We start from the raw sequence: 55,990 nt of genomic DNA on the forward strand, positions 1-55,990 counted from the left end.
GCGGGCGGGCGGCGAGCCAGGTCTTGAACACGAGCTTGGAGCGGCCCTCGACCATGTCCAGCAGGCCGCGCTTACGGCGTATGAGACGGATCGGGACCTGCTGCGGCGCGCAAACGCCGCTATCGCGACCCTGGCCTCACAGGGGAGGGCCGTCGGCTTCGTTCTATTCGCGTGCCTCCAGGACCCCCGCAAGGAGACTCTGCCCGCTCGAGGCTTGTTCACACAGACGGTGGGGCTGCGTCTGCGTGATCGCGTGGAGACCGCGATGGTACTCGGAGACGGCGCGGTCGCAGCGGGTGCGGCGTGTCACGAGATCTCACCGGCGATGCCCGGCACTGCCGATGTCATGCCGGAGGACGGATCTCCGCCGCAGCGCGTCCGCGCAGCCTTTGCATCTGACGAACAGATCCAGGAGGCCGCGCTCGCCTACTTCGCGCCCCATCCCCGACCTCTCGTACTACCAGCGGCTGATGAGGAACCCAGGCCGAGGAGGCCGCGTGGTCGTCGAGCAACAACGAACGAGACCGAGGAGGAATCATGACTATGAAGAAGCGAATCATCGCGGGGGCCGTCCTTGGCGGGCTTGCTCTCGCATCGATCGGGGGCGTCGCCGGCTGGACGCTCGCTCCTCGCTCGGCCGCGGCGGCTCCGAGCGATCAGACGCGCCCGATCCCGTGCAACCTCGGCATCGAGTGGGACGACGATGCGAACATGTTCGCGACGTCGTACGCCGAGCCCGCGTACGTCACGGAGCTCGAATACGGCCGCCTGGCGAATCAGTCGTGTGATGACGGACACATCCTGCTCTGGCAGCAGGCGCGTCACTCGCAGGGGCTTGACCATCGCGTGTGTCGTCCGATCGTCCAGGACGATCCCATGGGCAACATCATGTTCGTCGGATGCACGGACCCGAGCGAGGTGGTGGACGGTGAGCCTCGCTGAGTCCGTGGCCGCGCGGCTGCGGAGCGCCGATTTCGATAACTGGATGGCCGGCGCCGCACGGACCGGGTTCTGCACCAAGCCCGTGCGACTGGCTGGCTCCTCCACCACACTCAATCCCCACTCCGGGGAGGTGATACGCGAGTTCCTCGGAGCGACGCAGCCGGACGGTCTCACGTACACCCGCTGCGGCAACCGTCGGGCCCGACGCTGCGAGTCGTGCAGCCACGAGTACAAAGGGGACACCTGGCACATGATCATGGCTGGCGCGGCCGGCGGGATGAAAGGCGTGCCGGAGACCGTCGGGGATCACCCGATGGCGTTCGTGACCCTGACGGCGCCCTCGTTCGGTTCGGTGCACTCGACAACTAGGTCGCGTCTGCGTGGCGTCTGCGCTCACGGCCGGCCTCGTGGTTGCACGGGCGCACACGAGGCTGATGACTCGGTGCTCGGCGATCCAGTCTGCGAGGACTGCTACGACTACGTCGGGCACATCGTCTGGCAGTTCCACGCTCCCGAGCTGTGGCGGCGCTTCACAATCCAGCTCCGCCGGAGTCTCGCGCGCGAGCTCGGACTGACGCAGCGTGAGGCCGCGCAGATTGTGCGAGTGCAGTTTGCGAAGGTCGCGGAGTTTCAGCGACGCGGTGCCGTGCACTTCCACGCGATCATCCGCCTCGACGGAGTGAGCGAGTCCGAGCAGTTCCCGCCGACGCCGGCCGGAGTGACCGAAACGCATCTGGCGAACGCAGTGCGGGCCGCTGCGCGGAGCGTCTCATTCGAAGCGCCGCTCGTCAATGGCGAGCAGACGAGGCGGATCCTCCGCTGGGGGGCACAGCTCGACGTCCAGCCGATTGTGCGGCGCGAGGGACTCGACGGCGCGCTGTCGGACCGTGCCGTCGCCGCGTACATCGCGAAATACGCCACTAAGGCGACAGAGGATCTCGACGGCGCTGGCGGCCTGCGGATCCACATCCATCGGATCAAGGCCACTGCTCAACTGATCGCGAGCGGTGAAGGCGCGGACGGACCGTATGCGCTGCTGTCGAAGTGGGTACACATGCTCGGGTTCCGGGGGCACTTCTCCTCCAAGTCGCGGCGTTACTCAGTGACCCTCGGCTCGCTGCGCGGTGCCAGGCGGCGCTGGCGGCTCGAACGAGTCATCGAGCGTGCTCGGGCAGACGGGCACGACCTCGAAGAGGTGCTCGTCATCGGCTCGTGGAGCTTCGCAGGCATGGGGCGGCGCACCGATGGTGACCGCGCGCTGGCGACAGAGGCGGCGAGAGCCGTACGCGAATGGCGAGACGCGCGCCGTGTGCGTTTCGAACCGACGAAAGGAGAGAAAGATGCGTGATGGTGTGGAGCTCGTCGAGGAACGAGCCGAGCTCGGCGCCTCGGACGTCGACGAATACCTGACCCGGCGGGAAGTGGCGGCCAGGTGCCGTGTGCCGCTGTCGACGTTCGACTCGCTGCGCAGGCAGGCTCGGGTACCGTTCCCCGACGCCCAGATGGGCAAGCACATGCTGTGGAAGGCATCGACGATCGAAGCCTTTCTCGACTCGGGAGGCACCCGTGGCCGCGGGTAACGCGCGAATCGATCCCAAGACGCGGAGGGTGCTGCCCGAGGGTATCCGCTACCGCGCCGACCGCAACAAGTACCAAGTACGCGTCTGGGGCACTGGGCTGAACGGCGAGGATCGTGAGCGCAGCTTCCTCGTCGATACGCTCAGCGAGGCCAAGAAGCTCCGCAGTGAGGAGCGAACACAGGTCCGCCCGGACGGGGCGATGACCCTCAACGCCTGGTACGACCGGTACTGGCCATCTATCGAGTCGGGCGTGAGGCCGGCGACTGCCCGAGCTTATGACCGGGCCTGGCGCAAGCGGGTGAAGCCCTGGCTCGGTCATCGGCGTCTCGAGTCGATCACCGTTGGAGACATCGATCATGCGATCGCGGGATGGGACGGCTCGGCATCGACGCGGAACGACGCGTTGTCTGCGCTCAGCCGACTCCTCGAAGGCGCGGCGCGCGCCGGAATCATCGCCGGGAATCCCGCACGTCTCGCGCGCCGTCCGAAAGAAGAGGGCGCCCGGAGCTTTCGATCACGAGCCCTGACCGTGTCGGAGGTGGCTGTCATGCTCGACGCCGTGAGCGCCGGGCCGTACCGCGACTATCTCGCCGCACTCGTCTACACCGGGATGCGAGCAGGGGAGGCAAGTGCGCTGCGCGTCGGCGATGTGGACCTCGCAGGTCGAGTGATCCATGTCCGCCGGAGCTTCTCGCGCGGACTCGATGGGGAGGTCGTGGAGCAGACGCCGAAGAGCCACAAGGAGCGAACGGTGCCGCTGCCCGCGGTTCTGCGGCCGACCATCGAGCGGCTGATCGAGGGCAAGCTCCGCGGCGACTTGGTCTTCACGGGACCGCGCGGCGGGCACCTCAACACGTCGAATGTGCGCCGCGGCGTGGACTGGGACGCACTCCGGAGACGCCTCGACCGCCCGGACCTGCGCATCCATGACCTACGGCACACCCTCGCAACCCTGCTGTTCGACGCGGGGACAGCCGCAAACGATGTGCAGGCGATCCTCGGGCACTCGTCCCTGCAGGTGACCGAGCGCTACAGCAAAGCGCGATCGGACGTCGCCGTGCGAGCTGGCACCGCACTCGACGGACTCTTCAACTGACTAACGACCAAGGAGATCACCATGACCGACTACCCGTACACGAAGCTCAAAGCCGCGCTCGAGGACAGGAACTCCCCGCTGCGCCAGCTTCTCGACGAGCGGCTCCCGAACACACGACAGATCCAGTCGGCGTACCGGACGAGCGCAGGACCACTCCTCGTCGACGGTGGATCGGCGAATGCCGGCACGGTGGGAACCGCTTTCGACCTGATGACGCGGTTCCGACTGGAACCCATGCACGACGCGGGTATCGCGCGGATGGCGTTCCTCGGTGAGCCGGCGATCGTTGCGGAGATTGATGCGGTGATCGTGACTGCCCAGGTGGCGGGCGGCGTGGGGGACAACGAAGGTCTCGCGCGAGCCTCCTGGGCTCTGGCTCTCCTGGAGGAGGTATTCCGGGCCGGTCTCTGGCCAGGCTCTCCGCTCGCGGAGATGCTCGAGGCCGGGAGGTGTACGGCACAGGCGCTCCTTGAGCTCGCCTCTGACGATGCTCTCCGGCAGCTCACGCAGCTCGACATGTTCGCTGCCTCGGCACTGTTGCCGCATCTGGATCGCCCGTTGGTCATTGGTCCCACGTTTGACGGTTCCGTCCTCTGTTCAGCCGACGCGGACGTCATTGCGGGGGACCTGTTGGTCGACCTCAAGACCAAACTGGGTGCAAAGAACAGTCGGACAGGTGAACGAGCGGACCAGCTCGACCTGCTGCAGCTCCGTCAGGTCGTCTCATACGCGCTCTTCGACCGATCTGACTCGTTCCAGATCCGACGTGTCGGGTTGTATTCGGCTCGATACGGGCACCTCGCCATCTGGAGCCTAGGCACGTTGCTCGACACGCTCGCCGACGCGCACGTGGACCTCCAGGCACTGCGCGAAGACGTGTGGCGGGCGCTAGGCGGACGATAGCGGTGGTCGACGAAGAGCAGGCGTGTCTGCTGCTGCTTAGGCGCGCGACGGGATCCGCGGAAGGAAGCGGAAAGTGTTCTACCTCGTGACGGAGGGCAACCGGGAGCTCTGGATCGCGTACGAGTCGATGGCCGGGCAGATCTACGTCTACGTGCCAGACACCGGCCGATATCACCGCAACCGTGGCGTCGCCCGCGACTACTACGGCGAGCGAGAGCTGAACTACGCGCCGCTGTCGGCGGCAGATGTTCGCGCCATAATGCGCGACGCCCGCGTGGGCCGGCTCGATGCGACACGGAAGAGAGCTCAGCTCGACCAGTACCGCGCCGACGCGCACGCGCTCGAGCCTGACGAAGTGCTGCGGTCATTGAAAAACATGGAAGAGGAGGGTGGTGGCAACGTTGGTGATCGGTGAGATCGAACTTCCCGCAGCGAGTGACGTGGCAAGGGTCGGATCATGAGCCTCAGCATCAATGGCGACCGGTTCGATTTCGACGCCATCGACTTCGTCACGTCCGACACGCACTTTGGGCACGCACGGATCAATGAACTGGCGGGGCGGCCGTTTGGCGACGTCGAGTCGATGGATATGGAGCTGGTGCGTCGCTGGAACGCGACCGTCGCTCCCGATGCGGTGGTGCTGCACCTCGGCGACGTTGCCCTCGGGCCGATCGAATCGAGTCTCGCTATGACCGCGCGGCTGCATGGTCGGCGCTACCTCGTGCCTGGCAACCACGATCGGGTGTCCTCTGCGACTCAGACGAAGCGAGCGATCGAGCGATTCCGTCCGCTCTACGAGGCCGCGGGATGGACCATCCTGCCCGAGGTTCTGACGGGGGACCGGCAAGGACGCCCGCTGCTCGCGTCGCACTACCCGTATCGAGGTGACTCGCAGCAGATAGAACGGCACCAGAAGCACCGTCCAGTCGACGAGGGGCTGCCGCTGATTCACGGTCACACTCATGCTCGCGATCGCGGCGTCGATGGCCGCCAGTTCCACGTTGGCGTAGACGCGCACGGGTTTGCGCCGATTCCGTTCTCCCTTGTGGACAGTTGGCTGCTGGCGCTCGACTAACGTCAGGGAGACATGCTCGATTTCTCAGACAGTGACTATGCCGATCTGCTGCCGCTTGTGACCGCGGAACGTCTCGGCTCCTACGTGCGTGCGACCGACGGCGAGGCGGGCCACGCTTTTGCTCTGTATGAGTGGAACATGAGGGCATCTGCGAGCGTCATCGAGCTCAGTTCCATGCTCGAGGTGATCACGCGGAACGCCATGGACCAGGAGCTGCGCGCGTGGGCACGGGCCCGAGCCGGTGGCCGGTCGTGGCTCGACGCCGCCCCACTCGACGCGCGGGGACGACAGGACATCGCGAAGGCGCGGGATCGTGCGACAAAGAACGGCCGCCGAGCTGAGGTTCACGGCCGCGTCGTTGCCGAGCTGACTCTCGGATTCTGGCGATACATCCCGGAGTCTCGGTACCTCACGTCGCTCTGGGTGCCGTCCGTTCACGCTGCGTTCCCGCATGGGGTCAGTGATCTGCGCCAACGGCAGCGTGACGTCGCGTTCCGATTCCAGCAGCTCCATTTCGTCCGCAACCGAGCGGCGCATCACGAGCCGATCCACCAGCGCGATCTCATCAAGGATTACGACCTGGCGGTGGAGCTGGCGGAATGGGTGGCGCCCGCAGCAGCGCGATGGGTTCGAAAGCTGTCGACGTTGCCGGCAGTGGTGGCTGCTCGGCCGACCTTCTGAGACGTTCCTGCGTGGTCCCGCCCTGCCGTTGACGGATGAGTCGAAGCAGGTAGTATTGGTGGCGAAGACCCCGGAACGATCCCTGGCGTAGCCACATCGCCGGGGTTTCGTCTTGCGTGGACCCGCTTAGGCTGCCGACCCTGCGGGCGCTTCGCGTGACGGAGTCATCGGCAGCCTAAGCGGGTCGTCGCGCGATTCGTGGAGCACTCGCGGTGCTCGAGCGCCTGCTGAGCAGGTTCTCGGGCTCGCGCTGAGCGACTTGTCGAGCACTTCTGACGCGGCCTACCCGGCACAGAACCGGCACGCCTGCTGCCAACAGCCTGTCGAACAGGCGCTCTTCAACGCGAAAACCCCCGGCGAACCGGGGGTTTCAGGTGGTGGCTCCGACGGGCGTCGATCCCGTGACCTCACGATTTTCAGTCGTGCGCTCTACCAACTGAGCTACAGAGCCGAACGGCCGATACATCTGCCGCTTCCTATGCGAAAGGCCCTCTCGAGAGAGGGCCCATCGCCCGGAGCGACCCTGACGGGACTTGAACCCGCGACCTCCGCCGTGACAGGGCGGCACGCTAACCAACTGCGCTACAGGGCCAAACTATGAAATTGTATCAGCTCGTGTGACCCCAACGGGATTCGAACCCGTGCTACCGCCGTGAAAGGGCGGCGTCCTAGGCCGCTAAACGATGGGGCCGGGGTGAACCTCGGGGCTCACGTGCCGACGATCAAGCATAAGCGGACCGCTGCGGATTTACCAATTCGGGGCGAGTCCTCCCGGATCCCGGGCGTTTCGCAGGCAGGATGACGACGCCCCCGAGCTCCGCCGTCGTGCGCCCCGCGGGTGTGATCAATGGTGTTTCTGCGACGGGTGTTGCTAGTGTGACTCATGTGAAACAGGCGGTGACCAGCCCGATGGACGCCCCGGAGGCCTCGGCGGAGGAGTGCGACTGCGCCCCGACCGCGGCTGAGCGGCGCCGTCTGTGGACCCCGATCACGCGCCGCAGCGCGCTGGCGATGGCCGGCGTCGGCGCGGTCGCGCTCGGTGTCGGGATGACGCAGGGCGGCAGCGCCTTCGGCCTCACCTACAACCCCGACGACTACCCCTCGTGGGAAGACGTCGAGCGCGCCAAGAACAACCAGGGCGCCAAGGAGTCGGAGATCCGCCGGCTCGAGGAGATGATCGCCCAGCTGCAGCAGCGGGTCGAGGAGACCCGCGCCGCCGCCGAGCAGGCGGCCAACGAGTACTACGCGGCGCAGCAGGCGTTCTACGAGTCGGCGTTCCGCGCCGACGAACTGCAGAAGCAGGCCGACGAGCAGGCGCAGATCGCCGAGACCGCCGCCACCAACGCGGCCCGCGTCGCCTCACAGCTGTCGCGCACCGGCGGCGACAGCACCTCGCTCGAGGTGCTCTTCGCCGGCTCCGCCGAGAGCGCCGACGAGCTGCTGACGAAGCTCGGCCAGATGGACAAGCTCATCGGCGGCAGCGAGACGATCTACGCCGAAGCGGTCACGGCGCGCGACTCGGCCCAGAACCTGTCGGATCAGGCGAAGGTCGCCCGCGAGGAGCGCGACCGGCTGCAGAAGATCGCCGAAGAGAAGATGGTCATCGCGCAGAACGCGCAGATCGCCGCCGAGCAGGCGCTCGCCGACCAGGAGGACCACATGGTCACCCTGGAGGGCCAGCTTGCCGCCCTTCGGGACAACACCGCGAAGACGGTCGCCGAGTACCAGGCGGGCGTCGAGGCCAAGAAGGCCTACGAGGCCGAGCAGCGCCGCCTCGAGGAGGAGCGCCGCAGGAAGGCTGCCGCGGAAGCCGCGCGCAAGGCCGAGGAAGCTCGCAAGGCGCGTGAAGCCGCAGCGGCTGCCGCCGCGCAGAACAGCGGTGGTGGTGGCGGTGGCGGCGGTGCCGCTCCCGCGTCCGGTGGCGGCGGTTCGTCCGCCGGCGGCGGTGCCCCGGTGGGCAGCGGATGGGCCCGCCCGAGCGACGGCTGGCGCACCTCCGGCTACGGCCCACGCCCGCAGATGTGCGGCCCCAGCTACTGCGGTTCGCGCATCCACGCCGGCATCGACCTCGCCGCCGGCTGCGGCGCCCCCATCTACGCCGCCGCGAACGGCACCGTCGTCTACGCCGGCCGCAACGGCGGCTACGGAAACTACATCCGCCTCGACCACGGCAACGGCGTCGGCACCGGCTACGCGCACATCGTCAACGGCGGCATCATCGTCGGCTACGGCCAGTACGTCTCGGCCGGCCAGGTCATCGCCTACGAGGGAAACACCGGAAACTCCTTCGGCTGCCACCTCCACTTCGAGGTGTACGTCGGCGGCGCGACCACCGACCCGGGCCCCTGGATGTCGGCCCGCGGGGTCAACACTTATTGATCAGAAGCGTCTCGCACGCTGCGGGGCCGCAAGCGGCGCCCTTGCGAGCGAGGCGCCGTCGCTTCGCTCCGTCGCGGCAGCGCTTCGCGCTGCGGGGCCCCATCCGGGGCACGCTCCCTTCGGTCGCACGAGGGGCACGGCGTCCCTCGGAAAGGCCGAGGGGCACGGCGTCTCCGCAAGTGCCGAGGGGTGGGGGATCGCTCGCAAAGGCTGCGGTTCCGCTCCTCCGCCTCGCCGGGCTCGCTCCGCCCGCGCCGCACAACAAAGGGGCCCATCCCGGAGGATGGGCCCCCGCGTGACGAGGGTCAGTCGCGCGTGTTCGGGGCCTCGCCGGCGCCCTGCGTGCGGGTCTGCGCCTCGTGCTCCTCGAAGCGCGTGTACGCCTCGGACACCAGACGCTCGGCCTCGGCGGCGTCGCCCCACTGGTCGACCTTGACCCACTTGTTGGGCTCGAGGTCCTTGTAGTGCTCGAAGAAGTGCTCGATCTCCTTCTTCGTGTACTCCGCGAGGTCGCCGATGTCCTGGATGTGGTCCCAGCGCGGGTCCTTCGCCAGCACGGCGATGACCTTGTCGTCGCCGCCGGCCTCGTCCTTCATCTTCAGCACCGCGACGGGACGCACCTTCACGCCGACGCCCGGGTACACCGCGTGGTCCATGACGACCAGCACGTCGAGCGGGTCGCCGTCCTCACCGAGCGAGTTCTCGAAAAACCCGTAGTCGGTCGGGTAGCCGAAGGTCGTGTACAGCACACGGTCGAGGAAGACGCGGCCAGTGCCGTGGTCGACCTCGTACTTCACGCGGCTGCCGCGCGGGATCTCGATGACTGCGTCGTAGGCGCCCATGCCGGTTGCTCCTTGAAATCAGGGGATCTGCCGCCCCCAAGCCTAGACGGCCGCACTCGGTACCGTTGAGCCGTGCTCGATCCCGCTCTCGCCGCCGCCCGCCTCGCCGTCCGCACGTCGCTCGCCGACGTCCCGGACGGATCCGTTGTGCTCGTGGCGCTCAGCGGCGGGGCCGACTCGCTCGCCCTCGCCGCAGCCTCCGCGCACGAGGCGCGCACGCGGGGCATCCGGATCGGCAGCGTCACCATCGACCACGGCCTGCAGGATGGATCGGATGCGGTCGCGCTCGCCGCGGCGAAGCAGGCGGCGGCGCTCGGCATCGACCCCATCGTCGTGCGGGTCGACGTCGGCCAGGACGTCAGCGCCGCGGGAGGGCTCGAGGCCGCCGCGCGCTCCGCCCGCTACCGGGCGCTGCGTGACGCCGCCTCCGACGCACGCGCCGCGGCCGTGCTGCTCGGTCACACGCTCGACGACCAGGCCGAGACCGTGCTGCTCGGCCTCGCGCGCGGCGCCGGGGCGACGAGCCTCGCCGGGATGCCGCCCGCGAGGCAGGACGAGAACGGGCTGCGGTGGCTGCGCCCCCTGCTCGGACTCCGCCGCAAGACGACCCGCGACGCCTGCACGGCGCAGGGCCTTGCGCCCTGGGATGACCCGCACAACGTCGACGACCGGTTCTCGCGCGTGCGGGTGCGCGAGCGCATCCTGCCGGTCCTCGAGGCCGAGCTCGGCCCCGGCATCGCCGAGGCGCTCGCCCGCACGGCGGAGCAGCTGCGCGAGGACTCCGAGGCGTTCGCCGAGATGATCGACGAGACGATCGAGGACATCGTCGAGCACTCCGAGGCCGGCATCGCCGTCTCCGCCGCGGCGCTCGCCGCGAACCCGCCCGCGCTGCGGAACCGGATCATCCGCCACGTCGTGCAGAGCGAATTCGGCGTGGCGCTGACACGGGTGCAGACGCTCGAGGTGGCGCGGCTCGCGATCGACTGGGCCGGCCAGGGGCCGATCGATCTCCCCTCGTGCAGCGCCGCACGCCGCGGCGGCCTGATCCACTTCACGGCGCGCGACCAGCAGCGCGCTACGTAGACTCGACGCATGCGCGCGGCGGACATCCCGAACGACCTCACCTCCGTCCTCGTCACCGAGGAGCAGATCAACGAGAAGCTCGCGGAGCTCGCGCTCCGCGTGGAGGAGGACTACTCCGGGAAGAAGCTGCTGCTCGTCGGCGTCCTGAAGGGCGCGGTCATGGTCATGGCAGACTTCGCCCGTCACCTCACCCGCGACATCGCGATGGACTGGATGGCCGTGTCCAGCTACGGCAGCTCCACCAAGTCGAGCGGCGTCGTGCAGATCCGCAAGGACCTCGACACGGATCTCGGCGGCTGGCACGTCCTGATCGTCGAGGACATCATCGACTCGGGCCTCACCCTCAGCTGGCTGCTCGACAACTTCGCCTCCCGCGGCGCCGAGTCGATCGAGGTGCTCGCACTGCTGCGCAAGCCCGAGGCCGCGAAGGTCGAGATCGACTGCAAGTACCTCGGCTTCGACATCCCGAACGAGTTCGTCGTCGGATACGGCCTCGACTACGCCGAGCGCTACCGCAACCTCCGCGACGTCGCGATCCTGGCCCCGCACGTATACGCATAGTTTTCCAGGAACGTTTCTCGCACGCTCGCGCCGACGCTCCGCGCCGGACACTCGCGAGCGAGGCGCCGTCGCTTCGCTCCGGCTCGGCGTGCGCTTCGCGCCCGCGGGGCAGGGCTTCGCCCTGCATGGTCGCTTCGCTCCACGCTCGCTTCGCTCGCACGGGGCCGGACTGGCCGACCGCTCGGGACTCACTGGTACGCCGTGGGCGAATACCAGGTCGCCCATAGCCGGCCAGGGGTAACGTGAACGGCACGTCGCCTTGTGCCGCGACGCGCACGACAGGAGGGGCAGGGGGAGACCCCGGACCATGGACTTCAAGAAGCTCACACGCAATCCGCTGATCTACATCCTGCTGATCGGCGTGCTTCTCGTCGTCGGCTTCTCGCTGATCTCGAGCCTCACCGGCACGAAGCAGGTGACGACCCAGGAGGGTCTCGAGCTGCTCGGCGGAGACACCGTCGAGAAGGTGCTCATCACCGACGGCGACCAGCGGGTCGACCTGCACCTCTCCGAGGCGCACGAGGGTGCGACCGACGTGCAGTTCTACTACGTCACCGCCCGTGCCGACGAGGTCGTCGCCGCGGTCGAGAGCGCCGCCCCGAAGGACGGCTTCAACGACGCCGTGCCGCGCGCCACGTGGTTCGACGGGCTGATCTCGCTGCTGCTGCCGATGCTGCTGCTCGGTGTGCTGTTCTGGTTCCTGCTGTCGAGCGCCCAGGGCGGCGGCGGCAAGGTCATGCAGTTCGGCAAGTCGCGCGCGAAGCTCGCGAACAAGGAGCACCCGGACGTCACGTTCGCGGATGTCGCCGGTGCCGACGAGGCGCTCGAGGAGCTGCAGGAGATCAAGGACTTCCTGAAGGATCCCGCCAAGTACCAGGCGCTCGGCGCCCGCATCCCGAAGGGCGTGCTGCTGTACGGCCCTCCCGGAACCGGCAAGACCCTGCTCGCGCGTGCCGTCGCGGGCGAGGCGGGCGTGCCGTTCTACTCGATCTCGGGTTCGGACTTCGTCGAGATGTTCGTCGGCGTCGGCGCGAGCCGCGTGCGCGACCTGTTCAACCAGGCGAAGGAGAACTCGCCCGCGATCATCTTCATCGACGAGATCGACGCCGTCGGCCGCCACCGCGGCGCCGGCATGGGCGGCGGTCACGACGAGCGCGAGCAGACGCTGAACCAGATGCTCGTCGAGATGGACGGCTTCGACCCCAAGGCGAACGTCATCGTCATCGCGGCGACGAACCGTCCCGACATCCTCGACCCTGCGCTGCTGCGTCCCGGCCGCTTCGACCGTCAGATCGGCGTCGACGCGCCGGATCTCGCCGGTCGCCGCCGCATCCTCGAGGTGCACGGCCGCGGCAAGCCGCTGGCCGACAGCGTCGACCTCGAGGTCGTCGCCCGCAAGACCCCCGGATTCACGGGTGCGGATCTCGCGAACGTCCTGAACGAGGCGGCGCTGCTCACTGCCCGCTCGAACGCGCAGCTGATCGACAACCGCGCGCTCGACGAGGCGATCGACCGCGTCATCGCCGGCCCGCAGCGCCGTACGCGCGTGATGAACGACAAGGAGAAGCTCATCACCGCGTACCACGAGGGCGGTCACGCTCTCGCCGCGGCGGCGATGAACCACACCGACCCCGTGACGAAGATCACGATCCTGCCGCGCGGCAAGGCCCTCGGCTACACGATGGTGCTGCCGCTCGAGGACAAGTACTCCGTCACGCGCAACGAGCTGCAGGATCAGCTCGCCTACGCGATGGGCGGCCGCGTCGCCGAGGAGATCGTGTTCCACGACCCGACAACGGGCGCGTCGAACGACATCGAGAAGGCCACCGGCATCGCCCGCAAGATGGTCACCGAGTACGGAATGACCACCGACGTGGGCCCCGTGAAGCTCGCCTCGTCCAGCGGCGAGGTGTTCATGGGCCGCGACATGGGTCACGGGCGCGAGTACTCGGAGCGGGTCGCCGAGCGCATCGACCAGCAGGTGCGCGGGCTCATCGAGCAGGCCCACAACGAGGCCTACGAGGTGCTCAACGCCAACCGCGACGTGCTCGACAAGCTCGCGCTGGCGCTGCTCGAGCACGAGACGCTCGACCACGTGCAGCTCGAGGACATCTTCAAGGACGTCAAGAAGCTGCCGCCGCGCCCGCAGTGGCTCTCGAGCGAGGGGCGCCCCGTCTCGCAGCTGCCGCCCGTGCAGGTTCCGCGCCGCTCCGAGCAGGTCGGCGTCGCCGCATCCACCGCCGCCGAGCAGACGGCCAAGGCCGCCGTGACGCGCCCGGCCACCGGCCAGGCCCGCCCGGCCACCGCCTGACGCCGGCCATAGGATGAGCCGGTGCCAGTCGACAGGGAGCGCGTCGCCGCGCTGACGCGGGAGCTGCTGGTCGCGATCGGCGAGGATCCGGATCGTCCCGGTCTGCGCCAGACGCCCGAGCGCGTCGCCGACGCGTACGCCGAGTTCTTCGCGGGCGTCGGCGGCGACCCGGCCGAGCCGCTCTCGCACACGATCAGCGTCGCGCAGGGCCCCGCTCCCGACACGCTGCCGTCGGGCGCGGTGATGCTGCGGGACGTCCGGTTCCGCTCGATCTGCGAGCACCACCTGCTGCCGTTTGCGGGGCACGCGCACATCGCTTACCTGCCGGGTGAGCAGGTCGTGGGGCTCGGCGCGCTGCCGAAGGTGGTCGAGATCCTCGCCGCCCGCCCGCAGGTGCAGGAGCGTCTCGGCGAGCAGATCGCCGACACGATCGCCTCCTCCCTCGATGCCCGCGGTGTGCTCGTGGTGCTCGAGGCGTCCCACCAGTGCGTGACGATGCGCGGCGCGCGCCAGAGCGACAGCTCGACGGTCACGATCGCGGCCCGCGGCGAGCTCGCCGAGCCCGCCGCACGCGCGGAGATCATCGCGCTCCTGGGGCGCTCATGACGCAGATCTGGGGCATCGTCAACGTCACGCCCGACTCGTTCAGCGACGGCGGGCGGTTCTTCGACCCGGCCGCGGCAATCGCGCACGGCCGGATGCTGCGGGAGCAGGGGGCGGACGTCCTCGACGTCGGCGGCGAGTCGACGCGGCCCGGTTCCGAGCCCATCGGGGCCGAGGAGGAGATCCGACGCATCCTGCCTGTGATCGAGGCGCTCGCGGCCGATGGCGCCGTGGTCAGCGTCGACACCTATCGCGCCGAGACCGCGCGGGCGGCGCTCGCCGCCGGCGCGCGGATCGTCAACGACGTCGCGGGCGGCCTCGCCGATCCGCAGATCCTGGAGGTCGTCGCGGAGGCGCACGCGTTCGTCGCGCTGGGGCACTGGCGCGGGCCGTCGGCGGACATGTACGCGAACGCGGCCTACGACCGGATCGGCGCGGAGGTCGCCGCCGAGCTGCGCGATCGCACCGAGGACGCGCTCGCGGCCGGCGTGCTGCGCGAGCGCATCATCGTCGACCCGGGCATCGGGTTCGCGAAGGCCGGCGAGCAGAACTGGACGCTGCTGCGCCAGCTCGACGAGGTGCGCCGGCTCGGGTTCCCCGTGCTGATCGGCACCTCCCGCAAGCGGTTCCTGAGCACCGCGCTCGGCGAGGACGCATCCGAGCAGCGCAAGGATCTCGCGACGGCGGTGACGAGCGCCTTCGCGGCGCGCCACGGCCTGCACGCCGTGCGCGTTCACGACGTCGCCTCCACGCGGGACGCGATCGCGGTCATGGAGGCATGGGAGGGATGGGGATGAGCTCGCTGGACACGATCACTCTGACGGGCCTGCGCGCCTTCGGGCGCCACGGCGTCTTCGATTTCGAACGCGAGAACGGGCAGGAGTTCGTCGTCGACCTCGCGCTCGGGGTGTCCACCAAGAAGGCGGCGAAGAGCGATGACGTCGCCGACACCGTGCACTACGGCGAGCTCGCCGAGAAGGTCGTCGCGATCGTCGGCGGCGAGCCGGTGAACCTCATCGAGACCCTCGCGCACCGCATCGCCGGCGCCGTGATGGAGGACGAGCGCGTCCACTTCCTCGCCGTCACCGTGCACAAGCCGCACGCGCCGATCCAGGCGCAGTTCCAGGATGTCGCCGTCACCGTCCACGCGACCCGGGAAGACCACGGGACGCACCGATGAGCCGCAACCTGCGGATGCCGCTGGGCCCGCCGCCGACGGCCGAGCCGCGCGCGACGGTCACGGCCGTCGTCGCCCTGGGGGCCAACCTCGGGGACCGCGAGGCGACCCTCGAGAACGCGCTCGCCGAGCTGCGCCGGCTGCCGCTCGTCGACGAGGTGACCGCGTCGATGCCGATCGAGTCGGTCGCGCTGACGCTGGAGGGGCCGGATGAATCCGAGCCCGCGTACCTCAACGCCGTGGCGCTCGTGCGCACGCGCCTGGCGCCGTCCGTCCTGCTCGGGATGCTCCACGCGATCGAGGCCCGGCACGGGCGGGAGCGCCGCGAGAAGTGGGGCGCCCGCACCCTCGATCTCGACCTGATCGCGTACGGCGACGTGGAGTCCGACGACGAGAGGCTGCGGCTGCCGCACCCGCGCGCCGCCGAGCGCGACTTCGTCCTCGCTCCCTGGCTCGAGGTGGATCCGGATGCCGTCCTCCCCGGTCGGGGCCGCGTCGCCGACCTCCTGGCGGCGCTGCGCGGAGGAGGCGCATGACCCGAACGTCGCCCCTCGCCCTGATCGTCGCCGCCGTGCTCGGCGGTGGCGTCGGATTCCTCGTCGATCACCTGCTCACCCTGTCGGGCCGGCCGACGTTCTCGCCCGCCGTGGGCCTGCCCATCCTGCTCGTGCTGCTCGGCGCGATCACGCTGGCACTCGCGTGGCCCGTGCGTCGGTCGGTGCGCTCGGCGGACGCCCCGCGCGTGGATCCGTTCCGCGCCGTCCGGATCGCCATGCTCGCCAAGGCGTCGAGCCTCGTCGGCGCGGCGTTCCTCGGCGCAGCGCTCGGCCTCGTCCTCTACGTCTCGACGCGACCGGTGACCCCCGGGCTAGGCTCGATGGCGACGACCATCGCGACAATCGCGGCGGGTGCCGTGCTGGTGGTGGCGGCCCTGGTCGCGGAGCATTTCTGCAGCCTGCCGAAGGATCCTGATGAGCGAGATCGAGACGACGCCGAGCCCGGAGAGCCCGCGCACTGACCCGCCGGTGCTCGACCAGGGCACGTACACCGCGATCCGCGAGCCGCGCGGCGCGGGGCGCCTGGAGCTCGACGGCCAGTGGCACCAGATCTCGCCGAAGTACGTCGCGTCGCAGACCGTGCAGAACGGGATCTTCCTGGTGGTCGTGCTCGCCGCGGTCATCGCCGCCTGGCTGATCCTCGGACACTGGTGGCCGTGGCTGCCGGGCGGCGTCCTGATCCTGACGACGCTCATCACGCAGATCGTCCTGCCGCGTCAGGCCCGCGCCCTCGGCTACATGCTGCGCGCCGACGACCTCGTGTTCCGCAAGGGCATCCTGTGGCAGCGGATGATCGCCGTTCCGTACGGCCGGATGCAGCTGATCGACATCACCCACGGGCCGATGGATCGGGCGTTCGGGATCGCGAAGCTCAAGATGGTCACGGCCGCGGCGACGACCGGCGTCGAGATCCCCGGGCTGGGCCGCGAGGCCTCCGAGGCGCTGCGCGACACCCTGATCCACGTGGCCGAGACGCGACGGACGGGCCTGTGACGGATCCGCAGGCCACCGCTCCGCAGCCGGCGCAGCAGCAGCCGCTTGCCGACGGCGGCTCGTCCTCCCTCGCGGACGGCGGCTGGCACCGCCTTCACCCGCTGACCCCCCTGTTCCAGGGCGGCCTGGTGCTGATCATCGTCGCCGGCATCGTGCTGTCGAACTTCCGCGACCACGCCGTGTTCTGGTTCATCTCGATCGTCGCGCCGGGCGAGCTCGACGACGACGAGATCGACCCGAGCGAGGGCGACTTCTTCGGCTTCCTGTTCGAGAACAACCTGATCCTGCTCGGCCTCGGCATCCTCCTTGCCGTGCTCGTGGTGCTGATCGTCGCCTTCTGGGTCGTCTGGCGCTTCCACCAGTTCCGCATCACGGGCGACGACGTCGAGGTGCGCAAGGGGATCGTCTTCCGCTCGCACCGCCGGGCACCGCTCGACCGGGTGCAGGGAGTGAACCTCACGCGCCCGTTCCCCGCACGGATCATCGGCATGGCCAAGCTCGAGGTCGTCGGCGCGGGAACCGACGCGAACGTCGGGCTCGAGTACCTCTCGACGGACCGTGCCGAGCAGGTGCGCAGCGACATCCTGCGGCTCGCGTCCGGCGCCCGCGCGGCGCGGCAGGCCGCGCGTGACGAGGCCGCCGGAGTCGCTGCGCGCGCGCGCCTCGTGGATGCCCTGAACCAGGGCGTGACCGGGATGATCGACGGCGTCGACCGCGCGGATGTCGCGCCCGAGAGCGTCGTCCACATCCCCGCCGGCCGCCTGATCGCCGCGCAGCTGCTTCACGGGGCGCTGTGGCTCGTGCTGTTCGCGGTCGTCTGGGGGACGAGCGTGCTCCTTCCGCTGCTGCTGAGCACCGACGGCACCGAGGGCACCGTGATCACCATCGGCGTCGGGCTCGGCACGGGAATCCCGATGGTGTTCGCGGCCGTGGCGATCACGTGGTCGCAGATCTCGAAGTCGCTCCGCTACGCGATCGCGCCGACGCCCGACGGCGTGCGGGTGACATTCGGCCTGTTCACGACCATCACCGAGACCCTGCCTCCCGGTCGGATCTTCGCGGTCGAGGTGACGCAGTCGATCCTGTGGCGCCCGTTCGGCTGGTGGGCGATCAAGATCAACCGGATGAGCGGCAAGAGCGCCGCGCAGCAGCAGTCGGGAACCGCGCAGCAGTTCAACACGGTGCTGCCAGTGGGGACGCGCGCCGACGTCGAGCGGGTGCTGTCGCTGATCCTGCCGGGTGTGCCGCGCGAGGACTGGCCGCTGCTGTGGGACCACGGAATGCTCGGCCCCGTGCCGGATGTCGCGGATCCGTACCGGACGATGGCGCGACGCGCCTGGTGGCGCCGGCCGGTGTCGTGGCGCCGCCACGGCTTCGCGCTCACCTCGTACGCGCTCGTGCTGCGGCGCGGGGTGGTGTGGCGAAAGCTCGCGCTGTTCCCGCTCGCCCGCCTGCAGGGGATCTCGATCCAGCAGGGGCCGATCGACCGCTGGCAGCGCGTCGCGGCGGCGCAGGTGCACACGGTGCAGGGCCCGGTGCTCGGTCATGTCGTCGGCCTTGAGCGCGACGACGTGATCGGGCTGCTCGAGGACGTCAGCCGCGGAGCGGTCGCCGCCGCGGCGGCCGACCAGTCGCACCGGTGGCTGCAGCACCTCGCTCCCGTCGAGGAGCCCGTGCCGGAGGGCGAGGAGCCGGCGGTGGCGCCCGCGCCTGTCGCGGCCGCGCCTGTGCCGCCCGCCCCGTTCGGGAGCAGCGAGGAGCCCCGGGCATGAACCGCGACGGACGTCTCGGGGTCGGCATCATCGGCGCCGGACGGGTCGGCCCGGTGGTGGGCGCCGCGCTCGCCGGAGCCGGTCATGCCCTCACGGGCATCACCAGCGGCTCGGATGACGAGCGCGTCGAGGCGATCCTGCCCGGCGTGCCGGTGCTCGACGCCCTCGAGGTCGTGCGGCGCAGCGAGCTGGTGATCGTGGCGGTTCCGCATGCCGAGCTGCCGGGCCTCGTCTCGGGCCTCGCCGAGCTCGGCGCCTGGCAGGTGGGCCAGCTCGTGCTTCACACCGACGCCGCGTACGGGATCGAGGTGCTGCGGCCGGCGGCCGAGCGCGGGGCCATCCCGCTGGCGGTGCACCCGGCGGTCGCCTTCACCGGCACCAGCATCGACCTCCGCCAGCTCGCGGCGTCCTACGCCGCCGTGACCGCCCCGGCCGCGGTGCTGCCGATCGCGCAGGCGATCGCCGTCGAGCTCGGCTGCGAGCCGGTCGTCGTCGCCGAGCAGGATCGCGCCGCGTACGCGGAGGCGATCGCGACCGCCTCCGAGTTCTCGCGGCAGATCGTCCACCAGGCCACCGGCATCCTCCGCGGCATCGGGGTCGAGAACCCCGGCGGCTACCTCTCGGCCCTCGTGCGCTCGACGGTGGACCACGCGCTCGCCGAGGCGTCGCCCACGGTGATCCTGCCTCCCGAGGAGTAAGGAGTCGGGTTTCATCCCACCTTCCGCCTGTACCCCTTGGCGAGCGAAGCGAGCGTGCTTCTTTTCCCGCTTCGCGGGGTAGTGCAGTGAGCGTGCGCGATCCTTCGCCCGACGCTTCGCGCCGGGGCTCTGGAATCGCGGGCTGTCGCTGTGCTCCATCCGCCGACGGGCGTTGCGTTTTCGAGGTGGTCGGCAGTCGCTTCGCTCCACGCTCGCTTCGCTCGCACAGGGGTACATGCCGGGACCGGCGTACAGGCCGCGCCGGCTCGACCAGTCCTCTCAGATAAACGGGAACCGGGGCCCGCATAGGATTGAGCACATGCCTGAAACGCCCGCCGAGAACGCGCCCGAGCCCACCGAAGAGGACATCTTCGAGCAGAAGGCCGTGCGGCTGGCGAAGCGCGAGCGGCTCATCGCCGAGCGCGACACCGCGGCCGGCGGGGCGTATCCCGTGTCGGTGCCGGTGACGCACACGATCCCGGCGCTGCGCGCGACGTACGGCGAGCTCGAGGCGGGGGCCGAGACCGGCGAGACCGCCGCGGTCGCCGGGCGGATCGTGTTCAGCCGCAACACCGGCAAGCTCTGCTTCGCGACGCTGCAGTCGGGCGACGGATCGCGCATCCAGGCGATGGTGTCGCTGGCGAACGTCGGCGACGACTCGCTGCAGCGCTGGAAGGAGCTCGTCGACCTCGGCGACCACGTCGCCGTGTCCGGCGAGATCATCTCGAGCCGCCGCGGCGAGCTGTCGATCATGGTGTCGGCGTGGGAGATCGCGGCGAAGGCCATCCTGCCCCTGCCCAACATGTACACCGAGCTCAACGAGGAGAGCCGCGTCCGCAGCCGCTTCCTCGACCTGATCGTGCGCGACACCGCCCGCACCACCGTGCGCGCCCGCGCGACGGTCAACGCGAGCCTGCGTGCAACGTTCGCCGGCCACGACTTCGTCGAGGTCGAGACGCCCATGCTGCAGGTTCAGCCGGGCGGCGCGACCGCGCGTCCGTTCATCACCCACTCGAACGCGTTCGACACCGACCTGTACCTGCGCATCGCACCGGAGCTGTACCTGAAGCGCGCCGTGGTGGGCGGCATCGATCGCGTGTTCGAGATCAACCGCAACTTCCGCAACGAGGGCGCCGACTCGACGCACAGCCCCGAGTTCGCGATGCTCGAGGCCTACCAGGCGTACAGCGACTACAACGGCATCGCCGACCTCACGCAGGAGCTGATCCAGAACGCCGCGGTCGCGGTGGCCGGATCCACCACGGTCACGTGGGCGGACGGCACCGAGTTCGACCTCGGGGGCGAGTGGGACCGCGTGTCGATGTACCCGTCGCTGTCGGAGGCCGCGGGCGTCGAGGTCACCCCGGAGACCGGCATGGACGAGCTGCTGAAGCTCGCCGAGGACAACGGCGTCGAGGTGCCGTCGCACGCGACGCACGGGAAGCTCGTCGAGGAGCTCTGGGAGCACTTCGTCAAGCAGTACCTGACGCGCCCCACGTTCGTGATGGACTTCCCGGTCGACACCAGCCCGCTCGTGCGCGAGCACCGGTCGATCCCGGGCGTCGTCGAGAAGTGGGACCTCTACGTGCGCGGCTTCGAGCTCGCCACGGGCTACTCCGAGCTCGTCGACCCGGTCATCCAGCGCGAGCGGTTCGTCGAGCAGGCGAAGCTCGCGGGGCGCGGCGACGACGAGGCGATGCGGATCGACGAGGAGTTCCTCCGCGCCCTCGAGCACGGAATGCCCCCCACGGGTGGCATGGGAATGGGAATCGACCGCCTGCTGATGGCGATCACAGGCCTCGGCATCCGCGAGACGATCCTCTTCCCGCTCGTCAAGTAGCACCGCCCTCTACCGCCGCGACTTCACCCACCGGCGCCGCTCGTCGCGGTTCTTCGGGGGCGGGCCGGGGATCGCCCGGTCGAGCGCCCAGGACGGCAGGTGCGCGTGCCGGATCATCGTCGCGACGATGTTGGCGAGGCCGTGGGCGGAGTTGATCTCCTGCGCGAGCCGCACGTAGTGCGCGGCGTGCGTCGACGATCCGAGCGCCCAGCACAGCCACGCGGCCGAGGCGAGCACGCCGGTGCGCAGGCGCGGCGGCGCGACCGAGGCGACCTTCTTGGTGACCTCGAGCGCGCGGCGCAGTCGCTCGGGGTCGGGTCGCGGCCCCTCGCCGGCAAGACGGAGCGGACCGCGGAAGTCGGACGCCGTCCCCTCCAGCCAGGACACGTTGAACTGCTGGACCTCCCTTCCCTCCGCGAGGTCGCCGCACCACTGGCTGAGCGCGATGTCGCGGGCCGCCGGACGCTCGAGCGCGAGGACCAGCAGTGCGAGCGCCTCCGCGGAGAGCTCCGCGTCGCTCGTCACGGCGTCCTCGAAGGCCAGGATGAGTTCCGGATCCGCGGGGTTCAGGGTCAGCGCGCGGATCGCCTGCGCGACGCGATCCCGTTCGTCCGCGTCGCTCGGGGGCAGCTCGAGGCCGGCGTGCTGGTCGGCGAGCGGCGCACCGTCGCCGAAGTCGAGGTCCTCGGGGCGGATCAGGTCGAGCGGGCTCCCCGAGTACGGGCCGTCCGGCTCGAGGTACGACCCCCACGCATCGGCCGCGACGCACAGGGCATCGACGACGGCATAGTCGGCCGCCTCGGCGCACCGCACGAGGGCCTCGACGAATGCGGCGCGCGCGATCCTTCCCCGCTCGTCGCGGTAGCCGTCGTCGGTGTAGACGACGATCGCGATCCGGTTCGCGTGGCGGACACGCGTGAACAAGCCGATGAAGCTCGCGGCGAGTTCGGCCGGGTCTGGCTCGTCGGCGCCCGGCAGGTCGACGCGCAGCGCGCCGCGCGTGCGCTTGTCGGCGAAGGGAACGAGCACCACGCTGTCGCGCGGGTGGCATCCCGCGAGATGCGGGATGAGCGAGAGGAACTCAGCGCTGTCGCCCGCACGGACGATCACGGGGCTGGGAGCGGAGGGCTGCAAGGTCATGCGTCGAGCCTGTCCGCGGCCCGCCGGCCGGCCCAGGGTGAAGGAGGGGAACAGGGCATTCATGCCCCTGTGCACGAGTCATCCGGCGGTTGTACACAGCCGACGGCCGTACCATTGAGGTGTGGACGAATACTGGCTGGCAGTGGTGTGGTCGCTCCTGCCGACCGTCGTCATCTGCGTGATCTTCTGGTACGTGCTGCGCAGCATCCTGCGCTTCGACCGCACCGAGCGTCGCGCCTACGCGCGCATCGAGGCCGAGGAGCGCGCGAAGCGCGGTCTCCCGCCCCGCGACGCCGCGGAATGACGCCCGGCCGCGTCTGAGCCGGCCGCGTCCGACGCCCCCGATACGCTGGGGACGACCGCGCGAGAGGGGTGTCTTTGGACCTGTTCCTGGATCCGTCGTGGTCGCTGATCGCCGTCACGGTCATCGACCTCACGATCCGCGTCGTCGCGGTCATCATCGTCCCGCGCAACCGCCGCCCCACGGCAGGGATGGCGTGGCTGCTGGCGATCTTCTTCCTGCCCATCCCCGGCCTGCTGCTGTTCCTGCTGATCGGCAACCCGCGCCTGCCGCGGCACCGAAGGCGGCGGCAGCAGCAGATCAACGAGTACATCCACGAGGCGCGCGAGTACCTCGAGCGCGGCAGCCTGCGCCCCAACGAGCCGGCGTGGTTCACCTCGCTCGTTCGCATGAACCGCGAGCTCGGCGCCATGCCGCTCACGGGAGACAACGGCGCGCGCCTGATCCGCGACTACGACGAGAGCCTCGCCGAGATGGCCGCCGCCATCCGCAGCGCGCGCGAGTACGTGCACGTCGAGTTCTACATCTTCAAGTCCGACGAGACCACGGATGACTTCTTCCGCGCGCTCGAGGAGGTGCGCGAGCGCGGCATCCCGGTGCGGGTGCTCATCGATCACTGGGCGAACCTCTCGAAGCCCTACCACCGCCGCACGCTGAAGCGCCTCGACGCGATGGGTGCCGAGTGGCGCTTCGCGCTGCCGATCCAGCCGCTGCGCGGAAAGTGGCAGCGCCCCGACCTGCGCAACCACCGGAAGATCCTGGTCGTCGACGGCGACGTCGCGTTCCTGGGTTCGCAGAACATCACCGCGGCCAGCTACAACCTGCGTGCGAACATCCGCCGCGGGCTGCAGTGGGTCGACCTGATGGTGCGCCTCGACGGGCCGATCGTCTCGAGCGTGAACGCCGTCTTCCTGTCCGATTGGTTCAGCGAGGCGAGCGAGGTGCCCGAGGGAATCGACCTCAAGAAGATGGAAGCGGGGTCGGGCGACCTCGACTGCCAGATCGTGCCGTCGGGGCCCGGGTTCGAGGTCGAGAACAACCTGCGGCTGTTCCTCGGGCTGCTGTACGCGGCACAGAAGCGCGTCATCATGATCAGCCCCTACTTCGTGCCGGACGAGGCCCTGCTGCTCGCCATCACGGCGGCCACAAAGCGCGGCCTGCAGGTCGAGCTGTTCGTGTCGGAGGAGGGCGACCAGGCCGTCGTCTACCACGCGCAGCGCAGCTACTACGAGGCGCTGCTGCGCGCCGGCGTGCGCATCTGGCTCTACCCGAAGCCGTACATCCTCCACACCAAGGGTGTGACGATCGACGACGAGGTCGCCGTGATCGGCTCGAGCAACATGGACATGCGCTCGTTCGGTCTGAACCTCGAGATCACGCTGCTCGTGCGCGGCGAGGAGTTCGTGCAGCAGATGCGCGAGGTCGAGGCCGAGTACCGCGACCTGAGCCGCGAGCTCACGCTCGACGAGTGGCTCCAGCAGCCGCTGCGCTCGACCGTGCTCGACAACCTCGCGCGGCTCACGAGCGCTCTGCAGTAGCCGCGCCGGTCGCGGCCTGGACGTCGGCCTTCGGCTGCTTCGCGCGCACGTCGTGGCCCTTGGGCACGTTGACGAGCAGGTTGCCCTTCTCGATGCGGCACGACACGCGGGTCGCCTCGCCGAACTCGTCGCCGTCGAGCTGCACCTCCTGCGGCATCGGCGTCGCCGCCTCTGCCGCGATGCCGCGCAGGTAGCGCACCGACGCGTCACGGCCACGGCGCTCGAGCACCGCCCGGCCCGCGCGTGTGCGCCGCAGCACGGAGTTGTCCCACCACACCTTGCGCCACACGCCGAGCCACCCGAAGGGGCCCGTCGGCTGCATCAGCGCGACGTCGAGCTCGCCGTCGAGCACCGACCCGTCGGGGATCAGCGAGATGCCGCCCGGCAGCTCGCCGCAGTTCGCGAACAGGATGCTCTGCACCTTCGCCGTGTGCAGGCGGGCCGACGTCGGGATCGCCTGGGTCTGACCGCGGCGGATCGGGTTCTTCACGACCTCGAACGTGATGCGGAACGGCTCCGCACCCGCGAGGGAGCGGGCGGCGCCGTCGACGTACGCGACCCAGCCGACCGACTTCTTCAGCTCGGGCTTGGTGTTCGCGATCATCGCGGCATCCAGGCCCATCCCCGCCATCACGACGAACGCGTGCTCCTCGACGTGGCCGTCGGGGCGGCGGATGGCCGCGACGCAGATGTCGACCTCCACGGTGTCGCCGTCGAAGGCGCCGGCGACCGCGTCCTCCTGGCGGTCGAGCGGCAGGCGCAGGTTGCGGGCGAGCAGGTTGCCCGTCCCGCTCGGGACGATCGTGAGGGGGACGCCGGATCCGCGGATCGCCTCCGACACGGCGCGGACGGTGCCGTCGCCGCCGGCGACGAGCACGGCATCCACGTTCTCGTCGAGCGCCTGGCGGGTGGTCGCCTGGCCGGGGTCCTCGACCGACGTCTCGAGCAGCAGCGGCGGCTGCCATCCTGCCTCGGCCGAGTGCCGCTCGACCAGCGCGCAGAGCGCCGGTCCGTCGACCTTGACGGGGTTGAAGATGAGCGCTGCCCGCTTCGACGACGCCGTCCAGTCGGCGGGGGCGAGGTCCTGCTCCTGATCCTTGGACGACACTTCGTCTCCCTTCGGTCGCTGGGCACGGCGCATGCGGTCAGCCTAGAGGGCCGGACGCGGCCGGGGTTCGGGGGCTCGCGATGAGCGGGCGAGCCGTGGTTACGATGAGCCGATGAGCGCCGCTGCCGAACCGACCACCGACGAGCCGTCCGCCGAGGAGGGCTTCCTCACGGGCCCTGGCGAAGCCGCCGGTGTGACGATGTTCGGGCCCGACTTCCCGTTCCCGTTCGACGACTGGATCTCGCACCGGGCGGGCCTCGGCGCGATCCCCGAGCAGGCGCACGGCCGCGAGGTCGCGATCGTCGGCGCGGGCCTGGCCGGGATGGTGTCGGCGTACGAGCTGATGAGCCTGGGCCTCAAGCCCGTCATCTACGAGCCCACGCGGATCGGCGGGCGCCTGCGCACGCACCGGTTCGAGGGCGGCGACGGCGCGGTCGCCGAGCTCGGCGGCATGCGGTTCCCCCGCTCGGGCGCCGCCTTCTTCCACTACGCCGACCGGCTGGGCCTCAGGCACCGGCCGTTCCCCAACCCTCTCACCGAGGCGGCCGGCAGCACGGTCATCGACCTGTGGGGCGAGACGCACTACGCGCGCACGCTCGATGACCTGCCGGAGTTCTACCGCGAGGTGTCGGACGCGTGGGATGCCGCGCTCGAGGAGATCGGCTTCACCGGGCTTCAGGATGCCATCCGCCGCCGCGACGCCGCCGGGCTGAAGCGCCAGTGGGACGAGCTCGTCCGCACCTGGGACGACCGGACCTTCTATGACTTCATCGCCAGCTCGAAGGCGTTCTCGAAGCTGTCGTTCCGGCACCGCGAGGCCTTCGGTCAGGTCGGTTTCGGCACGGGCGGCTGGGACTCCGACTTCCCCAACTCGATGCTCGAGATCCTGCGCGTCGCGGTGCTCGAGTGCGACACCGACCAGCGCCTGATCGAGGGCGGCGTCGAGCAGCTTCCGCGCGGGCTGTGGGACCTCCCGGTGCGGCCGGGAAGCCCATGGCCCGAGGGGACGACGCTCGCCGCGCTCCATGGCGGGGCGACGCTGCCGGCGGCATCCGCGATCTGTCGCTCCGCGGACGGCGAGGCGTTCGACGTCCGGGACCGCTGGGGCACCACCCGCCGCCACGATGCGGTCGTCGCGACGTGCCAGAGCTGGCTGCTGACGACCGAGATCGACTGCGACGAGAGCCTGTTCTCGCAGGACATGTGGATGGCGCTCGACCGCACGCGCTACATGCAGTCGACGAAGACCTTCGTGATGGTGGACGAGCCGTTCTGGAAGCGGACCGACCCCGCGACCGGCCGCGATGTGATGAGCATGACGCTCACCGACCGCCTCACGCGCGGCACCTACCTGTTCGACAACGGGCCGGGAAAGCCCGCGGTGATCTGCCTGTCGTACTCGTGGATGTCCGACTCGCTGACGATGCTCCCGCACTCGGTCGACCGGCGCGTCGACCTGGCGCTCAACGCGCTGGCGAAGATCTACCCGGACGTCGACATCCGCAGCCACATCGTCGGCGACCCGGTCACGGTGACGTGGGAGGACGATCCGTACTTCCTCGGGGCGTTCAAGGGCGCGCTTCCCGGGCATTACCGCTACAACCACCGGATGTACACGCACTTCATGCAGGATGGGGCGCCCGACGCCGAGCGCGGCATCTTCATCGCGGGCGACGACGTGTCGTTCACCCCGGCCTGGGCCGAGGGGGCCGTGCAGACGGCGCTGAACGCGGTGTGGGGAGTGATGCACCACTTCGGCGGCGCCTCGTCGCCCGAGAACCCCGGGCCGGGCGACCGGTTCGCCGAGCTCGCTCCCGTGGCGCTGCCGGAGTAGGCCGATGAACCCCCGCCCGCTGCGTGTCGCCGTCTGGCAGTGCGCGTCATCGCCCGGAGACGTGGCGGGCAACCTCGCCCGGCTCGCGGATGCGGCCTCGCGCGCGGCGGAGGCCGGGGCGGATGTGCTCGTCACTCCCGAGATGTTCGTCACCGGGTACGACATCGGCGCCTCGCTGACGGCCGAACTGGCAGAGCCGGCCGACGGGCCGATCTTCGAGGCGGTCGCGGGGATCACGCGCCGCACCGGCGTGGCGGTGGCGTACGGCTATCCGGAGCTGCTGCCGGACGGGCGGATCGCCAACGCGGCGCAGCTCGTCGACCACGGCCGGTCGGTCGGCGCGCACCGCAAGGCGCACCTGTTCGGTGGGCTCGACAGCGACCGGTTCGCGCCGGGGGAGCGCCCCACGGCGTTCGACTTCCGCGGACGGCGCGTCGGGATGCTGATCTGCTACGACGTGGAGTTCCCCGAGGCGGTGCGTTCGCTCGCGGTCGACGGTGCCCACGCGGTGCTCGTGCCGACCGCCAACATGGTGCCGTACGAGCTCGTGTCGACCGTGCTCGTGCGTGCCCGGGCGTACGAGAACGGCGTCGCGGTGGCGTACGCGAACTACTGCGGTGCCGAGGGAGACCAGGTGTACGCGGGGCTCAGCACCATCTGCGGGCCGGATGGCGCCGTGCTCGCGCTCGCCGCGGCCGACGGCGAGGACCTGCTCGTCGCCGACCTCGTTGGCGAGGGGCAGCCGTACCTGAGGGACCGCCGGCCCGACCTGTACTGAGGCTCAGGCGACGGTCGCTTCGGCTCGCTGGCGCTCGCTCAGCAACCGGTCCCGGTTATCGAGCGAGCGAAGCGAGTCGAGATGACCCACCGGCCTCAGCGGAACGCCTCGAGCCCCGTGATGTGGCGGCCGAGCACAAGGGTGTGCACCTCGTCCGTGCCCTCGTACGTGCGCACCGACTCGAGGTTGTTCGCGTGGCGCAGGGGCGAGTAGTCGGCCGAGACGCCGTTGCCGCCGAGGATCGTGCGGGCCTCGCGGGCGATCGCGATGGCGTCGCGCGTGTTCGCGAGCTTGCCCACCGAGATGTGGTGCGGCTGGATCTTCCCCTGCTCCTTGAGTCGGCCGAGGCGCAGGGCGATGAGCTGGCCCTGCGTGATCTTCACGGCCATGTCGGCGAGCTTCGCCTGCGTCAGCTGGAATCCCGCGATCGGGCGGCCGAACTGGATCCGCTCCTGCGCGTACGTGAGCGCGGTGACGTAGCTGTCGCGGGCGGCGCCGAGCACGCCCCACGCGATGCCGTAGCGGGCCTCGTTCAGGCACGAGAACGGCGCCTTGAGGCCCCGCGCCTCGGGCAGCTGCGCCGAGGCGGGAAGCCGCAGGCCGTCGAGCGTGATGTCGCACTGGATCGACGCGCGCATCGACATCTTCGGCTCGATCGGCGTGGCAGTGAAGCCGGGGGTGTCGGTCGGCACGACGAAGCCGCGGACGCCCTCCTCCGTCATCGCCCAGATCACGGCGACGCCGGCGATGGAGGCCAGGCCGATCCAGCGCTTTGCGCCGTCGATCACCCAGTCGTCGCCGTCGCGGCGCGCGAAGGTCTTCATGCTCCCCGGGTCGGATCCGGCGGTCGGCTCGGTGAGGCCGAAGCAGCCGACGAGCTCGCCCTTCGCCATGCGCGGCAGGTACTCGTTCTTCTGCTCCTCGGAGCCGAACTTGTAGATGGCGGACATCGCGAGCGAGCCCTGCACCGACACGAAGGTGCGGAGGCCCGAGTCGCCCGCCTCGAGCTCGAGCGCCGCCAGGCCGTACTCGACGGCCCCGCGTCCCGGGCAACCGTAGCCGGAGTAGATCATGCCGAGCAGGCCGAGACGGCCGAGTTCGGGGATGATCTCCGTCGGGAAGTGCGCCTTGTCGTACCACTGGGCGATGTTCGGGCGGATGTGTTCGTCGACGAAGCCGCGGACGGCCTCACGGGTGGCGAGTTCCTCGTCGGTGAGGAGGTCGTCGATGTCGAGCAGGTCGGTGGGGCCGGTCATCCGATCACGATATCCCGGGGTGGGCCGTTGCGCGGGATCAGCGGTCGAGCCAGGACCGGATCGCGTCGCCCTGCTCGTCGAGGGCGGGCGCCGCGCGGCGCGGCGCCTCGAAGGGCGGGTCCCAGAGCACCGGATGCCGCACCTGCCGGCCGTGCGAGGCGCCGTCCGCGGCGTGCACCTCGATGGTCGGCTCCAGCCCGAAACGCTCGGCGTACTCGAGGCCCGAGGCGATGTCGCCTGCCTGCCCCGCCGGGACGCCGATGGCGGTCAGCCGCTCCTGCCACTCGGCCGCGGTCGCCGCGGCGAGAGCCGTCTCGAGGGCGTCGCGGAGGGCGGGGCGGTGTGCGACGCGATCCGCGTTCGTGCGGAACCGCTCATCCTGCGCGACATCAGGGATCCCGAGCGCCTCGGTGAGCTTCCGGAACTGGGCGTCGTTGCCGCACGCGATCGCGAACGGGCCGTCGGCGCACTGGAGCAGTTCGTACGGCGCGATGGAGGGGTGCATGTTCCCCATGCGGGTGGGGGAGGCGCCGGCCCCGAGGTGGGCGGAGGCCTGGTTCGCGAGCGCTCCCTGCAGGCTGCTGAGGAGGGAGACCTCGATGCGGGACCCCTCGCCGGTCGCCTCGCGGCGGCGCAGCGCGGCGAGGACCCCGATGACCGCGTCCTTGCCGGTGAGCACGTCGACCACGGCGACGCCGACCTTCATCGGGTCGCCATCGGGCGCGCCCGTGATGTGCATCAGGCCGCCGATCGCCTGCACCACGAAGTCGTAGCCGGGAAGCTGCGCGCCGCCTGTCGATCCGAAGCCGGTGATGGACACGTAGACGACGCCGGGGTTCTCTCGGGCGACGTCGTCGTAGCCGAGGCCGACGCGGTCGAGCGTGCCGGGGAGGAAGTTCTCGATCACGACGTCGGCGCGCTGCGCGAGCCGCTTCGCGCGGTCGAGGTCGGCCGGGTCCTTCAGGTCGAGCGCGACGGACTCCTTGTTGCGGTTGACGCCCTCGAAGTACGTGGCGGCGTGCGGGCTCCACGGCGGGCCCCAGGCGCGGGTGTCGTCGCCGGTGCCGGGGCGCTCGACCTTGACGACGCGCGCGCCGAGGTCGGCGAGGGTCATGCTCGCCAGGGGACCCGCGAGCACGCGGGAGAAGTCGGCGACCAGGATGCCGTCGAGCGGGGCGGTGGACGCCGGTGCGGCGGTCATCCGGCCCACTCCTCGGCGAGCAGGCCATAGTTCATGCCGTCCATCCACACGCCGGAGCGGTGGAGGCCGGTCTTGCGGCTGTGCTCCTCGCGGCGCATGCCGAGCCGCTCCATGACCCGCCACGACGGCTCGTTGTCCGCGAAGCAGCCCGCGTGCACGCGGCGCAGGCCCAGGGGCCCGAAGCAGATGCCGACCGCGCCGCGCACCGCCTCGGTCGCGTAGCCGCGGCCCTGGAACGCGGGGTCGAGCGTCCAGCCGAGCTCGGCCTGCACGCCCTTTCCCTGCTCGAGGATCTCGGCCTGGGCCCAGCCGTCCTCGATCTTGAGCATGAGGTCGCCGATCGGCTCGCCCTCGAGTTCGACGATCAGCGTGATGGCCAGACGCGCGGGGTCGATGAACTGCTCGTGGAAGCTGTCGTAGTCGGTGGGCGCGCGGGTGATCCACTCGCCGACCTCGGGCAGCTGCCGCCAGCGCCACACGGCCTCGGCGTCGCCGGCCACCGCTCTGCGGATCGACAGCCGCTCGGTCTGCACGGGCCAGGTCACGGCGTCGAGAAGGTCCATGGGGACAGGTTATTAGTGGGCGCCCACACGCTGGTCGCGGGCAGGCGTCGGGCGCGGCGCCGTGTCAGGCCGCGGAGCCGGCGCGTCCGCGGTGCACGCGACGGCGGGCGTCGTCGGCGCGGGTGAGGAACATCTCCGACGTGACGCCGTCGAGGAGCGTCCCGGGGTCGGCGCCCAGTGCCTCCGAGAGCCGGATCAGGGAGTGCAGGTTCGTGAGCGAGCGCCCCGTCTCATAGGCGCGGATGTTCGAGGAGTCGATGCCGGTCGCCGCGGCGAGCTCATCCTGCGTCCAGTTCCTCGCGGCGCGCGCACCCCGGATGTTCTCGCCGATGACGGCGGCTGCGGGGGACGGGACGCGGGGCACCGAATCAGCCTGAATGTGCCCGGTGGGACGTGCCAGAGTGAAAGTCACCGGGTACATGTACCGTCATGTCGTGCCCTTGACTTTTGCGCCCTCCGCCGAGCAGTCCGACCTCGAACTCGAGTTCCCGCTGGAAGCTCTGCTCGGGGAATTCGATCGTCTGGCCGACAGCGTCCGGATGAAGGGCAATTACTTCGAGCAGCTCGTCGCGCACTACCTGAAAGCAGAGCCGCTGTGGGCGGATCAGCTCGGTGCCGTGTGGCTCTGGAAGGACTGGCCGGGACGCAACGGGCTGCCCGACACCGGGATCGACATCGTCGCCGAGATCCAGGGTGGCGGGCTGCTGGCCGTGCAGGCGAAGTTCTATGCCGCCGGTCACAAGATGCAGAAGGGCGACCTCGACTCGTTCTTCGAGGCGCTCGGCAGGGAGCCGTTCACCGAAGGGCTCGTGATCGACACGACCGTCGGAGACTGGTCGGCGAACGCGGCCGAGGCGCTGAAGAACCGCAGCAAGCCCGTGCGCCGCATCGGCCGCGAGGATCTGCGTCACAGCCTGATCGACTGGTCGAGCTACGAGCTGCTGAAGCCGGAGGCGGCTCCGGCGCTGCATGAGCGCAAGACGCTGCGCGCGCATCAGCACGACGCGATCCGTGCGGTGATGGAGGGACTCCCGGCCGATGGGGGAGCCGACCGCGGCAAGCTGATCATGGCCTGCGGGACGGGCAAGACCTTCACGGCCCTGAAGCTCGCCGAACGGTGGACCGAGGAGCGGGCCGGCGGAGCGGCGACCGTGCTGTTCATGGTGCCGTCGCTCGCCCTGCTGCAGCAGACGCTCGACGAATGGTCGCGGGAGAAGGATCCCGAGCTCGGCTTCCGGGCGTTCGCCGTCGGATCCGACACCAACATCGGTCGCCGGAAGAACGACGACCTCACGAGCGTGATGATGGAGGACCTCGGCGCGCCCGCCACCACGAACGGCAAGCGTCTCGCCGAGCTGCTCGGCGACACCGATGAGCAGCACGACGGGCTCACCGTCGTGTTCTCGACGTACCAGTCGATCGAGGCGGTCGCCGAGGCGCAGCGGATCCGCGGTGACGAGTTCGACCTCGTCATCTGCGACGAGGCGCACCGCACCACGGGCGTGACCCTCACGAACGAGGATGAGTCGCACTTCGTCAAGATCCACGACAACGACTTCATCGCGGCGACCAAGCGCGTCTATATGACCGCGACGCCGCGCATTTTCGCGCCCGAGGTGAAGAACGCGGCGAAGCAGAAGGACGCCGAGCTCGTCTCCATGGACGACGAGGGGCTGTACGGCGAGGTGCTGTACCGCATCGGCTTCGACGAGGCGGTGAGCAAGGGGCTTCTCACCGATTACAAGGTCGTCGTCCTCGGAATCAGCGAGGACGACATCATCGAGGGGCTCCAGAAGGATCTCTCGGTCGGCGGACATGAGCTGCAGATCACCGACATCGCGAAGCTGGTCGGCTGCTACAACGCCCTCGCCAAGCGGAACGCCGGCGAGGTCGCCGAGGGCTTCGGGTCGGACATGTCGCCCATGCGGCGCGCTGTCGCGTTCGCCAAGGACATCAAGACGTCGGAGAACGTCGCGCACGACTTCGAGGTGCTCGCCAACGGCTACCTCCGCAATCTCCTCAACGACGACCCGACCGATGACCTCGCCGTGCAGGCGATGCACGTCGACGGCACGATGAACGCGACGCAGCGCGGCGAGCGACTCGACTGGCTGAAGGCCGCGCCCGAGCAGGATGAGCTCGGCAAGCCGGTCGCGCGCGTGCTCACCAACGCGCGCTGCCTGAGTGAGGGCGTCGACGTGCCGAGCCTCGATGCGGTGCTGTTCCTCAGTCCCCGCAAGAGCCAGGTGGATGTCGTGCAGGCGGTCGGCCGCGTCATGCGCCGGGCCGAGGGCAAGCGCCTCGGCTACATCGTGCTGCCGATCGCGATCCCCGCCGGCATCTCGCCCGAGGAGGCGCTCAACGACAACGAGCGCTACAAGGTCGTCTGGCAGGTGCTTCAGGCGCTGCGCGCGCACGACGAGCGTCTGGATGCGGCGATCCAGCGGGCACAAGTCACCGGTAACCTGCCCGAGCAGGTGCTGATCGAGCGCGTCAGCCTGACCAAGCCGAAGCCGCGCAAGGACTCCCCGTTCGAGGCTCCGACCGATCCGCCCACGGACACAGAGCCGAGCACCGGATCGGGTTCGCCGACGCACGTCCAGCCGATGCTTCCCGGTCTCATCGACAGCGCCGCGGCCTGGAAGGACTCGGTCTTCGCCAAGCTCGTCGCCAAGGTCGGCGACCGCATGTACTGGGACGACTGGGCCGGCGACATCGGTCAGATCGCCCAGCGGTTCATCGCGCTGATCACGGCCCACATCAACGCCGAGGGCAACGACCGTGCGCCGTTCGAGGCGTTCGTCAAGGCGCTGCGCGCGACGGTGACGCCGAGCATCGGCGAGGCCGAGGCCATCGAGCTGCTCGCGCAGCACCTCATCACCAAGCCGGTGTTCGAGGCGATGTTCCCCGAGGGCTCGTTCACGAACGACAACCCGGTGTCGGTGTCGATGGAGCGGGTGCTCGAGACGTTCCACGAGAACGCCGCATTCGAGAAGGAGCGCGAGCCGCTCGACGCCTTCTACGCGAGCGTCACCTCCCGCATCCGCGGCCTCGACTCGGTCACCGCGAAGCAGCGGATGCTCGTCACGCTCTACGACAAGTTCTTCTCGAAGGCGTTCCCGAAGCTCGCCGACGCGATGGGCATCGTCTTCACGCCCGTGGAGGTCGTCGACTACATCCTGCGTTCGGCGGATGCCGCGCTCGCCCAGCATTTCGGCAAGCACCTGAGCGACGAGGGCGTGAACATCCTTGAGCCCTTCGTCGGCACCGGGACGTTCCTCACCCGGCTGGCGCAGACCGGCCTGATCAAGCCGCAGGATCTCGCCCGCAAGTACCAGCACGAGCTCTTCGCGAACGAGATCGTGCTGCTGAGCTATTACATCGCCGCGGTCAACATCGAGAGCGTCTTCCGCGAGTGCATGGACCAGGCGGTGGCGGCGGGGGAGCTTCCCGAGGGCACGATGCTTCCGGATGATGGCTTCCCCGGCATCTCGCTGACCGACACCTTCGCGATGGACGAGCGCGCGAGCGAACTGGCCTTGAGCGTCTTCCCCGAGAACACCGCCCGCGTGGAGGCGCAGCGCGCGACGCCTATCGACGTGATCGTGATGAACCCGCCGTACCGGTCGAATCAGGCGTCGGCGAACGACAATGCGCAGAACGCGAAGTACTCCATTGTGGATGGCCGGATTGAGGCGACCTACGCGAAACAGTCGACGGCGACGCGCAAGGCCGACCTGTATGACTCCTACTACCGCGCGCTGCGCTGGGCGACCGACCGCCTCCGACCCGAGGGTGGCGTGATCGCGTTCGTGTCGAACAGCGGTTTCGTCGATGGTGGCACCGCCGACGGTGTCCGCAAGTCCTGGGGCTCGGAGTTCTCGGACATCATCGTGTACAACCTGCGTGGTAACGCGCGCCATATGGGCGAGACCCGCAAACGGGAAGCGGGGAACGTGTTCGGTGAGGGCTCACAGACGGGCGTCGCGATCACGATCCTCGTGAAGAACCCCGTGCACAGCGGGCCCGCACGCATCCACTACGCCGACATCGGTGATTATTTGAGCCGCGAGGAGAAGATCGACAGCCTTGTAGTCGAGAGGTCTATCGAAGGCACCGCATATGGTTTGGTGACTCCCAACGATGCGGGCGACTGGATCAACCAGCGCGACGAGCGATTCGGCACTTGGCCGTCGATTGGCGACAAGAAGACAAAGGGGAGGTTGGCGACCCCCGGCCTGTTCCAGGATTTTGCGCTCGGCGTCTCCACCAATCGCGACGCCTGGGTTTACAACTTCTCCACGTCGGATCTGCGGTCGCATGTAGCGCGGTTGATCGATGAGTTCAAGGCTCTCTGTGCTGACCCCGAGCGCCCGATAGACGCGGCGCGGATCGGATGGTCTCGCAGCCTCGAAAGCCGCCGCCGGGCTTCTAAGGCGCTGTCCTCGGATTCGGGAACCGTCCGTCGGGTCAGCTATCGTCCGTTCTTCGCGTTACCGCTCTGGTTTGACTCGTCACTAATCGATAGCCCTGGGGTCGCGCGTAGATTTGCGCCGACCGCGGCCCACCAGAATCTGGCGATCGCAGTCAGCACGGACGGGCGCAAGTCGTCGCCTCCGCTCATCGTTCGTGACCTTCCGGACCTGAACGTCACCTGGTCGTCTCAAGTCTTCCCGCGGTTCACATGGGAGCTGATCGACAACGCCCCCGGCACAATCGACTTCGACTCGCTCGCCCAAGGCTCCGGCGAGGTCGTCGACGGATACCGCCGCGTGGACAACATCACCGACTCGACGCTCGCCCGCTATCGCGCCGCCGTAGGGGAGGCGCTGCCAGCGGACGACACCGCGGCGAAGGACGAGATCTTCTACTCGGTCTACGCGCTGCTGCATCACCCGACGTACCGCGAGACGTTCGCCGCCGATCTGCAGAAGATGCTCCCGCGCATCCCGGTCGTGAAGGGCTTCGCCGATTATGCGCGCATCGGTCGCGAGCTGGCCGACCTGCACGTGGACTACGAGAGCGTCGCGCCCGCCAAGCTCGGCGAGCAGATCACCTCGATCGATCCGCCCGCCGACCCGTACGAGCTCTATCGCATCGACAAGCTCGCGTGGGTGTCTCGCAAGGACCACACGGCGATCCGGTACAACGCACACCTCACGATCACGGGCATCCCGCTTGAGGAGAGCGAGTACAAGGTCGGCGGCCGCAGCCCGCTCGAATGGGTGCTCGACCGCTACAAGGTGAGCGTCGACAAGGCCTCGGGCATCGTGAACGACCCGAACGCCTGGCTGCGCGAGCACGAGAATCCGCGATACGTCGTCGACCTGATCCGCTCGCTCGTCACGGTCAGCCTCGAGACGCAGCGCCTTATCGGCGAATTGCCGCCGTTCGAAGTGATCGACGCGTCTTCACCAGCGAACTGAGCCTCTACCGTGAACGTCCTCATTAAGTTCGTCGGGTACCTCCTGCTGGCGCTGCTGCTGGTCATTCTCAGTCCGGTGGCGCTCGCGATCGGTGTGTACAGGGCGGTCCGGGCGCACCGGGCCGGCACGCCGGTCGGATCGACCAACGTCGGGCTCATCGTCCTCGGGGTCATCGGAAGCGCGATCCTCGTCACCTCCCTGCTGCGGAGGACGGCGGCGTACCGGACACGACTGCCGAGCCGCTGACTTCGACGGAAGCGGCGGCCGCGGATGAGCGCTCCGATGCGTGCGAGCACGTCGCCGCCCTGCTCGCGGATGCGACGGAGCCGATGTTCCGTGAATCTCATCCGGAGTGCTTCGTGGGAGAGGCGACGCCCGTCGAAGAAGCGGAGCAGCTCTTCACCGTGCCCGAGTTCGTCGGCAAGACCCTGGAAGAGGTGCTCGCTGATCCTGCACTGGGCTGGGGCCGCGCGAGCAATACGACAAGTCGGGCCAGGAACGCAGTGTCTGGGCCGAGAGCAACTGGACTGTGGTGGAGCAGACCCCGGAGGCCGGCATCCCGCTCGAGCATCCGGTGTCCGTCCGTGTCGGTTTCCTCCGGAACGAGGAGTACCGGTGGTTCCTCGCCCACCCCACGATGCCGGCGATCCCCGTCGACAGTCGGGCCTCCGACCACACAGGAGACGAGGGCGTGCTCCACGATGTGGAGGAGTTGGTCGAGTTCCAGTGGCACCCGGAGCATGACCCGGGCACGGGGCGCAAGCCGTACGGCACCAGCGAGCTGGTCGTCGACACCATTCCCGCTGCTGGGGAGCCGCTCGCCATGGGGCAGGCGATCATCGTGCGTGTCCGCGATGAGCCGGCCCCGGCGCCGGCTCCGCCGAGCGAGACCGACGTCGACGTCCATGTCGATACTGACGACGATGACGACTTCAACGTGCCCGGATGGCTCTGCCCGACTCGGTTCTGCTGACAACGCCCACGTCACGTCGCTGCGCTAACCTCTGCGCGTGAACTGGCTCGACACATCCGCGGCCGTCGTCGAAGCGCTCGCCACCGCCCTCGCGGTCGGCGCGGCGATCTACGCGGGCCTGTACGCGAAGCGCACGTACGAAACGCAGGCTCGGCAGCTCGAGCATGCGCGGGAGCAGTCGAACTTCGAGCGTGACCAGCACGCGCGCCATGAGGCGGCGGGGCTTGCCAGTTGGTGGGTCAGCTGTGAGGTCCCGAGCCGGTGGGGCGTCATCGTCTCGAACACTTCGCCCGCGCCGTTCTTCGATGTCCGGGTCTATCCGTCCGGAAACTCGGTCGCGAAGAGCAAAGGCGACGGTTCATTCCTGATGACAGTGGTGCCTCCCGGCACCTACTTCGTGGAGTCGCTCTCGGCGGCGGCGGAGGCAGAACAGGCGGAGAAGTGGGCCGGCAAGCCGCGTAGTCCCGGATGGCATGTCGGCGCGCAACTCGAAGACGGCACCGAGCTCGAACCCTTGCTGGCCGCGCACAAGTATCGGATCGACCGCATGACTTTCCGGGACAACGCCGGGCAGACCTGGCAGTGGACTCCGGAGACGGGGACGGCAGCCGCCGCCTGACGTCAGAAGGGTGGTGGGTCGGCGCCGGCGGCTTCGTCGGCCGCGGCGAGGGCCATGAAGCGCACCGCGGACTGCGGGGACTCGTCGAGGACCTGGCCGGTCGGGCTCGTCCACTCGTAGAGGCCGCGGCCGAGGTTCCTCGCGCTCCAGGCCGAGTTGTGCTTGAGCACGTGGTGCGCGCGGCACAGGGCGCCGAGGTTGTCGACGTGCGTGGCGCCGCCCTCGGAGTAGGGAACGGTGTGATCGAGGTCGCAGCGGTACACCGGGCGACGGCAGCCCGGGAAGCGGCAGTGCTCGTCGCGCGCGGTGAGGAAGCGGCGCTGCTCGGCCGTCGGGACGTAGGAGTCGACCGCCGTCAGGGCACCGGTCTTCGGGTCCTGGAACAGCCGCGCCCACGTGTACGTCTTGCCGGCAAGGCAGCGCGCGGTCGACGGGGCCATGACGCCCACGCGAGGCGAGTGCGCTGCGCGGTCGTCGGCGCCCGCGATGACCTCAGCCGGAATCGTCACGTGGACGACGGCGCGGATCGCGTCCAGGCCGTCTCCGTGGGCGGTCGGCGCCGCGGTGAGCAGCATGTCGGTCACGACATCCGCGCGAATCTGCGCGAGCGTGCGCGGATCCTCATCCTCCTCGGAGAGCCCTGACTTCACCTCGCGGGCGATAGCCATCGTGCGGTCGTCGATTCCCTCGGCGAGAGCCGCATCCACAAGAAGCTCGATCAGGGCCATGCCGTCGCGTTCGGGGGTGAGCCACATTCCGCGGCGCTCGTTCGCCTGCTCGTGGCGCTCGGAGATCGTCTGCGGCTCGAGACGCTCGGCGACCGCCTGGCAGATCGGGCGCAGCTTTGCCGGCGTCGTGTCGGCGAACTGGAGCGCGATTCCCTCGTACCGTGCGCGGACCTCATCGTCGGCCAGACGCTCGCCCTCATCGCAGACGACGGCGGCGTGGGCGGCGGAGATCCCCATCTCGCACAGCGCCGTGAACGTCGCCGGGAAGCGCTCGATCATCGCGGTCGCGTCTTCCATCCGGTTGCGCATCGTGGTGTCGGACACGTGCTGGACGGCCGCGAGATCCGCCGCCATCGAGCGGATCGGGACCGCGTACTTGGACGGCGCGCCCGGGATGGAGTTCAGGATGTCGAGCGCGATCTCCTGCGCCCGCGCGTGAAGCGCTGCCTCCACCGCCGCGATGCCCGCCTTGGCTCGGGCCAGTTCGCCGAGGGCCTCCTTGACCGCACGCACGTGATCCTGCTGGGAGGGGGAGAGCTCCCAGCGGTCCTCGAACGGGCTTTGCGGCATGAGGCCAGTATAGTACAGATGTGCGAAAGTCGGAAGGGGTGGGGAGAGGGTTTTTCGTAGGGCAGTGGCCGTGGGGAGTGCGGTTTCGACTCCGCTTCGCTCCGCTCAACCCGTTTCGACTCCGCTTCGCTCCGCTCAACGACCGGTGGAGGTTTCGACTCGCGGAGACCCGCACTGAGCGAGCGAAGCGAGTCGAAGTGTCGCTCAACCCGTTTCGACTCCGCTTCGCTCGCTCAGCGACCAGAGGGGAGACAACGACCGGCGCGGAAAGACGCGCGGCCTAGACTGGCGGGGTGATCGATCCCGTGCTCCTCCGCGACAACCCTGACCTCGTGATCCGCTCGCAGGTGGCGCGTGGTCACTCGCCCGAGACGGTCACCGCCGCGATCGAGGCCGAGAAGGCCCGGCGCACGGCGATCACCGCCTTCGAGGAGCTGCGCGCCGAGCAGAACGCCTTCGGCAAGACGGTCGCCGCGGCGCCGAAGGACGAGAAGGCCGCGCTCGTCGCCCAGGCGAAGGAGCTCGCCAACGGCGTGAAGGAAGCCCAGCAGGCGGTCAACGCCGCCGAGGAGGCCTTCGTCGCGGCGATGTCGAAGATCGAGAACGTTGTGCTCGACGGCGTGCCCGAGGGTGGCGAGGACGACTTCGTCGTCCTGCGCGAGGTCGGCGACCGCCCCGCCTTCGACGCGTCCGAGTTCCCCGACGGCCCCCTCGATCACCTCGCCCTCGGCGAGAAGCTCGGCGCGATCGACATGGAGCGCGGCGCGAAGGTCTCGGGCGCCCGGTTCTACTTCCTCAAGGGCGTCGGCGCGCGACTCGAGATCGCCCTGATGAACTACGCGCTGACGAAGGCCCTCGAGGCCGGGTTCACGCCCATGATCACGCCCACGCTCGTGCGCCCCGACATCATGTCGGGCACCGGCTTCCTCGGCGCGCACGCCGACGAGATCTACCGCCTCGAGGCCGACGACCTGTACCTCGTCGGCACGAGCGAGGTCGCGCTCGCCGGCTACCACAAGGACGAGATCGTCGACCTGCAGCAGGGCCCGCTGCGCTACGCCGGATGGTCGACCTGCTACCGCCGCGAGGCCGGCTCGTACGGCAAGGACACCCGCGGCATCATCCGCGTCCACCAGTTCAACAAGCTCGAGATGTTCGTCTACGCCAAGCCCGAGGAGGCCGAGGCGGAGCACGCCCGCCTGCTTGGCCTCGAGGAGGAGATGCTGCAGTCGCTCGGCCTCGCCTACCGCGTGATCGACGTGGCCGCCGGCGACCTCGGCTCGAGCGCCGCCCGCAAGTACGACACCGAGGCGTGGGTTCCCACGCAGGGCGCGTACCGTGAGCTCACCTCGACGTCGAACTGCACGACCTACCAGGCGCGGCGCCTCGACATCCGGCACCGCCCGGACGGCGCCAAGACGCAGCACGTCGCCACCCTCAACGGCACCCTCGCCACGACCCGGTGGATCGTCGCGATCCTCGAGACCCACCAGCGACCGGATGGATCGGTCGTGGTGCCCGAGGTGCTGCGACCGTACCTCGGCGGCCTCGAGGTGCTGGAGCCCATCGCATGACGAACCCCGCCACCACGCAGAACGAGGCCGACGTCCGGCCGGGCCGCAAGCTCATCGCGCTCGACCTCGACGGCACGGTGATCTTCGAGGACGACACGTTCAGCCCCGGCGTCGAGGACGCGGTGCGCCGCGCCGTCGACGAGGGCCACATCGTCACGATCGCGACCGGCCGCAGCTGGGAGGCGACCTCCCACATCCTGCATGGCCTGGCGATCCTGCCCGAGTACGTCGTGTGCTCGAACGGAGCGGCCATCCTGTCTCGCGACTCGACCCAGCAGACCGGCTACGCCCGTCACACCACCGAGACGTTCGACCCGGCCGAGGTGCTCACGCTGCTTCACGAGCACCTTCCCGGCGCGAACTACCTCGTCGAGCTCGCCGACGGCACGCGCCTGTACACCGACTACGTCGAGGACTGGGGCCTGAACCGAGACGACGCCCGTCACGTCGAGTTCGAGGAGATGAAGCGCCACGAGGTCGCGCGCGTCGTCGTCGTCTCGCCCGAGCACAACCACGACGACGGGCGGCGCGACGACGTCGACTTCATCCAGCTCGTCGAGCGGATCGGCCTGCAGCACGTCTCCTACGCCGTCGGCTGGAGCGCCTGGCTCGACATCGCGCCGAAGGGCGTCGACAAGGGCACCGCGCTCGAGCAGGTGCGCGAGTGGCAGGGGATCGCCCCGCAGGATGTCGTCGTGATCGGCGACGGCCGCAACGACATCGGGATGTTCCAGTGGGCCGCCCGCAACGGCGGCCGCGCGTTCGTGATGGCGAACTCGCCCGAGGAGGTGATCGCGGCCGCCACCGACACGACCGGATCGCTCCAGGACGGCGGCGTCGCGCAGGCCATCGCCACCGTGCTCGACGCCTGATCCTCGCCCGAGGCCGCGTCGCCTCGGACCTCGCAGAGTGCGCACCCCGCGTGGCACCGACGCGCCTCCGACCCGGCGGGTTGCACGGTCGCCGCGCGAGTGATTGACGCCGCCGAGCGCGCGTTCGCATACTTCTTGCATCCCCTCCGTGCGATCCGCGGCGGGGTGCGTCCTGCCCGACACCCACGGCCAGGCGCGGCACACGAACGGCGACGACGCCCACAGGCGCGCGGCGCCGAGTGAGGAGCATCGAGATGCGGACAATGACCATCACCCCGGCGGCAGAGGCGCTCGACATCGGCGACGAGGTGATCGACGGGCACGAAGAGGTGCTCTACTGCCACGACGACGAGTCGGGGCTGCGCGCGATCATCGCGATCCACGACACGACCCTCGGTCCGGCTCTCGGCGGCACCCGCTTCAAGTCGTACGACACCGATCAGGATGCCCTCCACGACGTGCTGCGCCTCTCGCGCGGGATGACCTCGAAGAACGCCGCGGCCGGCCTTCCGTTCGGTGGCGGCAAGGCCGTCATCATCGGCGACCCGCGCACCGCCAAGACCCCCGAGCTGCTGCGGGCGTACGGCCGGTTCGTCGACTCCCTCGACGGCCGCTACGTCACGGCGGCGGATCTCGGCACCAACTCGGACGACCTCGACATCGTCGGCGAGACCACCACTCACCTGACCGGCCGCACGGCGGGTGCGGGCGGCGCGGGCGACAGCGGCCCCGCCACCGCGCTCGGCGTCTTCTCGGCCATGCGCGCCGGCGCCGAGCGCCTCTGGGGCGAGTCGGGCCTGCGCGGCCGGACGGTCGGCGTGGAGGGCGCGGGCAAGGTCGGCGGCGTCCTGACCCGCCTGCTGCTCGACGAGGGCGCGAACGTCGTCGTCGCCGATCCGGATCCCGCCGCGCGCGAGCGCGTGAGCGCCGCGACGGGCGGCGCGGTGACGCTGGCCGAGTCGCTCGCGGGCCCGCTCGACGTCTACGCACCGTGCGCGCTCGGCGCGACGGTCACTGTCGACCGCGTGACCTCCCTCGGGGCGCGGCTCGTCTGCGGCGCCGCGAACAACCAGCTTCCGACGCAGGATGAGGACGCCGCGCTTCACGCCGCGGGCATCCTGTGGGTTCCCGACTACGTCGCCAACGCGGGTGGCGTCATCCACCTCGCCGGACTCGAGCGGCTGAAGCACGAGCCCGACGTCGTGACGGCCGACGTGCGCCGGATCGGCGACACCGCGCACGAGATCCTGTCGCGGTCCGCGGACGCCGGGATCCCGACCGGCATCGCGGCCGACGAGCTCGTCGCGGCTCGCCTGGCGGCCGGGCGTGGCTGAGCTCGACGGCGGCACGGTCACGGTCGGGCGATACCTCGCCGCGCGCCTGACGCAGCTCGGCTGCCGCCACCTGTTCGGCCTTCCCGGCGACTTCAACCTGAACCTGCTCGACGAGATGCTCGCGGGCGACGACCTCGAGTGGATGGGCTCGGCGAACGAGCTCAACGCCGCGTACGCCGCGGACGGCTACGCTCGCGTCGGACGCTGCGCCGGCGGGGTCGTGACGACCTACGGCGTCGGCGAGCTGTCGGCCGTCAACGGCATCGCCGGCTCGTACGCCGAGGACGTCCCCGTCGTGCACATCGCGGGGCTGCCGAGCAGCGAGGCGATCCGCAGCGGCGCGCGGCTTCACCACACGCTGCTCGACGGCGACTTCCTCCACTTCGTGCGGATGTTCGCCGAGGTGACGGTCGCGCAGGCGGTGCTGGATGCGACGGATCCGGCCGGCGCGATCGACCGCGTGCTCGAGACGATGCTCGCCACCAGCAAGCCGGTGTACCTCGGCGTGCCGCTCGACCTCGCCCGTCATCCGGTGCCGGCCGACCGCCTCCGGACGCCCCTGGTGCCGCCGCCGAGCGACCCCGAGGCCGTCGCCGCGTTCACCGAGGCGCTGCGCGACCGCCTTCCCCGCATGGACCGCCTCACGGTGCTCGCGGGGCCCGGCGTCCACCGTCGCGGTCTCGAGGCGAGCGTCGCGCGCCTCGCCCAGGTTCCCGGCATCCGGATCGCCTCCCAGGTCGGCTCGAAGGCGATCCTGGATGAGACGCATCCGGCGAGTCTCGGGACCTACCTCGGTGTGAACACGAAGGATCCCGGATCGCAGGCGGTCGTGGACGACGCCGGGGTGCTGGTGATGGTCGGCACGGTCTTCAGCGACTTCACCACGGGCCACTTCAGCCACCGCTACCAGCCGGCCCACGCCATCGAGCTCGCGCTCGACCACGCGCGCATCGGGCCCGCGGTGTACCCGGGAGTGCGGCTCGAGGAAGGGCTCGCCGCGCTCGGCGAGGTCGTCGCGGACCTCGGCTTCACGCCGCAGGAGGACGTGCCGCCCACGCCCGTTCCGCCGGCGGCGATGGACGACGCGGCACCCCTCGACCACACGACGATGTGGGCGCTGCTGCAGGACTGGATCCACCCCGGCACCACCCTGATCGCCGAGGCCGGCACCGCCTTCTACGGCGCCGTCGACCTCACCCTTCCCGACCGCAGCGACCTGCTCGGGCAGCCGGTGTGGTCGTCCATCGGCTACACGCTTCCCGCCGCGTGGGGCGCCGCCGTCGCGCGGCCGGATCGACGTCCCGTGCTCGTGATCGGCGACGGATCCGCGCAGCTGACGATCCAGGAGCTGGGGCGCCTGCTCTCGCACCCGAGCGCGCCGGTCGTGCTGCTGCTCGACAACGACGGCTACACCGTCGAGCGGAAGATCCAGAGCCCAGACGCGGTGTACCAGGACATCCCGCGGTGGGACTGGACGGCACTGCCGCCCGCGCTCGGCGCGAGCGGGGCCGTGGTGCACGACGTGGGAACGCCGGGGGAGTTCCGCGAGGCGCTGGACGCTGCCCGGGATGCCGCGGCCGGGCACTTCGTGCGCGTGCGGCTCGATCGGGATGACGCGCCGCGGCTGCTCGTCGCGATCGTCGCGGGGATCCAGAAGGCGAACGCGCTGGCCGGTCGGTGAGCGGACGGGGGCGGCACCGGCGGTGAGGGGCCGGGAGTATCGTCGGGAGAACGTGCCGGACGAGGAATGCGAGACGCCCCCGATGACGGAGCCAAGCCCGATGCAGGAACGCAGAGTCGACCATCCGCTGCTCGCGTGGGCGGACGGGATCCTGCCCGAGATGCTCGCCGACCTCGAGCACCTCATCCGCTGCGAGTCGCCCTCGGCCGACCTCACGGCCATCGCGCGCTCGGCCGACCTCGTCTCCGCGATCGGCGAGCGGCGGCTCGGCTCCGCCCCCGAGCGGCTCGTGATCGACGGCGTCACGCACCTGCGCTGGCGTCTCGGCTCCCCCGATCCCGACGCCCCTCGCGTGCTGCTTCTCGCGCACCACGACACCGTGTGGCCGGTGGGATCGCTCGAGTCGCACCCCTTCTCGATCCAGGACGGCGTGCTGCGCGGGCCCGGCTGCTTCGACATGCTGACCGGGCTCGTGATGGCGATCCACGCCGCGGCGACGTTCGCCGACGGGCCGGGCGGGCACCTCGCCCACTCGGCGATCACCCTGCTCGTCACGGGTGATGAGGAGGTCGGATCGCCGACCTCTCGCGCGCTCATCGAGCAGGAGGCGCGCGGCTGCGTCGCCGCCCTCGTGCTGGAGGCCGCGGGCGACACCCCGGACGGCGTTCCCGGCGCCCTCAAGATCGGCCGCAAGGGCGTGTCGAACTACCGCGTCGACATCGTCGGCCGCGCCGCGCACGCCGGGACCGAGCCGGAGAAGGGCCTGAACGCGACGGTCGAGCTCGCGCATCAGGTGGGGGTCGTGCTGGGATTCGCGGATCCGTCCGTCGGCACCTCGGTCGTGCCGACCGTCGCCCAGTCGGGCACCACGACCAACACGGTGCCGGCACGGGCGTCGTTCAAGGTGGATGTGCGCGCGCTCACGGCCGCCGAACAGCATCGGATCGACGAGGCGTTCGCGACGCTCACCTCGCACACCGGCGCGACCGTCACGGTCGTCGGCGGCGTGAACCGCCCGCCGCTGGAGACCTCGGCCGCGGAGGGGACGTGGCAGCGCGCCCTCGCCGTGTCGAAGAGGCTCGGGATGGACCTGCCGGACGCGATCGTCGTCGGCGGGGCCTCGGACGGCAACTTCACGGCGGGTGTCGGCGTCCCCACGCTCGACGGCCTCGGCGCCGTCGGCGGCGGCGCGCACGCCGACCACGAGCACGTCCTCGTCGGCGAGATCCCGCCGCGCACGGCGCTGCTCGTCGCGCTGATCCAGGATCTGCTCGGCGACTGACGCTCCGAAGCGGGACACTCGTCCACAGTCGGCGCGGGTGATCCGCTCAGGGGGCGTCCAGAGCGGGGCGGCACAATGGCCGATGAGCTGGCCATTAGACTGATCGCCTGATCAGCAGGGGAGACCCTGCCAGGGAGGGTTGTCCGAGCGGCCGAAGGATCTGGTCTTGAAAACCAGCGGGCAGCGATGTCCCGTGGGTTCGAATCCCACACCCTCCGCCAGAAAGTCCCCCCGCAGGCGCACGAAAGGCACGGATGAGCGACACGTCGAAGCGACGCGGCCGCCGAACGGTGGCCCGTCACGGGCGCCTCGGCGCCGTCAACCCCTTCTCGCGTCTGCTGCGGGTGCTGGGCATCGGGCTCGCCTGCGTGCTCGTCGCCGGTGTCGGCGTCGCGGGCTACGCGGCGTGGGACCTCGGGTCGACGTTCTCGGAGAACGCGGTCGACATCCATGAGGGCACGACCCCGCCCGACATCGGCCAGCTCAGCGCCGAGGAGGGTGTCGACCTGCTGCTTACCGGCATCGACATCTGCGAGTGGGACTCGCACGAGAAGTTCGGCGACCGCTGCCCGACGAACCCCGATCTGTACGGTCCGGATGGGCGCGAGCTCGAGGCCGGCCGAAACGACGTCAACCTGCTCGTCCACATCTCGCCCGAGCCGCGCAAGGTCACGGCGATCACGTTCCCGCGCGACCTGATGATGGCGACGCCGGAATGCACGAACGCGCAGGGCGGCGTCACCCCCGCGTCTGACAAGAAGATGATCAATACGGCCTACGAGGCCGGCGGCCTCGCCTGTGTGGTCCGAACGGTCGACTCGATCACCACGCAGTACAACCCCGATCTCGCGATCGAGTACGCCGCGACGGTCACCTGGAACGGCGTGATCGAGATCACGAACGCGATCGGTGGCGTCGATGTCTGCGTCGGCGAGACGATCGACGACGTCGAGGCCGGCATGCTCCACCTCGAGGGTGGCCAGACTCACAACCTGCAGGGCGAGCAGGCCCTCGCCTTCCTCCGCTCGCGATACGGCGTCGGCGGCAGCGACCTGGCGCGCATCAGCAACCAGCAGGTCTACATGGCCTCGCTCGCCCGCAAGCTGACGAGCGAGCAGGTGCTCACCAACCCGGGCACGCTGCTCTCCCTAGCGCGCACGACGCTCACGAACGTCGACCCGAGCTCGAACCTCACGAACCCGGCAACTCTCGTGCAGATCGCGATGGCGGTGAAGGATGTGCCGACGTCCGACATCACGTTCCTGCAGCTGCCGGTGCTCGACGACCCGTACGACCCGAACCGTGTCATCCCGGACGATGCCGCGGTCGAGGAGATGTTCGCGACGATGAAGGCGAACGAGTCGATCGATCCCGCCGCGCCGGTGACCGAGGCCACCGGCACCCCGGCGCCCGCGGAGACCCCGGGCGCTACCGAGACACCGGACCCCGGGCTCGCCGCCCCCGGCCGCACCGCTGAGGACGAGGGCTGCGCCAACCCCGTCGGCTGACCCGTTTTCGCGCTCGTCGCACGACAGGTTAGGATGGAATGACGCGCCCGCGTGCGGGTGCGGGATCCCTCGGGATCTGGAGACGTCGCATAGTCAGGCCTAGTGCACCACCCTGCTAAGGTGGAGTCCCCTTATGGGGACCGAGGGTTCAAATCCCTCCGTCTCCGCTCTTATCTGTGGCCCTCGACCCCTTGAAAACAGTGGGATCGCGGGCCATAGGTGTCTCGTGAGAACACCGTTTGCGAAGGATCTGCGAACAAACGTCGAGAAATCGTCTTTTGATGTCTCGGATATTGGTGACAGACGCGCGTCTCAGGACATCGGCGACGGGTGCCAGACCGAGTCAGAAGAGCTCGTCGACCCCGACCTTGCGAGCACCCTTGTCCAGCCGCTTCGAGACGGCGTCGAGGTCCTCGTCGAAGAGATCTGAGTACACGTCGAGTGTCATCGCAGCGGACGTGTGCCCCAGCATCCGCTGGATCGTCTTGACGTTAGCGCCGGACTGCACGGCAAGCGACGCCGCCGTGTGGCGCAGATCGTGAGTCGTCATGTTCGGCAGTTCCGCCGTCGCCAAGGCCGTCTTGAACCACGAGCGTGATCCATCGTCCGAGCGGGTGCGGCGAAGGTAGCCTCCATCGACCCCTGGGAGTGCAAGATCGTGACGCGACCTTCCCTGCAAGGCGATCGCGAGTTGATCGAGAAGGAACTTCGGCACGGGCACGGCGCGGCCTGTGTGAGACTTCGGGGTCCCGACGTGGATCTTCCCATGGACCTCGACTGCGTTCCGTCTGATCCGAAACCGTCCGCGCTCGAAGTCGATGTCATCTACGCGCAGCGCCACGGCTTCGCCCCAGCGTATGCCCGTGTACGCAAGGACCAGCACAAGCAGCTTCCGATCGCCGGCTGCCCGAGCGAGCCGGAACACCTCCTCGTGCGTGAGATAGACGTGCCTCCCGCGCGACTTTCTCGGCAACCCGATGCGTCCAACCCGCGCGGGATTCACCGCGATCCGGCCGTCGTAGACCGCGTCGTCGAGAATGCTCGCGAGTACGCCGAACGTGCGGATCGTCACGGTGGCTCCCGTTGACTGCGTGAGTTCGGCCACCCAAGCTCTGATGTCCGTATGGCGGATGTCGGCGACCTCCCACCCGCCCCATTTCGGCTGCACGCGAAGACGCCAGGCCGTCTCGACCGGCGCGAACGAAGACGGCTTCATGGAGTGCCGCTTCGCCTCGATCCAGATCGGGCCAAGCATGTCTACGGTCGCGCGAGCCGCTTGCGGATCAATGAAGCTGCCTTTGGCGCGCGATGTCTCTATCTCCGCGAGCCAGATCTCCGCGTCCCGCTTGCGGGTGAATCCTCGCTTTGCGCCCTGCTTGCCGTTCGGCTTTCGGTAGCGCGCCTCGTAACGCCGGCCCTTCGCTGCCTGGTACGCGTGAACGCTACCCACCGGCCGGTCGACCAGCGTTGTAGTTCATGCCTCTGAGCCGCCCGGCGGCGCGCGCGGCGATGATCCACGACGACGCTGTGCGGTGGGGCACGCCGAGTTCAGTTTGGATCAGCTTCGCCGGCGGCTGCCCCGCCAACGCCGCCGACCCGTACAGCAGCTCGATGACCTGCATCCGTGCTTCACCAGCGCCGCGCCGCACGACGTCGGCAGCGAGTGCCGGCGGCAGGAGCCGCCCCTGTGAGGTGGTCAGTTCCGACACAGAGAGCCAGCGCGCGAGGGGGTCTGCCTCGTCGTCAAGCGTGAGGAAGATGCATCGCGGTGCCGCGGTCTGCACGATTGCCTGCATGCCGACCTTCGCGACGGTCGGGTAGTTCAGCTCGACGTCGTCCCTAACCGCGGTGTTGGTGACGGACTTGATGACGTACCGGCCAGCATCCGCGACATACAGAGCCGTCACCGCTGTCGACACCCCCAGGGGGACGTCCGCGGTCGTGGCGATGAATGCGGGAGCGATGCGTAGTGCGGACCCGACGGGCTGCGTCGCATCCTGCGATGTCACGGGGGAGCCTTCGGGTGTTGTCACGTCGACCTTCACCTCCTCAGTTTGTCTAACCGCACGGCGCTTTCGCATTCACCTCTTGCGGAGAGTAGCACATAGTGCTTCACTCGTGTCCAACAACGGTGATCATGCGCAACTGGAGGTGAATGATGGTCACGATCATGCAGGTGCGGTCGGAAGATCCCGAGCACACCTTCCTCACGCCGCAGGAGCTCGCCGACCTGCTCCCTGGCGTCCCGCTCAGTCGACTCGGCTCGTGGCGGCGCACTGGCGACGGACCGAACTTCGTGAAGTTCGGTCGCACCGTCGTCTACAAGCTGTCCGACATCGAGGCGTGGATGGCGGCGCAGACGCACCGGAGCACCGGCGAAACGCTTCCGAGAGCCCTCCGTCGATGATCACCGTGTATACGTCGGGATCTGCGTGCATGCAGTGCCGACTGACGAAGCAGGTGATGGATGCCGAGGGCATTGCGCATACGGACATCGACCTCACCGAACCGGGCAACGTGGCGGCGCGTGAGTACGTCACCGACGACCTGGGGTACTCGCAGGCGCCGGTGGTGGTCATCGACGATCACGACCATTGGTCAGGCTTCCAGCCGACGAAGATCAGGGAGCTGGCCGCGCGGATCGGAGCGACCGATGAGTGACGAAGCCGACGACCGCATCTTCCGCGAAACGGAGGATGTGCGCTTGCAGATCGCGCACGCCCAGGCGCAGTTGTACGACCGGGCGAAGCGCAAGCGGGACGCGCGACGCCAGTACGCGCGGGACTACTACGCGCGGCACCGCGACGAGCAGCGCGAGTATCAGCGACAGGCCCGGGCGAAGCAGCGCGCGCAGGATCCGGATGCCTACCGAGAGCGCGTACGGGCACGCAACAAGCGCTGGCGCGACAAGCATCGCGAGCAGGCGAATGCACACCAGCGCGAGAAGTACCACGCCGATCCCGAGAAGCGCCGCCAGCGTCGCCGCGAGGCCTACGCCCGCAATCCCGAGGAGCAACGCGCGCGCCGACGCGCTTACTACGCCGCGAACAAGCAGAAGTCGCTCGCTGCGCAGCAGCGTTGGCGCGATCGAGAGAAGCGTCGCGTCGAGGCAGGGCTCCCCGTGCAGCGACTGCACCGGGTTTCCCTCGAAGAGCGTTTCGCGAACCGCGCGGCAGCTGATGAGTTCTTCGACCGGGTGCGGACGAAAGCTGAGCTTGCCCTCGCACTGCGGGAGATTGCCACACCGCCCGAAATCTTCGCCGCGTGGAAGCGGGAATCCCTTCGAGTTCGCGCCGCGCACCACCTGGCGGTTCAGAAGGAGGAGCTTGAGCGTCTCCGCAAGGCACTCGCTCGCGGGCGCCCCGGCCCGGAACGTAATTCGCTTCTGACGCCCGAGCAGATCGAGGACGCACGGATGGATGCGATCGCGCGGCAGGTAAACAACCGCCTCCGCCACCGTGAGCCGCCGCGACGCCGGCACCATCTCGACCCCGCTGCGCCGCACCCGCAGGCACTCAACAACGACCAGATGGGAATGAACCGATGACCACCATCCACGACGTCCTTCCGAGCTTCATCGATCGATCGCAGACCGAGACGGTGCTGTACCGCGTTGCCGTCAGCGCGCTCACCTGGCAGGCAGATGCCGAACCGGGATACAGCCTCGAGGACGAACAGCGCTGGTGCCTGGCCCCTCTGCGGGGCGTCGATCCAGGGCTCCCTCTCCGGGTGCTCGTCGTCGACACGATCCTCGACCCGTCGCGCAACCGCGCCCAGCTCGTCCAGGCGCTCGTCGCGCTCAGCGATGGGTGATGTCGTGAATGCGATCGGGCGCGACTTCCCGGCGGCTGATCGTAGCTCCCTCCAGAGTGCTCCGTTCCGGGCTTTCGCGGCATATCCTCGCCCCTCCGCTGGCGCTCCGGGCCTCCGGTATTCCACGACCCGGCACTGCGCACCCCTCCGGTCGCTTCTCGTGCCACTTACCAGGAAGACGCCGAAGACAGGTCAGGTGCGAGTTCCAAGCAGGAGCGTGAAGCGCCGCGGCGCGAGGCGAGAATCGTGGATGTCGACACCGTAGCGGGGGCCGCGATCGTCGCCGGGGTTGCGAGCGGTGCACTCGGCGTCGTAGCTGCCGCACGGCTCGTCGGAGCCGTGTGCGAAGGAAATGGTAAGCGGATGCTGCGCCTCGGAGCTCTCGTCGTCACACTGGCATGTATTGCCTTCGCCGCCGCGCTCGTGCTGGCTGCTTCAGGAGTGCCCGAGTGCCCGGGTTGCGCGGTCCTGCCGCGAGACGGTGTGGTTGCGGCACCCTGATCCCACACGCCGTCGACGCGGGCCGGCGCGGTTCGTTCGCTTATCTTGGTCCGAGGTCGAGGCCGGGCACTGGCTGGGCGACCGCCGGCGCGGCGATGTCGAGAAGTGCGGCCTCAGCGGGTGGTGCCTGACGCAGCGCGTCGACGCGAGCGCGAATTGTCGCTTCCGCTCTCGAGCGGGCCACAGAGTCCACGGGTAGCGGCAGGCGGGGAAGTACTTCACCCAGAGCGAGCTCGTGCAGTTCCAGAAGGACTTCGGCCAGTGGAGCCGGCACCCGACCGTTGTTCAGCGCGAACTCGGTGCTTGCGCGGAGTTCCGAAAGCCACCGCCTCCCCTCGGGTCCGGACATCGGCGTCACCTGCTCGCGTACGAGCGCCCGGCTGGCTCCCGCGAAGCCGTCGGCGCGACGGGCATCGAAGACCCAGTCGCCTGCGCGACCGACGACCGTAAGCCGGTCGACGGATGCCTCGCCCTCGAGTTCGCTCACAAGCGCGCGTGTCACCTCGAACCCCGCGTCGTGTGCTGCGAGATCAGTGAACGGATTGCTACGTCCATCGAGGGCAGCAAGCAAGGACTGCGATGTCTCGGACAGCAGGCTGACAGCGCGGGGCTGCCCTACGACGGCCACGTGCGTCTCGAAGCCTTCACGTTGGAACAGCTCGGCGGTGGCGCTCGCTACGCGAGCGGAGGAGAAGGAACCCTCGACCAGCAACGAGCGCCGATTCGTTCGGGAATACGTGAAGCAGTCACGCAGCCACACCGAGGTCGCCTCAGCGAAGATGCGCAGCGCTTCCGGGGACCGCGACCGCGACAACTCTAAGTAGCGAGGATGGAAGGCGCGCAGGCCTCCTCCGTCGACGAGTGCGGCGCCAGGATGCTGCGCGAGCAGCGCCTGCGCTGCTCGTCCGGCGCCAGCTCCGGGCTGACCGACCACGAGCGTCAGGATCGGAGCTTCGGGGTGGTGCGATACAGGGAACAAGATCGGCGCGATCGTCGCATCGAAGATCACTCGCGCCTCGGCGGCTTCCAGTTCGAGATCGGTCACGGCAGCGGCCCCGAGAGTTCGGTGATGCGGAACGTGAGCCGATCGATCAACGCCTCGAGCGCCTTACGGTCATAGGCATCGACCTCGACGAGCTCGCGTCGGATGGCCGATGCCTCTGCGATGGCCCGCTCGTGCAGGATCGCGCCGTCATCGGCGAGACGCAGGACCGCCGCGATCGCGGTGTTCGCGGCCTCGCAGGCAATGTCGAAGGTGGCGGCGTCGCTCGCCCTCCACGCCGATCCTTCGCCCGTCATTCCAGTCCTCCTATTTGGAGTCTAGTTTCGCGCCATCGCCACGCACCGCCGCAGCGTGCGCAAGGACGCGCACTTGCGGGTAGTGCAAGGAAAATCACGGAGGCGGGCGGCAGGCTGGCACCTTGACGAGTCACTCAATGTCCGTTGCCACCCTTACGATCCGGGCATGAGTCGAAAGGTTGACCCCGCCGAGGCGGAACGTGTTATACGCGCCGCCGGGTGCAACCCGCTCGTTCCCTATCCGGGGAGTGCAGTCCCGTGGCCGTCGGTTCATGAGAAGTGCGGAAGCGAGATCGCGCCGCACTACGCCAATGTTCGCGCTCGTGGACGGGCGTGCAAGCGGTGTGCCGGTGTGACTGCGGGCGCGAACCGCCGTGCGGGCTTCGCAAGCGGAGCCGTCCAGACAATGCGTGCCGCTGGCTGCGAGCCCCTGGAGCCCTATCCCGGTGCTGACAAGCCATGGCGATGCCTACATCAGCCGTGCGAAACCGAGCGCACGCCATCGCTGAACACGGTGCGGGCGAACGGGACCGCCTGTCGCGAGTGCTCAGCAGTCGCGGCCGGCCGGAGGGTTTGGACATCTGAGGATGCCGAGGCAGTGTTCCGCGACGGCGGACTTGAGCCTTTGGTGCCATGGCCAGGATCCTCATCGAAGCCATGGCGCGCGCGGCACGTCGCGTGCGGTCGCGAAGTCACCCCGCGGCTGGGCAACGTCGCAGCTGGCCAAGGTCCTTGCAACGAGTGCGGGCAGGAAGCCGCACATGCCGCTATGCGACTGGACGAGGTTGAAACTGAGATGGTCTTCCGTGCTGCTGGCCTCGAGCCTCTTGTTGCTTTCCCAGGTGTGGACCGACCCTGGCGAAGTCGCCATGTGCGATGCGGCGGCGAGACCGCACCCACCTACTCGAACATCAAGCGTGGACAGGGCGGCTGCGTTACGTGTGGGGCCAAGGACAACGCCGCACGTCTCCTGATGCCCGAGCCTCGCGCACGCGCGGTAATGGTGGCACGCGGTCTCGATCCGATCGAACCGTATCCGGGTAGCAGCCGCCCGTGGAAGTCGCGACACGCGTGCGGAAGGGTGGTGTCTCCGACTCTTGCGAACGTGTCCGGCGGGAAGGGAATCTGCCGCTACTGCAACAGCGCATTCCCGTACAACGGGCCAGCGATGCTCTACCTCGTGGTCGATCGTGACGCCGTGAAGATAGGCTGCGCCAGTCGAAACGGGAAGCGGCTCGCAGATCATCAGCGATTTGGGTGGGAAGTTGCGTGGACTGTCGAAACCGCCACCGGTGACGATGCCTACAACCTCGAGCAAGCGATCCTCTCGTGGTGGCGCGAAGAGCTGTGCCTGCCGCCCGCTTATCCCGCAGAGCGGCTTCCGCAGTCGGGGTACTCAGAGACGGCGCTCTGGGACGACATGCATCCGACTTACGTGCTGACGAAGGTGCGGCAATTGGTTGGCGAACTCCAACGTCCACCCCTGGTCGTGAACGAGACAGCATTCGCTACGGGACGGCCGGAGAGGACGGCGAGCGGGCTCGGCCCCCGTTTGCGTGCCAAACTGAGTCGCACTTCTCGTGAAGCGCTCTTCGAACTGGATCATGTCCAGTAGTGCGGTCGATGCTCCGTAGGCACGCGAGGGGGTGCTGCTGCTCCCGCCGCGAGGATCACCTCGTGGCCAGGAGTCGCTCCGACGAGGATGCGCCGTCCACGAGTCCGCTACACGGCCGCTTGCGTCGACCATGTCTGAACTCGCTGGCATGATCAGCGCCATGATGTACGCCGACGGTGAGGATGCTGCTACCAGCTCAGAAAACCTGAACTGGGAGAATCCCGACGCACGAAAGATCGAAGCGCTCGACGAACAGATCCGGCAGCATCCGGGCCACCGGCTCCAGCTGCGGCTCTCCGAGCTGAACAGAGTGATGGAGGCCTGGGTAGGTTTCTCGATGTCACTGAGTTCGCTACTCAAGAAGTGCGAAGGGGACGACGAGTTTATTTCGGAGCTGATGCGCAACGTTGGCGATCGCTCGCGTCAGGACTGGATTATCCGCTCTCTCGACCAGACGATCATTGCGTACGTGGCTGCGCTGGGCGCGCTGATCGATCACACGCGCTCGCTCATGAAGCTGCAGCCGAAGATCCTGTCGGATGAGTACGACACGCGCACCGCGGAGCTGATGAAGCGGCATCCCGCTGCGCCCTTCCTCGGACGTCTTCGCAATTACATCCTGCACAGGGTCGCGGCGCCATGGGAGTTTGACGGAAACTTCGTCGGCGGCAACATGACTGCCCGGGTTCTGCTCTCATCGGAGGCGCTTCTCGAGGACAAGAAGGGGTGGACTGGCGACGCGAAAGCGTTCATCTTGGCCAGCGGTGAGCAGGTTCACCTCTCACCTCTGCTCCAGCCGTATCTAGAGGCGATGGTCGAGCACATCGTGCAGGTCTTCCCCGCAGTGGCGCGAGCCAACGCGGTAAGCATCGAGGACTGCGACCGGTTGGTCAAGGAGCGCAATCTGCTCCTGTCGGGCGGAGTGACGGACGGATCCGACTGGGAGCAGAGAGTCGCGCACATGCAGGAGAACTCGCAGCGACGCCAGCGTGGGGAGCCTCAGACGGATTTCCGCACCGGCCTGCCGATTAACAGAGAATCGGAGGGGGAGTGACCCGAGGGCAGATGTCGCGTTCCTTGATACCGCGGCTATTCCATCGGCGGGACGCCCCGCCTCGAGTCCTCGCCACGAAGTAGCTGATTCTCGGCGCACTGCTCGGCTGCGGCTGCGGCGATCGTGAGTTGGTCCCCGAGCTCCTGCATTCGATCCCGTAGCGCTCAGCCCGGGGAGCCTTGACACGGATGCCTCCACGAAGAGCTCGTGAACGTCGTCTTGCGGAACCCGGCGGGGATCATCGTCCTTCATGTGGGAAGAACACCTAGGGCGTGTCTGACAAATAGTTCGGCGGCGCGCTGAGAGTCTGAGGTCGTGACGCGGTTTCA

The 55,990-nt window shown here is 69.2% G+C and carries 54 protein-coding genes and 5 tRNA genes; 44 read left to right on the forward strand and 15 right to left on the reverse strand.

Translation table 11 applies throughout. From position 1 onward, the window contains the following. The 9 genes from ABD161_RS12230 to ABD161_RS12270 form a co-directional block, all read left to right on the forward strand. A partial coding sequence (locus ABD161_RS12230; protein WP_425560894.1) for a hypothetical protein occupies nucleotides 1-541 on the forward strand: 541 nt, incomplete at its 5' end. Between the two features lie 2 nt (nucleotides 542-543). Then, the gene (locus tag ABD161_RS12235) at nucleotides 544-942 is read left to right on the forward strand and encodes a hypothetical protein (RefSeq protein WP_134745542.1); all 399 of its coding nucleotides are present in this window, start codon (nucleotides 544-546) and stop codon (nucleotides 940-942) included. Beyond that, nucleotides 929-2,290 (forward strand): replication initiator, encoded by a 1,362-nt coding sequence (locus ABD161_RS12240; RefSeq protein WP_344003280.1) that lies wholly within the window; start codon nucleotides 929-931, stop codon nucleotides 2,288-2,290. The genes ABD161_RS12235 and ABD161_RS12240 overlap by 14 nt, the downstream gene beginning before the upstream one ends. Further along, nucleotides 2,283-2,522: a helix-turn-helix transcriptional regulator gene (locus ABD161_RS12245; RefSeq protein ID WP_134745540.1), complete on the forward strand. Its 240-nt coding sequence runs from the start codon at nucleotides 2,283-2,285 to the stop codon at nucleotides 2,520-2,522. Before ABD161_RS12240 ends, ABD161_RS12245 begins: the two co-directional genes overlap by 8 nt. Before the next feature lie 28 nt (nucleotides 2,523-2,550). Next, entirely contained in the window at nucleotides 2,551-3,618 is a 1,068-nt protein-coding gene (locus ABD161_RS12250; RefSeq protein WP_344003284.1) for a tyrosine-type recombinase/integrase, read from the forward strand. 21 nt (nucleotides 3,619-3,639) lie between these two features. Continuing rightward, nucleotides 3,640-4,521, forward strand: coding sequence for a hypothetical protein (locus tag ABD161_RS12255; RefSeq protein WP_344003287.1), 882 nt, complete (start codon nucleotides 3,640-3,642; stop codon nucleotides 4,519-4,521). A 73-nt stretch (nucleotides 4,522-4,594) separates the two neighbouring features. Next, nucleotides 4,595-4,936 (forward strand): hypothetical protein, encoded by a 342-nt coding sequence (locus tag ABD161_RS12260; RefSeq protein WP_344003290.1) that lies wholly within the window; start codon nucleotides 4,595-4,597, stop codon nucleotides 4,934-4,936. 42 nt (nucleotides 4,937-4,978) lie between these two features. Next, complete coding sequence (locus ABD161_RS12265; RefSeq protein WP_344003293.1) at nucleotides 4,979-5,596, forward strand: metallophosphoesterase family protein; 618 nt, start codon at nucleotides 4,979-4,981, stop codon at nucleotides 5,594-5,596. Between the two features lie 12 nt (nucleotides 5,597-5,608). After that, nucleotides 5,609-6,277, forward strand: coding sequence for a hypothetical protein (locus tag ABD161_RS12270; protein WP_344003296.1), 669 nt, complete (start codon nucleotides 5,609-5,611; stop codon nucleotides 6,275-6,277). A 375-nt stretch (nucleotides 6,278-6,652) separates the two neighbouring features. Here ABD161_RS12270 and ABD161_RS12275 read toward each other — a convergent pair. The 3 genes from ABD161_RS12275 to ABD161_RS12285 all read right to left on the reverse strand — a co-directional run bounded on the left by ABD161_RS12275 (nucleotide 6,653) and on the right by ABD161_RS12285 (nucleotide 6,968). Then, nucleotides 6,653-6,728 (reverse strand) — tRNA-Phe (locus ABD161_RS12275). A 67-nt stretch (nucleotides 6,729-6,795) separates the two neighbouring features. Then, nucleotides 6,796-6,869: transfer RNA gene (locus ABD161_RS12280), tRNA-Asp, on the reverse strand. A gap of 26 nt (nucleotides 6,870-6,895) precedes the next feature. After that, nucleotides 6,896-6,968 (reverse strand) — tRNA-Glu (locus tag ABD161_RS12285). Between the two features lie 206 nt (nucleotides 6,969-7,174). Here ABD161_RS12285 and ABD161_RS12290 point away from each other — a divergent pair. Beyond that, complete coding sequence (locus ABD161_RS12290; RefSeq protein WP_344003299.1) at nucleotides 7,175-8,656, forward strand: peptidoglycan DD-metalloendopeptidase family protein; 1,482 nt, start codon at nucleotides 7,175-7,177, stop codon at nucleotides 8,654-8,656. A gap of 305 nt (nucleotides 8,657-8,961) precedes the next feature. Here the strand turns inward: ABD161_RS12290 and ABD161_RS12295 are convergent, their stop codons facing one another. After that, on the reverse strand, nucleotides 8,962-9,498 hold the full coding sequence (locus ABD161_RS12295; RefSeq protein ID WP_344003302.1) for an inorganic diphosphatase: 537 nt from the start codon (nucleotides 9,496-9,498) through the stop codon (nucleotides 8,962-8,964). 72 nt (nucleotides 9,499-9,570) lie between these two features. On the opposite strand from ABD161_RS12295, the gene tilS reads away from it, so the two are divergent. From tilS to lysS, 12 genes are all read left to right on the forward strand, one after another. Further along, nucleotides 9,571-10,581, forward strand: coding sequence for a tRNA lysidine(34) synthetase TilS (gene tilS, locus ABD161_RS12300; protein WP_344003305.1), 1,011 nt, complete (start codon nucleotides 9,571-9,573; stop codon nucleotides 10,579-10,581). Nucleotides 10,582-10,590: 9 nt separating this feature from the next. Next, entirely contained in the window at nucleotides 10,591-11,142 is a 552-nt protein-coding gene (gene hpt, locus ABD161_RS12305) for a hypoxanthine phosphoribosyltransferase (RefSeq protein WP_344003308.1), read from the forward strand. A 307-nt stretch (nucleotides 11,143-11,449) separates the two neighbouring features. Next, nucleotides 11,450-13,453, forward strand: coding sequence for an ATP-dependent zinc metalloprotease FtsH (gene ftsH / locus ABD161_RS12310; RefSeq protein WP_344003311.1), 2,004 nt, complete (start codon nucleotides 11,450-11,452; stop codon nucleotides 13,451-13,453). 21 nt (nucleotides 13,454-13,474) lie between these two features. Then, nucleotides 13,475-14,059 carry a GTP cyclohydrolase I gene (gene folE / locus ABD161_RS12315; protein ID WP_344003314.1) on the forward strand — a complete coding sequence of 195 codons (585 nt, stop codon included), beginning with the start codon at nucleotides 13,475-13,477 and terminating at the stop codon, nucleotides 14,057-14,059. Further along, nucleotides 14,056-14,853, forward strand: a complete 798-nt coding sequence (gene folP / locus ABD161_RS12320; protein ID WP_344003317.1) for a dihydropteroate synthase — start codon at nucleotides 14,056-14,058, stop codon at nucleotides 14,851-14,853. The genes folE and folP overlap by 4 nt, the downstream gene beginning before the upstream one ends. Continuing rightward, the gene (folB, locus tag ABD161_RS12325) at nucleotides 14,850-15,236 is read left to right on the forward strand and encodes a dihydroneopterin aldolase (RefSeq protein ID WP_344003320.1); all 387 of its coding nucleotides are present in this window, start codon (nucleotides 14,850-14,852) and stop codon (nucleotides 15,234-15,236) included. Before folP ends, folB begins: the two co-directional genes overlap by 4 nt. Beyond that, a complete protein-coding gene (gene folK / locus ABD161_RS12330) occupies nucleotides 15,233-15,769 on the forward strand; it encodes a 2-amino-4-hydroxy-6-hydroxymethyldihydropteridine diphosphokinase (protein ID WP_425560895.1) in 537 nt (178 codons plus the stop codon). The genes folB and folK overlap by 4 nt, the downstream gene beginning before the upstream one ends. Then, nucleotides 15,766-16,251: a DUF3180 domain-containing protein gene (locus ABD161_RS12335; RefSeq protein ID WP_344003323.1), complete on the forward strand. Its 486-nt coding sequence runs from the start codon at nucleotides 15,766-15,768 to the stop codon at nucleotides 16,249-16,251. Before folK ends, ABD161_RS12335 begins: the two co-directional genes overlap by 4 nt. After that, a complete protein-coding gene (locus ABD161_RS12340) occupies nucleotides 16,205-16,783 on the forward strand; it encodes a PH domain-containing protein (RefSeq protein WP_135114062.1) in 579 nt (192 codons plus the stop codon). Before ABD161_RS12335 ends, ABD161_RS12340 begins: the two co-directional genes overlap by 47 nt. Beyond that, a complete protein-coding gene (locus ABD161_RS12345; protein ID WP_344003329.1) occupies nucleotides 16,780-18,555 on the forward strand; it encodes a PH domain-containing protein in 1,776 nt (591 codons plus the stop codon). Before ABD161_RS12340 ends, ABD161_RS12345 begins: the two co-directional genes overlap by 4 nt. Beyond that, complete coding sequence (locus tag ABD161_RS12350; RefSeq protein ID WP_344003332.1) at nucleotides 18,552-19,253, forward strand: DUF2520 domain-containing protein; 702 nt, start codon at nucleotides 18,552-18,554, stop codon at nucleotides 19,251-19,253. Before ABD161_RS12345 ends, ABD161_RS12350 begins: the two co-directional genes overlap by 4 nt. 319 nt (nucleotides 19,254-19,572) lie before the next feature. After that, a complete protein-coding gene (gene lysS / locus ABD161_RS12355; protein WP_344003335.1) occupies nucleotides 19,573-21,093 on the forward strand; it encodes a lysine--tRNA ligase in 1,521 nt (506 codons plus the stop codon). Between the two features lie 9 nt (nucleotides 21,094-21,102). Here the strand turns inward: lysS and ABD161_RS12360 are convergent, their stop codons facing one another. Continuing rightward, nucleotides 21,103-22,233 carry a DUF4192 family protein gene (locus ABD161_RS12360; RefSeq protein WP_344003339.1) on the reverse strand — a complete coding sequence of 377 codons (1,131 nt, stop codon included), beginning with the start codon at nucleotides 22,231-22,233 and terminating at the stop codon, nucleotides 21,103-21,105. Between the two features lie 121 nt (nucleotides 22,234-22,354). Between ABD161_RS12360 and ABD161_RS12365 the strand changes: the two genes are divergently transcribed. After that, the gene (locus tag ABD161_RS12365; RefSeq protein WP_135114057.1) at nucleotides 22,355-22,537 is read left to right on the forward strand and encodes a hypothetical protein; all 183 of its coding nucleotides are present in this window, start codon (nucleotides 22,355-22,357) and stop codon (nucleotides 22,535-22,537) included. 80 nt (nucleotides 22,538-22,617) lie between these two features. Then, nucleotides 22,618-24,072 (forward strand): cardiolipin synthase, encoded by a 1,455-nt coding sequence (cls, locus tag ABD161_RS12370; protein ID WP_425560898.1) that lies wholly within the window; start codon nucleotides 22,618-22,620, stop codon nucleotides 24,070-24,072. Here the strand turns inward: cls and ABD161_RS12375 are convergent. After that, nucleotides 24,053-25,213: a diacylglycerol/lipid kinase family protein gene (locus ABD161_RS12375; RefSeq protein WP_344003346.1), complete on the reverse strand. Its 1,161-nt coding sequence runs from the start codon at nucleotides 25,211-25,213 to the stop codon at nucleotides 24,053-24,055. The two genes, cls and ABD161_RS12375, sit on opposite strands and share 20 nt — an antisense overlap. A 79-nt stretch (nucleotides 25,214-25,292) precedes the next feature. Here ABD161_RS12375 and ABD161_RS12380 point away from each other — a divergent pair, with 79 nt between their 5' ends. Both ABD161_RS12380 and ABD161_RS12385 read left to right on the forward strand, forming a co-directional pair. Then, entirely contained in the window at nucleotides 25,293-27,014 is a 1,722-nt protein-coding gene (locus tag ABD161_RS12380) for a flavin monoamine oxidase family protein (protein ID WP_344003349.1), read from the forward strand. A 4-nt stretch (nucleotides 27,015-27,018) separates the two neighbouring features. Next, nucleotides 27,019-27,792 carry a carbon-nitrogen hydrolase family protein gene (locus ABD161_RS12385; protein WP_344003352.1) on the forward strand — a complete coding sequence of 258 codons (774 nt, stop codon included), beginning with the start codon at nucleotides 27,019-27,021 and terminating at the stop codon, nucleotides 27,790-27,792. A gap of 95 nt (nucleotides 27,793-27,887) precedes the next feature. Here the strand turns inward: ABD161_RS12385 and ABD161_RS12390 are convergent, their stop codons facing one another. From ABD161_RS12390 to ABD161_RS12405, 4 genes are all read right to left on the reverse strand, one after another. After that, nucleotides 27,888-29,048 (reverse strand): acyl-CoA dehydrogenase family protein, encoded by a 1,161-nt coding sequence (locus ABD161_RS12390; RefSeq protein WP_344003355.1) that lies wholly within the window; start codon nucleotides 29,046-29,048, stop codon nucleotides 27,888-27,890. A gap of 37 nt (nucleotides 29,049-29,085) precedes the next feature. Beyond that, nucleotides 29,086-30,249, reverse strand: coding sequence for a CaiB/BaiF CoA transferase family protein (locus ABD161_RS12395; RefSeq protein ID WP_344003358.1), 1,164 nt, complete (start codon nucleotides 30,247-30,249; stop codon nucleotides 29,086-29,088). Next, nucleotides 30,246-30,812 (reverse strand): GNAT family N-acetyltransferase, encoded by a 567-nt coding sequence (locus tag ABD161_RS12400; RefSeq protein ID WP_344003361.1) that lies wholly within the window; start codon nucleotides 30,810-30,812, stop codon nucleotides 30,246-30,248. Before ABD161_RS12400 ends, ABD161_RS12395 begins: the two co-directional genes overlap by 4 nt. 64 nt (nucleotides 30,813-30,876) lie before the next feature. Beyond that, nucleotides 30,877-31,176, reverse strand: a complete 300-nt coding sequence (locus ABD161_RS12405; protein WP_344003364.1) for a helix-turn-helix domain-containing protein — start codon at nucleotides 31,174-31,176, stop codon at nucleotides 30,877-30,879. Nucleotides 31,177-31,246: 70 nt separating this feature from the next. Here ABD161_RS12405 and ABD161_RS12410 point away from each other — a divergent pair, with 70 nt between their 5' ends. The 4 genes from ABD161_RS12410 to ABD161_RS12425 all read left to right on the forward strand — a co-directional run bounded on the left by ABD161_RS12410 (nucleotide 31,247) and on the right by ABD161_RS12425 (nucleotide 37,830). Then, nucleotides 31,247-36,238 carry a type ISP restriction/modification enzyme gene (locus ABD161_RS12410; RefSeq protein ID WP_344003367.1) on the forward strand — a complete coding sequence of 1,664 codons (4,992 nt, stop codon included), beginning with the start codon at nucleotides 31,247-31,249 and terminating at the stop codon, nucleotides 36,236-36,238. 9 nt (nucleotides 36,239-36,247) lie between these two features. Then, nucleotides 36,248-36,484 (forward strand): hypothetical protein, encoded by a 237-nt coding sequence (locus ABD161_RS12415; protein WP_344003370.1) that lies wholly within the window; start codon nucleotides 36,248-36,250, stop codon nucleotides 36,482-36,484. Between the two features lie 283 nt (nucleotides 36,485-36,767). Next, nucleotides 36,768-37,211 (forward strand): hypothetical protein, encoded by a 444-nt coding sequence (locus ABD161_RS12420; RefSeq protein WP_344003373.1) that lies wholly within the window; start codon nucleotides 36,768-36,770, stop codon nucleotides 37,209-37,211. 37 nt (nucleotides 37,212-37,248) lie between these two features. After that, a complete protein-coding gene (locus ABD161_RS12425) occupies nucleotides 37,249-37,830 on the forward strand; it encodes a hypothetical protein (protein WP_344003376.1) in 582 nt (193 codons plus the stop codon). A gap of 2 nt (nucleotides 37,831-37,832) precedes the next feature. On the opposite strand, the gene ABD161_RS12430 is transcribed toward ABD161_RS12425, so the two are convergent. Beyond that, a complete protein-coding gene (locus tag ABD161_RS12430) occupies nucleotides 37,833-39,128 on the reverse strand; it encodes an HNH endonuclease signature motif containing protein (RefSeq protein ID WP_344003379.1) in 1,296 nt (431 codons plus the stop codon). Nucleotides 39,129-39,421: 293 nt separating this feature from the next. Between ABD161_RS12430 and serS the strand changes: the two genes are divergently transcribed. From serS to ABD161_RS12470, 8 genes are all read left to right on the forward strand, one after another. Next, nucleotides 39,422-40,702, forward strand: coding sequence for a serine--tRNA ligase (gene serS / locus ABD161_RS12435; protein ID WP_135114048.1), 1,281 nt, complete (start codon nucleotides 39,422-39,424; stop codon nucleotides 40,700-40,702). Then, complete coding sequence (locus ABD161_RS12440; RefSeq protein ID WP_344003383.1) at nucleotides 40,699-41,574, forward strand: HAD-IIB family hydrolase; 876 nt, start codon at nucleotides 40,699-40,701, stop codon at nucleotides 41,572-41,574. The genes serS and ABD161_RS12440 overlap by 4 nt, the downstream gene beginning before the upstream one ends. A gap of 263 nt (nucleotides 41,575-41,837) precedes the next feature. Then, the gene (locus ABD161_RS12445) at nucleotides 41,838-42,908 is read left to right on the forward strand and encodes a Glu/Leu/Phe/Val dehydrogenase dimerization domain-containing protein (protein WP_344003386.1); all 1,071 of its coding nucleotides are present in this window, start codon (nucleotides 41,838-41,840) and stop codon (nucleotides 42,906-42,908) included. Further along, nucleotides 42,901-44,589 (forward strand): alpha-keto acid decarboxylase family protein, encoded by a 1,689-nt coding sequence (locus ABD161_RS12450; RefSeq protein ID WP_344003389.1) that lies wholly within the window; start codon nucleotides 42,901-42,903, stop codon nucleotides 44,587-44,589. Before ABD161_RS12445 ends, ABD161_RS12450 begins: the two co-directional genes overlap by 8 nt. A gap of 100 nt (nucleotides 44,590-44,689) precedes the next feature. Further along, nucleotides 44,690-45,871, forward strand: a complete 1,182-nt coding sequence (locus tag ABD161_RS12455; protein WP_344003391.1) for a M20 family metallopeptidase — start codon at nucleotides 44,690-44,692, stop codon at nucleotides 45,869-45,871. Between the two features lie 133 nt (nucleotides 45,872-46,004). Continuing rightward, nucleotides 46,005-46,092 (forward strand) — tRNA-Ser (locus ABD161_RS12460). Between the two features lie 33 nt (nucleotides 46,093-46,125). Continuing rightward, nucleotides 46,126-47,379: an LCP family protein gene (locus tag ABD161_RS12465; RefSeq protein WP_344003394.1), complete on the forward strand. Its 1,254-nt coding sequence runs from the start codon at nucleotides 46,126-46,128 to the stop codon at nucleotides 47,377-47,379. Nucleotides 47,380-47,457: 78 nt separating this feature from the next. Next, a tRNA-Ser gene (locus ABD161_RS12470) sits at nucleotides 47,458-47,546 on the forward strand. A 176-nt stretch (nucleotides 47,547-47,722) separates the two neighbouring features. Here ABD161_RS12470 and ABD161_RS12475 read toward each other — a convergent pair. Beyond that, nucleotides 47,723-48,829 (reverse strand): tyrosine-type recombinase/integrase, encoded by a 1,107-nt coding sequence (locus ABD161_RS12475; protein WP_344003397.1) that lies wholly within the window; start codon nucleotides 48,827-48,829, stop codon nucleotides 47,723-47,725. Then, on the reverse strand, nucleotides 48,822-49,424 hold the full coding sequence (locus ABD161_RS12480; protein WP_233441134.1) for a hypothetical protein: 603 nt from the start codon (nucleotides 49,422-49,424) through the stop codon (nucleotides 48,822-48,824). The genes ABD161_RS12475 and ABD161_RS12480 overlap by 8 nt, the downstream gene beginning before the upstream one ends. Before the next feature lie 110 nt (nucleotides 49,425-49,534). Between ABD161_RS12480 and ABD161_RS12485 the strand changes: the two genes are divergently transcribed. The 4 genes from ABD161_RS12485 to ABD161_RS12500 are packed head-to-tail and all read left to right on the forward strand — an operon-like array spanning nucleotide 49,535 to nucleotide 51,192. Next, nucleotides 49,535-49,786 (forward strand): helix-turn-helix transcriptional regulator, encoded by a 252-nt coding sequence (locus tag ABD161_RS12485; protein ID WP_135114042.1) that lies wholly within the window; start codon nucleotides 49,535-49,537, stop codon nucleotides 49,784-49,786. Further along, nucleotides 49,783-50,040: a glutaredoxin family protein gene (locus ABD161_RS12490; RefSeq protein WP_135114041.1), complete on the forward strand. Its 258-nt coding sequence runs from the start codon at nucleotides 49,783-49,785 to the stop codon at nucleotides 50,038-50,040. The genes ABD161_RS12485 and ABD161_RS12490 overlap by 4 nt, the downstream gene beginning before the upstream one ends. After that, nucleotides 50,033-50,926, forward strand: coding sequence for a hypothetical protein (locus ABD161_RS12495; RefSeq protein WP_135114040.1), 894 nt, complete (start codon nucleotides 50,033-50,035; stop codon nucleotides 50,924-50,926). Before ABD161_RS12490 ends, ABD161_RS12495 begins: the two co-directional genes overlap by 8 nt. Then, nucleotides 50,923-51,192, forward strand: a complete 270-nt coding sequence (locus ABD161_RS12500) for a hypothetical protein (RefSeq protein ID WP_135114039.1) — start codon at nucleotides 50,923-50,925, stop codon at nucleotides 51,190-51,192. The genes ABD161_RS12495 and ABD161_RS12500 overlap by 4 nt, the downstream gene beginning before the upstream one ends. A 541-nt stretch (nucleotides 51,193-51,733) precedes the next feature. Here ABD161_RS12500 and ABD161_RS12505 read toward each other — a convergent pair. Together ABD161_RS12505 and ABD161_RS12510 are read right to left on the reverse strand one after the other, a co-directional pair. After that, nucleotides 51,734-52,738, reverse strand: a complete 1,005-nt coding sequence (locus ABD161_RS12505) for a zeta toxin family protein (RefSeq protein ID WP_135114038.1) — start codon at nucleotides 52,736-52,738, stop codon at nucleotides 51,734-51,736. Continuing rightward, a complete protein-coding gene (locus ABD161_RS12510) occupies nucleotides 52,735-52,992 on the reverse strand; it encodes a hypothetical protein (protein WP_135114037.1) in 258 nt (85 codons plus the stop codon). Before ABD161_RS12510 ends, ABD161_RS12505 begins: the two co-directional genes overlap by 4 nt. A gap of 1,168 nt (nucleotides 52,993-54,160) precedes the next feature. Between ABD161_RS12510 and ABD161_RS12515 the strand changes: the two genes are divergently transcribed. Together ABD161_RS12515 and ABD161_RS12520 are read left to right on the forward strand one after the other, a co-directional pair. Next, the gene (locus tag ABD161_RS12515) at nucleotides 54,161-54,607 is read left to right on the forward strand and encodes a hypothetical protein (RefSeq protein WP_135114036.1); all 447 of its coding nucleotides are present in this window, start codon (nucleotides 54,161-54,163) and stop codon (nucleotides 54,605-54,607) included. A gap of 148 nt (nucleotides 54,608-54,755) precedes the next feature. Then, nucleotides 54,756-55,661, forward strand: coding sequence for a hypothetical protein (locus ABD161_RS12520; protein ID WP_344003406.1), 906 nt, complete (start codon nucleotides 54,756-54,758; stop codon nucleotides 55,659-55,661). The last annotated feature ends 329 nt before the right edge of the window (nucleotides 55,662-55,990 follow it).

Source organism: Microbacterium paludicola (assembly GCF_039529675.1).
GTDB classification, from domain to species: domain Bacteria; phylum Actinomycetota; class Actinomycetes; order Actinomycetales; family Microbacteriaceae; genus Microbacterium; species Microbacterium paludicola.

Bases quoted from the DNA above. Each gene is read 5' to 3' on its own strand.
- ABD161_RS12255 (WP_344003287.1), top strand. From the start codon at position 3,640: ATGACCGACTACCCGTACACGAAGCTCAAAGCCGCGCTCGAGGACAGG.
- ABD161_RS12445 (WP_344003386.1), top strand. From the start codon at position 41,838: ATGACCATCACCCCGGCGGCAGAGGCGCTCGACATCGGCGACGAGGTG.
- ABD161_RS12375 (WP_344003346.1), bottom strand. From the start codon at position 25,213: ATGCGCCGTGCCCAGCGACCGAAGGGAGACGAAGTGTCGTCCAAGGAT.
- ABD161_RS12510 (WP_135114037.1), bottom strand. From the start codon at position 52,992: ATGACGGGCGAAGGATCGGCGTGGAGGGCGAGCGACGCCGCCACCTTC.
- ABD161_RS12465 (WP_344003394.1), top strand. From the start codon at position 46,126: ATGAGCGACACGTCGAAGCGACGCGGCCGCCGAACGGTGGCCCGTCAC.
- ABD161_RS12350 (WP_344003332.1), top strand. From the start codon at position 18,552: ATGAACCGCGACGGACGTCTCGGGGTCGGCATCATCGGCGCCGGACGG.
- ABD161_RS12395 (WP_344003358.1), bottom strand. From the start codon at position 30,249: ATGACCGCCGCACCGGCGTCCACCGCCCCGCTCGACGGCATCCTGGTC.
- ABD161_RS12265 (WP_344003293.1), top strand. From the start codon at position 4,979: ATGAGCCTCAGCATCAATGGCGACCGGTTCGATTTCGACGCCATCGAC.
- ABD161_RS12490 (WP_135114041.1), top strand. From the start codon at position 49,783: ATGATCACCGTGTATACGTCGGGATCTGCGTGCATGCAGTGCCGACTG.
- ABD161_RS12440 (WP_344003383.1), top strand. From the start codon at position 40,699: ATGACGAACCCCGCCACCACGCAGAACGAGGCCGACGTCCGGCCGGGC.
- ABD161_RS12520 (WP_344003406.1), top strand. From the start codon at position 54,756: ATGATCAGCGCCATGATGTACGCCGACGGTGAGGATGCTGCTACCAGC.
- folB (WP_344003320.1), top strand. From the start codon at position 14,850: ATGAGCTCGCTGGACACGATCACTCTGACGGGCCTGCGCGCCTTCGGG.
- ABD161_RS12245 (WP_134745540.1), top strand. From the start codon at position 2,283: ATGCGTGATGGTGTGGAGCTCGTCGAGGAACGAGCCGAGCTCGGCGCC.
- folP (WP_344003317.1), top strand. From the start codon at position 14,056: ATGACGCAGATCTGGGGCATCGTCAACGTCACGCCCGACTCGTTCAGC.
- ABD161_RS12495 (WP_135114040.1), top strand. From the start codon at position 50,033: ATGAGTGACGAAGCCGACGACCGCATCTTCCGCGAAACGGAGGATGTG.
- hpt (WP_344003308.1), top strand. From the start codon at position 10,591: ATGCGCGCGGCGGACATCCCGAACGACCTCACCTCCGTCCTCGTCACC.
- ABD161_RS12515 (WP_135114036.1), top strand. From the start codon at position 54,161: ATGCTCTACCTCGTGGTCGATCGTGACGCCGTGAAGATAGGCTGCGCC.
- ABD161_RS12430 (WP_344003379.1), bottom strand. From the start codon at position 39,128: ATGCCGCAAAGCCCGTTCGAGGACCGCTGGGAGCTCTCCCCCTCCCAG.
- ABD161_RS12295 (WP_344003302.1), bottom strand. From the start codon at position 9,498: ATGGGCGCCTACGACGCAGTCATCGAGATCCCGCGCGGCAGCCGCGTG.
- ABD161_RS12400 (WP_344003361.1), bottom strand. From the start codon at position 30,812: ATGGACCTTCTCGACGCCGTGACCTGGCCCGTGCAGACCGAGCGGCTG.
- ABD161_RS12235 (WP_134745542.1), top strand. From the start codon at position 544: ATGAAGAAGCGAATCATCGCGGGGGCCGTCCTTGGCGGGCTTGCTCTC.
- ABD161_RS12485 (WP_135114042.1), top strand. From the start codon at position 49,535: ATGATGGTCACGATCATGCAGGTGCGGTCGGAAGATCCCGAGCACACC.
- ABD161_RS12500 (WP_135114039.1), top strand. From the start codon at position 50,923: ATGACCACCATCCACGACGTCCTTCCGAGCTTCATCGATCGATCGCAG.
- ABD161_RS12385 (WP_344003352.1), top strand. From the start codon at position 27,019: ATGAACCCCCGCCCGCTGCGTGTCGCCGTCTGGCAGTGCGCGTCATCG.
- ABD161_RS12340 (WP_135114062.1), top strand. From the start codon at position 16,205: ATGAGCGAGATCGAGACGACGCCGAGCCCGGAGAGCCCGCGCACTGAC.
- ABD161_RS12455 (WP_344003391.1), top strand. From the start codon at position 44,690: ATGCAGGAACGCAGAGTCGACCATCCGCTGCTCGCGTGGGCGGACGGG.
- ABD161_RS12390 (WP_344003355.1), bottom strand. From the start codon at position 29,048: ATGACCGGCCCCACCGACCTGCTCGACATCGACGACCTCCTCACCGAC.
- ABD161_RS12335 (WP_344003323.1), top strand. From the start codon at position 15,766: ATGACCCGAACGTCGCCCCTCGCCCTGATCGTCGCCGCCGTGCTCGGC.
- ABD161_RS12270 (WP_344003296.1), top strand. From the start codon at position 5,609: ATGCTCGATTTCTCAGACAGTGACTATGCCGATCTGCTGCCGCTTGTG.
- ABD161_RS12380 (WP_344003349.1), top strand. From the start codon at position 25,293: ATGAGCGCCGCTGCCGAACCGACCACCGACGAGCCGTCCGCCGAGGAG.
- ftsH (WP_344003311.1), top strand. From the start codon at position 11,450: ATGGACTTCAAGAAGCTCACACGCAATCCGCTGATCTACATCCTGCTG.
- lysS (WP_344003335.1), top strand. From the start codon at position 19,573: ATGCCTGAAACGCCCGCCGAGAACGCGCCCGAGCCCACCGAAGAGGAC.
- folK (WP_425560895.1), top strand. From the start codon at position 15,233: ATGAGCCGCAACCTGCGGATGCCGCTGGGCCCGCCGCCGACGGCCGAG.
- ABD161_RS12360 (WP_344003339.1), bottom strand. From the start codon at position 22,233: ATGACCTTGCAGCCCTCCGCTCCCAGCCCCGTGATCGTCCGTGCGGGC.